The following is a 45,588-nucleotide window of genomic DNA, read 5'->3' as shown; positions in this document are numbered from 1 at the left end:
TTCGTTACTGTTACGTATACTGTGCCACCTGTTGATACTAGTAAATCTTTTCCTGTGATTGTTGCTTCCTTCGCATCTTTCGCTACCGTTGCGTTTCCTAATTCTTTTCCTTCTGTTGATGCATCATATACTTTTACAATATCACCTTCAGTTACTTCACTCACTGTGATTGTATCCACATCTCCAGCTTTATTGTTCGCTACTTTTACTGTATCCACCGCTGGTGCCACTGTTATTTGTGATTCATATTTCACCGCTGTACGAGCACTTTCTAGCTCATTTTCACTTTGTACACTTACATACACTGTGCCACCTGTTACTTTTAAAAGATCTTTCCCTAAAATTGTTGCTTCTGTTTTTCCTTCCGCTACTGCTTCTGAGGCTGCGATTGCTGCTCCACCTTTTGATGCTTCATATACACGGACAATGTCACCCTTTTTCAATTTTGACACTGTAATTGCATCTGCATTTCCAACTTTACTATTTACTACTGTGATTTTTTCTACTGCTGGTGCCACCGTTGTTGGCTCTGCCCCATACTTCACTGTGACTCTCTTACTCTCATCTTTATTCGGTTTCGTTACTGTTACGTATACTGTGCCGCCTGTTGGTATTAGTAAATCTTTTCCTGTGATTGTTGCTTCTTTTTTGCCCTCAGCCACAGCAGCTGAAGTTGCTTTCAAGTTTCCTCCTGTTGATGCATCGTATATTTTTACAATATCCCCTGGAGCCAACTCACTTACTGTAATTGCATCTTCATCCCCAGCTTTATTATTTAATACTTTTACTGTATCCACCGGTGGTGCCACTGTTACTTCCGATTCATATTTCATCGCTGTACGTGTACTTTCTAATTCATTTTCACTTTGTACACTTACGTACACTGTACCACCTGTTGCTTTTAGTAAATCTGTTTTTGTAATTGTAACTTCTACTTTACCTTCTGCTACCGCCTCTGATGTTGCAATTGCTTCTCCACCTTTAGACGCTTCGTACACTCTCACAATGTCGCCTTTTTTCAATTCTGACACTGTAATCGTGTCAGTTGCACCTTTTTTATTATTTATAATTTTCGCCTTTTCTACCGAAAGTGTTGCTGTTTTTACTGATGTAACCTCAGCTGCAACAGCAGTAATTGATGGATATGTAGCAGAGACTAGTAATGCTGAACTTACACAAACGCTCGCTAAAAACTTTGAATTTTTACTTTTCATTCTCATAATCCTCCCAAAGATTATTTTTCTATTATTTTATTCCTTATAATTTAATATCCCTATTAAAGGATATTTTTATATTAACAGATTATATTATCGTACTTTTTTTAAAAATATGCTAGTGAATTTTTTTAAAACTTGTTATATCTCTTAATATTACGTAATATAGAATGAGTAACATAAAATATTTAACGAAAGTAACACAATCTACTAAAAAATATTGAAAATTAAATAACATTAGAATAGCATCAACAGCAGCAATTTAAATAAACACAATGTAGACTTTTCAAATGTGACTTTCCAAATAAAAATGCGAATTTGGCGCGAGAGATGAGCGATTTTTAAAAGCTTAAACTTTCAACTGAATTTGCACTAACTATAGTTTTGCAGGCTAATCAAATCCAGCATATAGTTTCCACCTTATTACAATCTTATAACCTTTAAAACTATTTAAATAGCCTCATAAAAAATAAAAAACCGAATACACATAATCCTTTTCTTTAATCATGTTAAACAGTTCGGATAATTGCTCTAGATCTGTGGACGTAGAAGAATCTTCATATGGATTGTTATGAATTATAACTTTAGGATACATAATTTTTTAGATTATGAAGAACATACTTTTTTCTTATTTCTTTATGGTTATTTAAAATTCAAATTATTAATTCGAGTTACACTAAGCATATTTTTACAAAATACCTTTTCCTTTTATCATAGTGATTCCACACAAAACAAAAGGGAAATACATATAAACTATGTATCTCCCTTTTATTTTGTACCCAAATTTTATTACTGCGTTACAGTCATAACCTGCCCACTACGATCAACCATAATTTTCATTTTACCATCTTGTGCGTTATATAACCCTAATTTATGCAAATCTTGTTTACATTCTTTTACAAAGAAAGGCAATGTGCGAATTTGATCGATATCAGAACTCGTAATGAAATGAATTAAATGATGTGTCATTTCTTTTATATCATGAACAAGTTCTTCCTTTTCTCGCTTTAACCTTTCATTTTCAGCTCGTAATACATGTAATTCGCCTTCGAGACCACGAGTATTCTTTTCATCTTTTGAACGCTCTGCAGCCATGCTAGAAAGCTTATAGATTCCTTCCATGAACTGATGTAGTTCATGCTCTTTTCTTTCACTACACTGACTAATCGTTTCAAAATTATCAACAATACCAGATATAACTGTTACAAGATTTTTTTCGTTCTCTATATTTTGAACTTCTTTTCTTAATTCTTTCTTGTTTTCTGTTTTCATCTCAACAATTGGTTCTTTTACAGGCGTATATTTTCGCTTTCGTCCTGGTTTTTGTTTTTCAATATTTTCAAACGGCATTTCACATTTTTTTAATTTGTAATACGTATTTTGTAATTGACTTTCTGTTTTCGGAAAAATATTTAGTTCGTTTTTACTAACGTATTTTGAAATATTAATAATGTTTAAACCGTGACGTTGGCAAAATTGATACACTTCATACAGTAACTCTAGCTCAGACTTCAGCCATGTAATCGCTGATTTTTCATATGCTCGCATCCCGCCATGTTTTTCTATATCTATTTGAAATAATACCATTCTATTATGTAAATCAACTAGTTCTTCATATTTTACTTGGAATTGTTTTTCTATTTTTTTAAATTCCGCTTCTAGTTGCATATCGTTCATTTTATTATTTGACATGTTTTGTAAAAGACTTAATACATTGATTGCTGTGTGGTGATACATAATCTGTCTCACTCCCCCTCATCCTTTCACAATTCTCATTTGACTCCCATGTCTTCTCAGAAAATAGCAATTTTTACATATCCATATTATAACATTTCGAAATTATCTGTCAAATATTAAACATACAAAAATGTATAGAAAGTATAGAAATAGAAAAATTATTTTTAATTAATATGTATAATTACATATTAATTATATTATATGGTATTTAAAATATATTTTCACCGAAAAAATTTGCATTACTACGAAACCTTACTAGCATAATCCAAACATACGCTCTCTTATATTTTTAAATAAACAAGCCCGCTATATATTCATTAAACGAATTGAAAATCTCAAAATAGAGACTATTCATACAGCCACTAACACTCCAGAAATGTTTGACCTTTCTACCTGTACAGCAGAGTATAGAATGCAAAAAAGGAACTAGCCAGTACTACTTACACATGGCTAGTTCCCTCCTTCCTACTAAAAAAATAGAGTTGTATATCAGTTCTTCAAACCCTCAATCAAAGGCTCTTTTCTTCTACTGACCTAAAACCACTCCATATATCTGGTCTCACATCGCATAGGGCTCTATTAGGCACTGACCGCTCTACGCATGGTTAGAGCTTCTATTCCAGCTAAAAAAAGCTTTTCAAAACGTTTTTTACAGCACTAACTTATCAACTAAACCAATTAACTCTTGAATATCTGGCTTACTTACTTGAGCATTTGCTCCTACAGCTTCGCCTTTATGGAATAATTCATTTGTAATTAATGAAGAGAAAATAATGACTGGTAAACGATTCATTACTTCACTATCCTTAACAACTTTCGTTAAATGATGTCCGTCCATTTTCGGCATTTCAATATCCGTAATTAGCAAGTGAATATGTTCAAACATTTTTTCCCCTTGCTCTTTCGCTAATTTTTCAATTTGTGCTAACGCTTCTGCACCATTGCTGAAGAAGTTCATTTTCGTATATCCAGCTGATGATAATGTTTCTTCTAATATTTGGCGAAGCATTGCTGAATCTTCTGCAATATAAATCACTTTTTCAGCTCGATCTGTTTTCTGTTCTAACCCTGCAAGTGATTTATTGTCATAACCAGTACCACTAATTTCACATACAATTTTTTCATAATCTAATAGCAAAATGATTTGCCCATCTAGCTTTACAATACCAGATGTCGTTTCTTCTAGTCCCATAGACAATGAAGCTGGTTCATCAATTTGTTCCCACGAAATACGTTGAATACGATGCACTTCATCCACGCGGAAAATAACTTTCATTTGATTTAATTCAGAGATAATAAATTTCGTTTGATCAAGTGGCTTTGTCGATTTTAAATTAAGAGCTGTCGCTAAGTTAATAACAGGTAAAATTTCACCACGTACTTGTACAACACCTTCAACTGCATGATGAGATTCTGGCACAGTTGTAACAGGGAATGGATTAATGATTTCACGTACTTTCATTACGTTAATACTAAATAGGTTTTCACCAACAGTATATGTAACAATCTCTAATTCATTTGTTCCGCTTTCTAATAAAATACTTTGTGCTTGTGACATAAAGGTGTCGCTCCCCTTCCATTAATTCCGTATATCTAATTATTAAGCTTTATTAAACCGAAAAAGTCAACTACCTATATAAAAAATATAGATAGTTGAACGATTTATTTTAAAAGACGCTTAATCTTGTATAAACGAAGCAAGTGCCTCTAATAACACTTCTTGCGCTCCTACAATTTCTGTCGGCATTGCTTCCCACTTTTTCGAAAGCTCCGTTTCTACTCTTATTCTTAGCTCAGAATCCATTTCTTCTAGCACATATTCTTTCGTCGCTATATCAACATCAAGTAGCGCAAGTGCATATAATTCTGGATCATTTATTTTTTTAAATAATTGTTTCAATATAGCTGGTGCTATATGTTTTAATTTTTCAATATGAATTTCCTTATCCGAAAATAGTAACTCATATTGAATAAATGTAACATTTTCTTTAATCACTTTAAAATAGCAATTATTTTTTTTATCATTTACAAAATAACCGTTCGGATCTGCAATAATACTCTCTACTTTACGAATTAAATCCGGCAAACTACTCGCCGCCATTACAGTCCGCTGCTCAACCTCACTCGGCGAAATGAATGTAACGCGATACTTATTCTGCGCCATCCTCCTCACCTCTCCTTTTTCTAAAATCTATCCTCACAAACTCTCCGAAAGGCACTGGTCTGCCATAAAACGATTAACCATCCCAGTAACCTTTCATAGATCCATTTTTGCAACTACACTTCGCTTCCATCTTCTTCAACTACCCTAGTAACTCTCCATATCTCTGGTCTTAAACACCGGCCGAGACTCTATTAGGCACTGACCGCTACCACACTCCGCCAGGCCCTCTCTCAAAATCTAAAAAAGAGTTTTAAGATTTTTTTAATAACTCGATGTTATTGAACCAAAATGCAATCTGCTGATCCGTTATCCCTGATAGTGTAATAAAAAACTCACGGCATTTCATCTCGTCCTTAAACAGTTGATACTTCCATTCTCCTTCGCTACCAACACTTACAAAATAAAACTCATGAATACGGCCAATGATCGATTGCTTTTCACCAAATGAATATGCAGGTACTTGCTTAATTTCAAATTGATCCGGTAAATATATATGCTCTTCTCGTTCCATTTTTAACACTTGCTCTGCAAGTTCACGTTTATTTTCGAAAAAAGGCAATTGTAAAATTCGTTCTTGTCTTGTCATACGAATAGAAAACCCTTTCTACTACATTACAAATTTTCTTTATTATATATTATCGAATTAAGTTTACAACTTCATTTAATACTTCATCTGACACTTTAATTACTTTCGCATTTCCTTGGAAGCCGCGTTGATAAAGCATTAAATCAACGAATTCTACAGATAAATCTACGTTTGAACTTTCTTTTGCTGACCCTCGTACATTCCCTGCACCATTCTCACCAGCAACACCTACCCCTGGAATACCCGCTGATGGTGTCGCAACATAATTTCCATTCCCAGTTTTCATTAATCCACCTGAATTCGGGAATGTAGCTACAGCTAGTTGTCCTACAACTTTCATACTACCATCCGAATATTTCATCATAACGAAACCACCGTCTGAAATAGAATAGTCATTTGCAATTGCAGCTGGGCGCCCCGTTACTTCTGTGGTAGAAATAGTTTTCCCTGTCGGATAATTTGTTAATCCGCTTAAATCAAGTGTTAAACCACCACCAAAAGGAATTTGAACAGATCCACCTTTAGTAATTTCACCAGTTACTGGATCTTTTTGTACAGCCTCATCTGTCTCCTTTAAATTTCCTAATGTATCAAATTTAAGATTTTTTTCGCCCGTCATGCCTTCGACAGGCTTAAATTCTTTTTCGTTTTTAGAATCATTCCTTACAGAAACTGTATATGTATATTCGCCTGGCACTGGCTTTTCAACTTCTTTACCATCTACAGTCTCTTTTGTAGTCTTTTGTTTAATATTTACACGCAACGTTAACGAGTTCCCTTCCGCATCAAAAACTGTGAATTCGTGAGATAATGCATTTTGGTTTCTAGGAAGGTTTCCGCCTATTGTCGCTTTATCTGTTTGAATCCCACCAACAGCTGATCCCATTGGAATATGAATTGGGCTTGGTCGTGAAGAAAAATCTACTTCTTGTGTTCCTGTTTTTACACCATAACCCAGTACATACTGTCCACCTGTATTTGTAACATAGCTATCTTTCGATACACTAAAAGAGCCTTTTCTCGTATACTCTACATTTCCAGCATTACGATCACCAACTAAAAACAAACCGTTTCCTTCTATCGCTGTCTCCATCTTATCACTAGTTAAAGTAATAGAACCATCACTAAAATCTGTAGATGTCCCACTGAACTTTACACCGTTACCAATACTCTTTGGATTCGTACCAGCATAGGCACCATCACCACGTGAACCAACCGTATTATTATATAGCAAATCATCAAAAATAGCCTTTTGCTTTTTATATCCAACTGTTTGTGCATTTGCAATATTATTTGAAGTAACACTTAATGCATTTTGTGCTGCATTCATCCCTGTAATACTTGTATATAACGCTTTAATCATAACCTTTGTACACTCCTTTTATTAATCTGGCTTAACCTCTTCATTTTTTTCTATATCATCTTTCTTCTCATCTTCCGGATTAGTTTCTGTTATCGGTTTATCAGAAACTCTTTCTATGAAACGAAGTGAGACAACTTGATTATCAACAATAAGTTGCACATCGTTATTTTCAGCAAGTCGAACTGTTTCCACTTGACCAGTCACTTGCTTTCCATTATTGCTAACACCTCTAACGTACTTTCCTAAAAACTTCATCCCTCCATCAAGAGCCGTCGAATACATCGTTGATTGCAGTTTATCTACTGCTTTCGTCATATTCTGTACTTGCTCCATAAGCGATAGCTGTGCTGTTTGGTTCATCATTTGGTTCATATCCATCGCATTAAACGGGTCTTGATGTTGAAAGCTTGCTAAGAAAAGTTTCAGGAAATCATCTTTATCCATAATACCGGGTGTTTTTTGAGTACTTGCTGATACTCCGTTTGCTTGTTGAGCTGTCGACTGTGCACCAGTAACAGATGCGTTTTTTGTTTGTGCTCCTGCTTGTAACGGAATATGATTTGTACTCGTTGTATTTAATCCAACTGTTGGCACACTTTATTCCTCCAATAATCCCGCAAATTCTTTTGCATGTTGTTTTTCATGTTTCGTACTTGCTAATTTTTGTTTTTGTCTTTGCTCTTGTTCTCGCTGTTCTTTTCGATTTTCATCTTTATCTGAATAGCTAATTTGAATATTGATTTCTTTTTCTTTTAACTTCAGTCTCAATTCATCAAAAATGATTTCAACACGTTTTTTCGCATCGTGTTTTTCCATTTCCACATGAACATCAATTTGATCTCCATGTTTTTTCATAAACACTGTTAATGTACCAAGTTTTTCTGGATTTAATTGGAACAAAACACGTTCTTGTTTCACTACAAACTTTTGCAGTGCTTCTACTTGTGCTTCCATTTTCTTTCCTAAGTCAGGCAATGAAACTTTCTCAGCGCCACTATTGGATTTTCCTACTTGGTCGGTACTCGTTGCTTTATTTAATAACTCCGCACCCGCAGAACTTGCATCGTTGAATACATCACCTTCTGGCAACTCTATCTTTACATCATCGCTCTCAGCTTTCGGAAGATCTCCATCTAATTCTTTGGACTCTTCTTGTTTCTTTGCAATATTACAAGTTTCTGTTTCTACCACTTTCAATACTTGCATCGTTTGCTCTGGCATCGTCACTTTATCTAACACCATTTGCATTGTATCTTCTAAACATATAGCATTTTTGATATTCATATTTGAAAGAAGCTCTTGTAACTGTTGTAATTCAGCTGCAGGTAATTCGTTAAGTTTTATATTTCCATATTCTTTATACAGCTCTTGTATTTTTTGTATGTATTGATATAACAATTCTGGCTGCACACGTAATTGTTCAATTGCAACCATTTGCTCAGATACAGCTAATAACAACTGTTCTGTCTCTTTTTTTTCTTCTTTCTTTACAATTGGCTCTTCTTTCGTTACTGCTTGTTTAGAAAGAATATATTCTTTTTTTTCTTCTTTTGGTGCTTCTTCTTGTTTCATTTTCTCCGTTTTCGGCTGCTTTTTATTTCCCATTCTCATCGTACGATCGAATGAAGAATCTTCACTTTTTGATTGTACTTCTAGCCCTTTTTCTTTTTGCGGAGGTAAACTTTGTTGCACCGGTAATACAGACTGTATCACTATATTCACCTCATCCATTCATACACATTTTCAAATCAAGAAGCATTTTTTCTTCCTGCTTTTCTCGTACTTTAGCAAGCTTTCTACAACCTTCTTGATACATCTCATCAATGACACGTTCTTTTTCTTTTACTTGTTCTAAAAGGCTTTCATTTTTTTGAATAAAATCTTCCGTTTTTTTAATTTTCCGATTCCATTCTTCTATTCTTTCAGGTGAAAACGTATGTGAGGAAAGCATACCAGCCATTATACGTTGCCCAGTTTGTACGACTTTACTACGCGATTTTACTACATATAAATCATATTCTTTTTTTTGTTCTATTTTTCTTTTTTCAGCTGTTAATTCATACACTTCTTTCAAAATCTGTTCTTTTTCTTGATTTATTTGCAATTTTATCGTGTCGTACTGCTGCTTATCCACCTGTTTTCATAGCCCCTTCCTATTATAACGCTCTCTTTTTCTATTATATAGTTTTTTTCCAAAAAAATCTGTGAAATATTAAAAAACAAAAAAATAAGACCTCTTGGGCAGAGGTCTTATACGATATGGTGCATCGCTTCAACAATATCATCAAATTGGAAACTATCAGATCGACCTTGTTTTAAAAACGTATTTATACCTTCTACTTTGTTTTTACATTCAAAAATATAAGCATTTTCTGCATTTTCTTGAATCGTCCCTAATTTAAAATACAATTCATTTTCTTTATAAACAGATAAGATTTTTCTCATTTCATTTGCAAGTTGCCAATGGTTAGATGACACGATTTCTTCCATAATCCTACTTACTGAATCTAACACTGAAATGGCAGGGTAATGACTGAGCGTTGCAAGTTCACGCTTTAATACAATATGCCCATCTAAAATACCACGAGCTAAATCTGGTACAGGTCCGTTTAAATCATCCCCATCGACGAGTACTGTATATATACCTGTTATAGATCCCTTTTGTGTTTTCCCAGAGCGCTCTAACAGCTTCTTCATATAACTTTCCATTAAGAGTGTTTTACCACCGATTGGCAACTCTTTAACAGCAATATCAACACTTCTACGCGCATCAGCAAAACGAGTAACAGAGTCCATCATAAGTAGTACATTATTACCTTGATCACGGAAATATTCAGCAATAGATGTCGCAAGCTTCGCTGCACGAAGTTGCATTAGGTGACTTTCATCTGACGTCGCTACAACAACGACGCTTTTCTTCATACCTTCCTCACCCAATTCTTTTCGAATAAAGTCCTTTACTTCTCGGCCACGCTCTCCCACTAAACTAATAACGTTTATATCAGCTTTTGCATTTTTAGCAATCATTCCGAGTAAAGTAGATTTACCAACACCTGATCCAGCAAAAATACCAATCTTTTGACCGATACCAATTGTTAGCATAGAATCAATAGATTTAATTCCCGTTTCAAATACGTCAGTAATCTCTTCACGTTCAAATGCATGAATAGGCGGAGCATCTAACTTTATTTTTTGCAATGGCATGTTTTCAGCGTTCTCATTTAACACTTCACCATTTGCGCTTAACACTTTTCCCAGCAAATGATTACCACGAGGTATAACAACATCTTCTGCAATTAATGTAACTGAATCTCCGTAACATACTTTTTCTGTCTGTTCAAATGGGAGTAACATATTGTTTTCTTTTTCAATTGCAATTACTTCACATAAGACGCTATGTTCTCCAACGAGGCAAACATCACCGATTTTCGCCTTTGGTCCTTTCGCTACGAAAAACTGCTCTTGCACACTATGAACTTTACCGACTTTCGTATAAAACGGTGTTTCAATAAATGTATTCCACTTTTGGTTTTCATTCATTAACAGTCGATTCATACATTTTGCTCCTCAAACAACTTCTCTTCTTCCCATTTCTGGCGAAGTTTCGCGAATATAGGTGCAAATTTAAATTCAAAGAACTCTTTCTCTTCTTCTAGAACAAATTCACCGAACTGTAAGGAGAAATCATATTTCCATTCTACTAATTGTAGCAACCAATATTCTTTCGTATTTTCCTTCTCTTCTTGAATACGTTCAAATGTTTCGGGATGTACGGTAATGACTAACTTTTCAAACGAAGTAGGCAACGTTTGAACGATGCCAGTTAAAATAGGTAACACGTCAAGCAATCTAGCATCTACTGCTTGATTCACAATTTTTTCTGCTAGTTGAAAAGACTGATCCCATAATAATTCTGTCCATTCATATGCTGTTTCTTGTTGTTCCTTTTGAAACTGTATATGTGCCGATTCTATCTCTTTCATTTGCTGCTGAACATGCATTTGAAATTGTTCTTGATCATGTAATAACTGCTGACGTTCTCGTTCTAACATTTGTTGTTCTTGCCTTAGTTGATTCAGTTCAGTATGTAATGATTGTTGCTGTGCAAGAAGCTCTTCATGGTCCACCTGTATTTCTTCTTCTACTTGAACTGGTATTGGTTTTGGAAATTGTAATTCATACGTTTCTTCAGAAAAAGAAACAGAATTCTTCGGAATTCTGTTTTTAAATAAGGACATCATCTTCACCTCTTTGAACGATAATTCTTCCTTCCTTCTCTAGCTTTTTCACTGTGCCTGTAATCGTTTGCTGTGCCTTTTCAGCATCCGTCATCTTAAGCGGTCCTAAGCCATCTAATTCTTCTAGAATCATCTCTTTACGGTTTGAAGACATACATGTAAATAATTTCTCTTTAATTTCTTCTTTTGCAATTTTAAGTGCTTTCGCAATAACACCGTTATCTGTAATTTCTTCTAATACACGACGAAGTGCAAGATCTTCAAGTCCGAGTAAGTCTTCAAATACAAACATGTTTTCTTTAATTTTCTCAGATAACTCATAATCCATTTCATCCAGCTTTTGAAAGACTGTTTTTTCAACACCTCGTGAAACATTATTCAAAATGTTTACTATTGTTTTCAAACCATCTGTTTTATTAATTGCATTAAATGCCATATTATTTAATTTTGATTTTAATAAATCACCAATTTGATTTATTAATTCACCATCAACTTGCTCTAGCTTCGCAATCCCCATTACCGTTTCTACTCGCTTATGATCTGGTAATCTCTCAATTAATTGAGAAGCAAGCTGCGGTTTAATATAAGAAGCGATAATCGCAATCGTTTGTGGTGATTCATCATTAAGTACAGTAAGAAGTGGCTCTAAATCTGTAAGTGAATTTAAGAATTCAAACGGATTATCTTTGTTATACCAAAGATCTTCCAATAATTTTTCTAGTTCGTCTTCTGGCATATTTTTAAATATGCGACGAATATATTCTTTATCCGGAGTCACTAGGTTTAATTCTTTTACATTTAATTCATACAAGAACTCCCCTAATACATTTTCTAACGTTTCCGGTTTATATACACGAAACTTCGCGATTTCACGAAGTAATACTTCTTTTTCCTCAGCCGTCATATATTCAATGACTTTTGCTGCCACCCCTTCTTCTAATGTACGAATAAGGATGGCAGCTTTTTCTTTGGAGGAGATTTCATCTAACATTGTTGTTCCTCCCTTACTGTCCATTTAACCATTTTTTAATTACTTTTGCAGTTCCTTCTACATGTTCTTTCGTAGCATCATGCACTTGTTCATCTAACGTTGGTTCTTTCGGTTCTTCTGGTTCTGGTTTTGGCTCTGGTACTATTTTTTCTTCAGGAATTTCCATAATACTTTCATTGCTTGCAGCAATTTCCTCTTCTGCTAAGTATTCTTCATATTCCTCTTCTTCTTTCTTTCTCTTACGTCTTGCTAATAAGAACCATACTAGACCACCAATCGCTAATAAACCAGCTGGAATTCCACCGAATAACCACCAGTTTATACCGCTTTCTTCTGGTTCTTTCTTCTTCTCTTCTTTCGGCTGATCAAACTGAACAGTTACAACGTTAACTTGACCGTTTGTAAAGTTTCCATTCGGATCAGCTTGAAGCCCAGCAGCTGTGCCGATTGCTTCTTTGAAAGTAGTCATATCCATTTTTCGTTTTACTAACGTATCGTTGTCTACCCATACTACAACATTTGTTTTCGTTAATTCTGGGTGTTTCTTAATCGTTTCAACCGTTTTATCTATTTCATAGTTTTCAATTTTGTTACCATTTTTATTATCATAGACGATTTTACCATTTTGATTATTGTTCGTACCGTAATTTGGCACTTCACCGTTCGCTGTAATACCAGCACCTTGTTTTGTCTCTGCTCCTTCTTGCGCAGTAGAGCTTTCTTCTTGCTCTTGTTTACTACGAAGTACACCTTTATCACCATATTTTTCTGACTGGCGTGTAACTTCATCATAGTTTACAGATACTTTCGTATTCACTTTATATTCATTCGGTTTAAACATCGTCATTAATGTTGCGTCAATATCTTGCTTTAATTTACCTTCAATTTGATGTTGCATCTCTACTTCTTTTTCATAAGAAGAGGAACTAGTAGAATGCGCTTCATCTGCTCCTTTTGAGATAATACCTTTTTTGCTATCAATCACGCTTACTTCTTCTGCTTTCACGCCAGGAACTGCAGCACTAATCATTTGCTGTATACCCGCAACTTGATCAGCAGTTAATAATTGACCACGCTTCACTCCAACCGTAATCGCAGCTGTTCCTTTTGCTTTTTCTTCATCAAAAATTGTCTCTTTTTCAGGCAATGTAATTTGAACATTTGCCGTTTCAACTGTCGCAAAGTTTCTTACAATATCTTGCTCCAATTGCTTTTTCGTACCGACAATTTGCTTCATTTTTTTATCTTGCTCACTTGAACCGAGCGAGCTTTCTAATAAAATTTCCTCACCACTTTTAGAATTAAACGGTAAGCCCATCCCATTCATTTCTTTTCGAACCCATGGAGCATCATTTTTTTGCACACGAATCGATCCATCGGCCGCTAACTGATAATCGACACCTAACTTTGATAATTCTGCTGTAATCTCTTGCTTATCTGCATCATTTAAATTTTGATATACAACAACATATTTATCTGGCAAGGTGAAGTATAAAAGTGCTCCTGTTACAATCGCTAAAAGCGCAGCACCGATTACTAACTTATGCCACGTTTTTAACGATTGGATAACATTTTTCATCTTTTCCATTTAAACACACCTGTCCACTTTCCTAAATTTGCATATTAATTAGTGACTTATAATTTTCAATAAGATTATCACGTACGAGAGCAGCCGTTTTCATTTGAGATTCAGCCTTCTTCTGCTGAATTAAAACGTCATGCGTTTCTCCTACCCCTTTAGTTAGTAAATCATATACTGCTGTTTGCGCATTGTTTTGCGTTTGATTCATATCTTCCAATAAATCAATAAACTTTTTCCCTTCAACTACAGATGTTTGAGAAGTTTTCGGTGCACCAATTGACTGAATTGCTCCAAATGGTTGCGTATTTAGCATTGGTTGAATTTTCATATTACTATATTCCCCCTTATCCTCGGCCGATTTCTAAATCTTTATCAAGCATTTTTTTATTCGCATTTAATACACTTGTATTCGCTTCATACATTTTTTGGGCAACCATTACATTCGTCATTTCAGCAGTCACATCAACATTCGGATAACGTACATATCCTTCTTCATTTGCATGTGGATGTGTTGGGTCATACACTAAGTTTTCAGTTTTATCTGCTTCAATACTTTTTATTTTTACCCCATTAGTAGGAGACCCCTCTAACATATTTGCAAAACTATTGTTTGATTCTAGCACTACACTACGACGCTCATATAAATTTGCCCCCGGAGCAGCCGTTGTATTTGCATTTACAATATTGTTAGAAGTAACTTCCATCCACTTTCTGGCTGTCGTTAGTCCTGAGCCACTTGCATTAATTGCCTGAAACATCATTGTCTCTCCTTCTACTTTTAACGTCCGCGTGCCGCTTGGTTAATTGCATATTGTGTATTAATCGCGTTAATTGAAATACCGTATAACTGATTTGCTTTCATTAAATCTAGCATTTCTGTCGTTACATCCACACTATTTCCATCTTTATTCGTTTGCATTGATTTTGTTTGAATCTTTGCATATGTATTTTTCGTATTTACTGTCGGTAAGTGCATTTCATTCGTTTGATATAAATCTGGATTGCTCTTTAAGTCTGCAACATTGTTCTTATATAATGCACTACTTTTATTCATTTGCTCAGCAAATGTCACATCTTGTGCTTTATAGCCAGGTGTATTCGCATTTGCAATATTACTAGAAACAGTATTTCGTTTCGTCACTAAATAATTCATATAATGGCCTACATCACTCACTAAATCTGGCATATTCCACACCCTTTCTTTTCTAATTTAATAATCCACTGATGGAAGTTTCACTTCATTATTTACTTTCTTATATGTGTTTATTAAAATATTAACAATCATGTACCCTTACATATTTTATTCCATTTTCCCATTGTTGTCTTTAGAAAAATACAAAAATATAAAAAAGAATACAAAAAACTGTATACACGCAATAATCTATGAGACATTTTAATATATGATCTACAAACCAAAGTCCATTTTTACATTTTTTAGATTACTACTACTTTTTCATTACAGTCATAAAATGAAACCTCAATCAGCGGAAGTCTTTATTTAAACAAAGGAATGGATCCCCTCTTAAAAGGGGAATCCGTTTCTAAACTCTATCACTAAAATTTACCGTAAAATGAATTAGCTTTCATGCGCCCATCATTTGTCATAATCATTTCTTCCAAAATCTTTTGCTTATCTCGAATATGCTGTGCCGCCTTAATAATAAAGGGGCTTACTTCTGCTGCAACTTGCGCACGCGTTTCCTCATCCAATGTCATCATCCAGCGATTTAACATCTCACTCTTCTCAGCAAACTCTCCATCTGACACTTGCAATTCACCGATTTCATTAAAACAGCCGACAAACGTCCGATAAATATCATTGTTCATTTTCAAGTGCCCCACGGTAACCGTCTATTAAATCTTGTAACACTTTCACAATCGCATCCATGTCTTTTGCTTCACGTGTTACTTTCATCGTTTGAATTTGAATGCTAATCCAATCGTATAAACCATATAAACTATCATATAAATCTTTTGTAATCTCAGGGTTTAATTGAAGCTTTAATTCTTCAAAAATACGTTCTAACTTTTCAAGAAGTGCATCTCCTTCTTGTAGTTTAAAAGTATGTAAAAGTTCTTCTAAATTACGAAACTCTACAATACATCTTTCATAAATAAAAATTGTATTTTTAATCGGATTACTCGTCATAATATCATTTTGCATATAACGTTGCCACGCTTGCATACGATCACTTCCTTAGCTTTCATTAATCATCACTTTTTTGTTTTGTCATTGCTTTAATTGTTTTTAATTGGCTATCAAGCGCCGCTAATGTACTTTCTAGTTTTTGATATTTTTTTACAATATCCTCTTGTTTTTGCTTATTTTGAATATCAATATCATTGATTTTAAGATCTAGTTTCCCCACACGGTCATCTATAATTTTTATTCTTTCTCCTATGATTCCTACTTCACCGAATATCTTATTAAATTGGGTATCTATTTGTTTTCCAAGACCATCTGCACTAAAAAAGAATTGTTTTGCCGCATCCGGGTTCTCTTTCAAAGCATTTGTTAATTTTGCTTCATCAACTTGTAATGTTCCCTCTTTTGTCACCTGAATACCATACGAAAACAAATAATTTCCATCTTGTGAGAATGTTACAATATTATTCATAATTCTTCTAATATCACCCATAATATTTTGGCCTTGAAGCGCTCCATTTTTCCCAGCAAATAATTCTACTGTAGATACCGCTTGATTATAATTGCTAACCATTTTTTTTATAAGTTCATTCGCTTCCTTTACATTTGAATCTTCTATTGTAAATTTAACGCTCTTTCCTACTTCAGATTTATCTAGTTGAATTTTAACACCTGGAAGAGTTTCTATTGTATTTGACTCTCCATGCTCTTCAACTCCGTTAATTACATAAGTTGAATTTTTAGCCTTTTCTATTTCATTAAGTGTACCATCCGTTTTTATAAATCCCATCTTTTCTAAAAGTTGACCGCTATCTTCTAACTTAATAGCTCCCTTTTCACCCATTTTTGAAGAAGAAAAGAATATCTTATTTCCAAGAGAATATGCCGAAACTCCATAATTCCCACCATTAATTTTATTTATTAATTGACGGTATGTAGTATCCTTTGTAATTACAATATCCTGATTGTTAATCTTTATTGTTTCTTCCATACCAATTTTAGCATCTAAATCCGTTATCTTTTCACTTGAAATCTGATGACGTTGAGCTAATTCTTTGACTTCAATATTAAAGGTTCCTGCAATTGCTGAAGCATCTGCTGTCACACTAATATATCCTTCTTGAGAGAGTGTTACTTTCTTTTCATTCCCTTTAAAACTAGATAAATCTTTAATTGTTTGTGTGAGAGAACTAAATTCTTTTTTTAAACTTGCATATAATAATTTTTCTTGTGTAAGTTGTTCCTTTTCATTATTGTAAGGCGTTTTCTTCATATCCAATGCGTGTAATTCTAATTCGACTAACTTCGAAGTATCTATTATATTATTACCTAGGTTCCAAATTTGTTGTCTATCACCAATACCTGTCAATGTAACCGCCATCAACTAACACTCCTTTTTTTACATATAATCTAAAATACTCGTTTTACTCATCGTACTAACAGCTTTCAGCGTCGCTTCGTATGTTGCATTTATATACGCTAAATCAGAAATTGCTACCGCTAAGTCAACATCTTCAATTTCTTTACGGTTTTCTTGAAGCGCTAAATTTTGCTCGCTTAAAATTGTTTTAAATGTCTCCATTGTGTTCATCGTTGAACCAACTTCAGTTGTACGATTAATAACGCCATCTAAGTTTTTCTTATTTTCTACTGATAACGGTTGTAATGATTTTTGATCACCGTTTTGCATCGCTTCACTCATCTGTTTTAACGTTTTTATTACTGGGGATAATAATGCTTCTCCGTTACGGAACACTTTTAATTCATAACCGTCATTTAGTTGCCAGTTTACATCATTTTTTCCACCTTGGTATGTACCATCTTCTGTAAATGGCAGTTTCTCTGCACTATCACCACCGAAAATATAACGACCTTGCTCTTCCGTATTCGCTAAATATACAACTTGTTTTAAAATTTGATCAATCTCTGCACCGATGGCCTTCAATTCTTTTTCACCATTTTGCTCACTTAATGCCTGCACCATTAATTGATCTACTCTCGTTAAGGATTTCAAAACACCTTGTAAAGTATTTGCAGTTTGTGTTAATACATTTTTCGAATCCGCTATATCTTTTTGCATTTGCTCCATATTCGCCAATGAATGTTGAATCGCAAATGATTTACTTGCTGCTAGTGGATCTTCACTCATAAGAAGGTTTTTCTTCCCTGAAGTTACTTGATTTCGGTGGTATTGTTGTTGCACATTCAAATCCATTAACTGATTCTTTGCCCAGCTTGCATTTTGAAATGTAGATACTCTCATTTCTATCTCCTCCTTATATATTTCCAATCAATTACTATCATTTATCGAATAATCGAAAATAGACTATCAAACACTTCATTCATCGTAGTAATAGCTTTAGAGTTTGCAACGAAATATTTTTGGAAGGCCATTAAATTAACCATTTCCTCTTCCATATTAACGCCTTCAACACCCATCTTTTCTTGCTGAATCCCCTCTAATAAATCTCCATGAATTTTTTGATAAGCATTCACTGCACTTTTATCAGATGCAACACCAACTACGAATTGGTCTAATGCTTGTTTATAAGAAAGACCTTCTTTATAATTCCCATCTGTAATTGCTGCTAGTTTATTTGCTGTTTCAGCTGATATTTTCATTTTCGAAACATCTTTTGCAAATTCAGGGTTTAATTTCATATCTTTCGCTTGATCTCCAACGAAGAAATCTTTCCCCATTACTGTGTTCACTTCATTCTTTACAGAACTCATTAGTTCTTCAAGGTTTTTCTTATAACTAGCAATCTTCGCTTTTGTATCGATCGCTGACTGGATTGCTCCACTAGTTAAAGGAATTTCCGAACCGTAAATTTCAGCAGTCATTGGTTCTTTTTCTTTATTTAATTGAAGTGGATATGTATCTTGTCCATTTACTGTTAAAACACCATTCATTCTAACACTCGCGATATTAGGATTCATAGATTCATAAGACACTTCTATATTTGCATACTTAGACATTTCTGTAATGATACGATCACGTTCATCTAAAAGTTGATTCGGCACTTGTGTACCTGCTTGTCCAATTTTTTTATTCGCTTCCGCTAAACTACCAGCAAGACGATTAAATTCATTGACATGCGCTTCAATATCTTCTGTCGTTTGTGCTTCTGCTGTATCTAAGCCTTTCGCTAGACGATTTACTTGACTTGTAAACTTACCAGTTTCAGAAATTAATGTATCGTAGTAATTTGGTTGTTCTGGATTTTTTGCAACTTCACGAAAGGCATTAAAGAAGCCATCCATTAAACTAGATAATGAATTCTTTCCTGTCGTTCCAACCATAGATTCTACACGTGATAAAGTCGAATTCATGTAGTTATAGTATGAGAGTTGGGATAATTGATCGTTAAACTGTTTCGTCTTCACTTCATCTGTAATACGGTCAACACCTAACGTTTGTACACCGTAACCTATTTTTTGTTCCGGTGAATAGCCCTGACTTGCTCCAGCCGATCCGTAATTCACCATTTGACGCACATAACCAGGCGTATGAATGTTTGATAAATTTTGTTTCGTCGTTTGTAATCCCATTTGTGCCGCTAACAAACCCGATAGCGGCGTATTATAATCAGATAATCTCATAATGTTTCACTTCCCCTTTACAATAGTTCGTTCATAAAGATTTGTGAATTATTGTTTCGCTCTAAATTATATTCAGAAACGGAATCCACAATACTTTCTGTAGTTTTTAATAGTACGTTTAAGTAATATTGATTTTTTAAAAGAATCATTTTTACATTCTCTTCTAATTCAGCTGCATTTTTTTGTAATTCTTCCATTTTTTCAATTTCTTCGTTAGAAAAATACGAAAATAACGCACTTACGCGAAATGATTCCACTCCTTGTTCTTTACAAAACTGAATAACCATTTCTTCAAATGAACTTGATAACTTTTTTAAACCATCAATGTACTGCAATTGCTCTACTTGTAACTTTTGAACTGCATTTACATTTTTCTGCTTCAAATTCTCATATATTTGTTCACCGAGCGTTTGAATGTTTTCATATGCTTTTTGAATAATAACGAGCTTTTCATATAATTGTATGTACATATAGCTTCCTTCCCTTTTACAAGACTAAATTTACAATTAAACCGTGGATTTCTCCAATCTGATTTAACATTTCTAAATGTCCCGTTTTCGTATTAATTAAATTCATAACATCTTCTAACTCATTTAATCCCATTTCCGCCTGTTTCACAATCGTCATTTTCTGTGAATATCCGTAACGCGGATGACGAGACATAACATCTTTATATTGCAATACATTATCTACGTAAAAATTCAAAAATGATTTTACTGTATTTTTGTATTCCATTACATTATCAAGCGTTAATTCCATTTCAATTTTCTCTTTAATTTCTCCAATGTTATCGACAAATGCTTCCATTTGTTCTAGCAATTTATCTTTTTTCGGATCTGCATGCAAATTATCCGAAAATGCAAGTCCTGTCCTGACATTTGCTTCTTTCGGCATTTGAGTAGCAGGCGGTATATGCGATAAAATTGGATTATGCGAGATCGAACGCAGCATATATATCACCTATTTATTTTTTTATTTCTTCCTAAACTTAATCGTAAAATCCAGTTATTTATAATTATACTCTGAACACTAATATTTTGCAGTTATTTTTTATAAAAGATATGTTACAATTTAGCATGAGGTGGCACAAATCTATGAATATTTTTCTTTGTGGTTCAAATCAATTAACAGCATTAGATCAGGAAGAAATAAAAAAATTTTTAACTGACTATGCTCACAAACATAAAATTTACATATTATGTTATAAATCTATTGAAAATGAGATTCTTCGTTTTTTCATCGAAAACGAAAGACTCGCTCAAAATTTATGCCTTTACACGCTACAGCCGTTACAAGCATTAACAGATGAATTTCAAGAGGTCGTTGATTACTTAAAAAGACACGGAGCGGAGTATGTCGCTTTTGATCATCCTTCCGACTCCATTTACCGATCAGATTATATGTTTTTTGTAAAACAAATAATCGAAGATACCGATTTAGTACTCTGTTTTTATAATGGGGACAAGCATACATCTGTCATTCCCGTTGACATTGCAAAAGATGCAGGAATTGATGCTGTTATTTATGATTTACCAGGTTTACATGAAAAACAGATGAAAAAAAACTTTGAACAAAAAATCCGTATGATGTAAAGGGGGAGGCACAATATCGTTATTGTGCCTATTATAAATATGATAATTGAACAAGATTATGATCATTTTATCGCGAGTTTTAAACAACAATTCAATATGGATATCGCTTCATATAAACAAGATAGAATGCGTCGTAGAATCGATGCTTTTATTTCGAGAAAGGGCTTTGTGAACTACACTAGTTTTCTAAGTAATTTACGTACCGATCAAAATTTATTTTTAAGTTTTATCGACTATATTACCATTAACGTTTCGGAGTTTTTTAGAAATAAAGAACGTTGGCAAACGTTAGAAACGAAAGCACTACCAAAATTACTCGAACAAAATAACGGAAAATTAAAAGTATGGAGTGCCGCTTGCGCTGCTGGTGAGGAACCATATACACTCTCTTTAATTTTATCGAAACATTTAGCTCCATTTCGTTTTGAAATACAAGCAACAGATCTTGATTTTCACATTTTAGAAACTGCAAAACGCGGTCAATATACAGAACGTTCTTTAAAAGAATTACCTACCGATTTGAAAGAACGTCATTTCACAAAAGAGAATGATATATATTCATTACATCAAAACATTAAGCAAAACGTCACGTTCAAACAACATGACCTGTTAATGCAGTCGTTCGATACAAATTACGATTTAATTATTTGTCGCAACGTGATGATATACTTTACTGAAGAAGCAAGGGTAAAACTTTATGAAAAATTTAGTCGCGCTTTACGAAAAGGCGGCGTATTATTTGTTGGTAGTACTGAACAAATTTTAACACCTGAACGTTATAATCTTCAGCGATTTGATACATTCTTTTACGAAAAAATATAAAAGAGGTCGTCACAATGTAAAGTGACGACCTTTTTATATAACTCGAATTAAAATAATAGCAACAATCCATACAAAGAGAAAAAGAAACGTCATAGACCATTTATGTTCTTGCATCGTATGTTTCAAAGCCTGTGATAATTGTGTCATATTCATTTCTGCAAGTGCTCTCCATACGCTTACATCCCGCTCTTTAGCAGTGCGATCTGTAACGCTAATTAAAATGGTTTCGTTAGACAATTTCGTTATATAAGCAGTAATAACCGTTACCATTAAATTTATATTTCCTTCTGACGAATCACTTTCTACTCTAGAAATAAGTGCACTTACATCTAATAACGGAATATGTACCTTTCTACCAAATGATAGTTGTACTTCTGCGAAATCATACGTTCCATCTAACAAAGGAAGTTCCTTTATATGCGCTTGCTTAACAAGTCCTTGCAAGCTTCTCATTACTTGTTCAAATATTTTATCTGTTTGCTTTCCTTCTCCAGATAACGTATGTAACTTTTTAAAGAGTTGCAATACTGTATCCATCTCTTTAGAAAGCATTTCCTTCATAACCTTTCCATCACCTAAACTTGCAAGCAAAATACCTATTTCATTATTTTTCGTAATAATTTTAGACTGTCCAGTAAACACTAAATTACTACGCTTTCGTTCTTTCTGAATTTCATGTTCCGAAATAGCTGCAGGCTGTTTTAATGGTTGTAGCGTCTTATCTTCAATTGTCGTACGTTTAATTTCCATTTAAGCGCCTCCACTACTATAAAATACTTAGCCCCATTCTTTATTACTCTTTAAAACTAAAAATAGTACGAATAAACCTGACATGATAGTAAATACATTAGAAGCTTCTATTCCCTGTTCACTTTTTGCTTCTTTCTTCTCTTCTGGCTCTTCTTTTTTCTCTTTCTTTTTAGAAACGACCTGATTGTTATTTTTATTATCTTTATCTTTTTGAGCCTTCGCTTTATTTACTTCCTTGTTTTCTGTGAGAGGCTCTTTTATAAAATAAGTAATTTTTTCTTTCTCTTTCAATGGTTCTTTTATAAGATTGTTTACTTTCTCTTCTTTTTTTGGGATTTGAACAACTGGCGGTTTTTCTTCCAGAAGCGGGATTTCTACTTTCGAGTCTTCCTGCTTCTCAGTTTCTTTCTCATCCGTTTCTTTCTTATCCTCTAATTTATCTTCATTCTCTCGTTCTTCTATCTTTTTATCATCTTCTGTTTTTTGCTCCAAAACAGAAACGATATACTCACTTTCCTCAACCAGTTTATTGCCGGCCGCATCCACTATCTCTACAAGTAATTCGTATGAGCCAATTGGCAACGCATCCGTTATTTCAAATACTTTTTGCCAATCCATGTCGCGCTTATTGTAATCTAATAAAAATGTAATCTCTTTATTTTCTTTCCCTTTTAATGTAACACGAACTTCTTTCACAACTGATTCTACGTCTGTCGCCTTCACTCGCACACGTATAGAATCGCCTTGTTTCCGTTCAATTAGCTTCTCTTTCGCCTCGTCAACAGTAACTTTATGCAACTTCGGCAGCTCTTTATCTATTGTTGGCGTGTCATTATTTATACGAATAAATGGGACTTTCACTTCATTTTCTATAAGCTCTTCTTTCTCAGTTTCTTTAGAACTTTGAATGAGCTGAAGATTCCAATCACCTTGCAAATCAAAAGTTTCGACCTTGTAGTTAGCAATCCATCGCTTCGTTTCCTCTTCATACTTAAACGATAGCATTCTTTCTTGTTCATACTGATCGCCGTTTTTTGGCAAGCGCAAAATACCTTTTATACTTTGAACATTTTGCTCTTTCGGCTCTACAATAACCCGCACTTCTTCGCCAACTTTTAATTCTGGCTTATTTACTGTAATAACCCCTTGATCCGTCTCTATCTTTTTTTCGACCTCTTGTTCATTTGCTACTTCTTGTTGTTCCTCTTTACCTTGATTCACTTCCACTTGCTCTGGCCGCTCTTGCACTTCTTTGTTTTCTTCTTGCATATTCACTTCATTTATTTTTTGAGCTGGCTCAATTTGTTCTTCCGCCTGACTTTGCAGAGGGACGAACAGACACATATGTATGAATAACCAGCTCATTAGAAAAAACTTTACGTTTTTCATCTACTAACTCAAACTCCTATTTCAACGACTTATAGCGATTTCGTCACTTTTACTCCGAAAAATCCATCTACATTTACAAGTTCACCATACGCCACTAATACATCATTTACATAAATACGAATTGGTTCGTCAATATCCTCATCTAGTACAACTGCTTCATTCTCTTGTAAACTTAAAATATCTTGAATTGTTTTCACTGTGCTTCCAAATACAAATTTCACGTTCATCTCTACATTTTGTAGGATGGATGTGTCCATGTATACTGGTTCCATTTGTTTTACTTCTTTAAATTCAATAGGTTGCACAACAGGTTCTACAATTTTTTCTTCTTCAATTTCTTCCGTAACAATCTCTTCTTCCTCTTCCACCATTGGATATAGAAGTCTTCTTACCATTTCTTTCGCTTCTGAAATCGGTAAAATTTGATACATTTTCGATTGAAGCAGGTCGCCAATTTCAAGGTTGAACGTAATTTGAACGAGTTCGTCCACTTTCATTGACTCTCCCAAATATTCCATTTCTTCTTTTAAGGTTACAAATTTAACATTTGGCGGTGTCATGTCCATTTTTTCTTGAAACATCTCTGACATCGCCGTCGCAGCATGCCCCATCATTTGGTTCATGATTTCTTTAATACCGCTCAGTTCTAATTCACTAAGCTCCTTCTCTGGATCAACTTCACCTGTTCCCATCATCATTAAATCTACCATTGTTAAAGCGACATCTTTCGTAAATACGAATACATTCTCATTCTTTAGTCCTTCAACAAAATCAACATTTAAAATAACAAACGGGACTGGTACTCCGTCATAATGACGAACATTGATTGATTCTACATTGGGCGTACTAATTGTAACTGGCTGATTTAAAAGTGTTGATAATACTGTTGAAGCGGAACCAATTGAAATATTTGCAATTTCACCAAGGACATCTTTCTCTTCTTGTGTTAAATGCTCTTTTTCAATTTGTTCTTCTACAATCTCCGTTTCCACTACTTCTGCTGGCTCGTCTTTTTCTTCTACTCCACCAGATAATTGCATTAATTTATTTACCATTTGTTTCGCATGTTCAACTGAAACAATTTGCACAAGTTTAGAGTTTACAAGATTATCTATCTTTAAATCAAACGATACTTTAACAATCGTTTGATTCCCATCAATCTCAGAAATTTTCTCCATTTCTTCTGATAACTTTACAACTTTAATTGTCGGCGGAGACATATCTACTGTATCTTGAAAGAATTCTGACATAGATGTAGCTGCGAACCCCATCATTTGATTCATCGCTTCTTGTACAGCACTTAGCTCTAATTCACCAAGTTCTTTTCCGTCTTCCACTTCACCTGTTCCCATCATCATTAAATCAGCAATGGATAATGCAACATCTTGCTTAAGGACAAGAAGGTTTTCCATATCTAATCCTTTTGTAAAATGAATGTTTAATACAACGTGTGGAACTTCGACGTCGCTTGAATCATATAAATCTACCAATTCTATGCGAGGAGCAGTAATGCTTACTTGCCTATTTAAGATTGTTGATAGTACAGTCGAAGCTGAACCAAATGATATATTTGCAATTTCGCCAAGAATATCGCATTCTTGAGGCGTTAAATGCTCATTTTCTTTTTCTAGCACAATTGTGCTCGTATCCCCTTTTGTGTGTTGCTCAGGCATTTTCTCTGCCTCCTCATTTCTGTTTTTCTATCAAATGATATAAACTCTCATTTTATTTTAACAAACTTATTATATAAAACGTTAATATGTATTTATTCCCATTTTTAGATTAGTAACGATTAACCAAAAAGCTCCCCAATTGTATACAAGTGGGGAGCTTTCCTTCATTCCTATTATAAACCTTCTGGGTTTAAAATGAGGACCACTCGTCCATCACCGAGAATTGTCGCACCAGAGAAATAATTAGAACTCTCTGCAAAGAAGTCACCTAATGACTTTAAGACGATTTCTCTTTGACCGATAATTGTGTTTACAATAAGTCCATAGCTGCGATGTGTATTACGAACAATTAACACAGGAACCATTTGACCATCATATGACGCAAACGCCTCATCTACTGTTTTCTCACCAAATACAGTACTTAAATGCTTCACTTCAATAATTTGATTACGGTAATTTAACACATCTTTTCCTTGTAAGGATTGGATGTCTTCTCTCTTAATCCGAATTGCTTCAACAATATTACCAAGAGGGAATGCATAACGTTTATCATTCGTTTGAACAAGCATAGATTGAATAATTGACAACGTTAATGGAAGTTCAATTCTAAATGTACTACCTTTTCCTTCTTCAGAATCAATAATTAAATGTCCACCTAAACTATGGATCGTATGTTTCACTACATCTAATCCAACACCACGCCCAGAAAGGTCTGATACAACTTCAGCTGTACTAAATCCTGGTTGGAAGATTAAATCAAATACTTCACGGTCCGTTAATTTATTTGCCTCAGATTCTGTTACAACACCATTTTTAATCGCTTTTTCTAATACTTTTCCTTTATGAATACCGTTTCCGTCATCCGTAATTTGAATTACAACATGATTTCCACTATGGAATGCTTCTAATTTAATCGTACCTGTCTCATTTTTACCTGCATCACGACGTTGTTCAACAGTTTCAACCCCATGATCAATTGCATTACGGATTAAATGAACGAGTGGATCACCGATTTCATCAATAACAATTTTATCAACTTCAGTATCTTCACCTGTAATTTGTAAATCGATTTTTTTCCCTAAATCTTTCGCTAACATACGTACCATACGTGGGAAACGATTGAAGACCGTTTCAATTGGTACCATACGCATGTTTAGTAGTACATTTTGAATATCTTTTGAAATATCGCCTAATCGATTTAAATGCTCAATTAACTCCTTATTTTGAATCCTTTGTGCCAATTCATCAATGCGCCCACGTTCGATTACACTTTCTTCAAACATATTCATTAATCTTTCGATTTTTTCTAATTGAACACGTATGGAACGATTTTCTACTTTACCACTTTTTGTCTTCGCATTACTCTTAGCTGATGTAGCACTAGCAGGTTGCTTCGATATTTCTTTAGTTGATTCCACCTGCGTAGCCACTTGTACGACTTCTTGTGTAGCCAATTCTTCCGAAACTACTTCTTTTGATGTATGTCCTTGCTTCACTTCTACTTTCTCAATTTCAGAAACATGAAGCACCACTTGTTTTAATTCTTCTTCACTTTGATCAGTATCCATAAATACTGTGAACTCAAATCCGAAAGCATCTGCTTCAATTTCTTCAATACTTGGAACTGTTTTTTGTACATTACCTACATTTTGCAGTGCTTCAATACACATAATTGCGCGTACTGCTTTTAAAATAGCTTGTTGCTCAACAGTTATATGCACTTCATGTGAAACTGCATCATCATTATTTATAAGTTCTTGCTCAATATATTCCACAGGAGTTTCTACATTGCCATTCAATAATGCTTCTAATTTCTGCTTAGTTGTAATCACATCAATATTGCCCATTCCGCCTTGTTGCACATCTGCAACCATCTTCTCTAAATTATCAATGCACTCAAAAATCACATCAATAATCTCAGCATTTACAACTATATTCCCATGACGAATTTCATCTAAAACGTTTTCCATTTTATGCGTTAAATCCGCCATTTCTGTAAATTCCATACTCGCTGACATACCTTTAAATGTATGGGCTGAACGGAATATTTCTCCCACAACATCCATATCGGCAGGATTTTGTTCTAAAGTTAGCACATTTTCATTTAGCGATTGTAAATGTTCTTCTGATTCCTCAAAAAATATATTTAATAGATCTGTTTGCATTTTAATCCCCTACCTGTCTAACAAACATTTCATTTATGTATAACAATTTAGTGTTTTAAAGCGAGAAAAAAGGGGGCCACTCGCATATCCGCTATCAATGTTTAGATTCCTTGTGGCACCCCTTCTATATTAGCTGTTTGCTACTTTTGTTAAAGCTTCGATTACGCGATCTGCTTGGAATGGCTTTACAATAAAGTCTTTTGCTCCACCCTTAATTGCATCTAATACCATACCTTGTTGTCCCATTGCAGAACAAATGACAACTTTTGCACTTGAATCAATTTTAATAATTTCTTTTAATGCTTCAAGTCCGTCCATTTCTGGCATAGTAATATCTAATGTAACAATATCAGGTTGAAGTTCTTTATACTTTTGAATTGCCTCCACTCCATTTTCCGCTTCTCCGATTACTTCAAATTCAGAATTACTTTTTAATAAGTTTTTAATCATCGTTCGCATGAACATCGCATCGTCTACAACTAAAATTTTATGTGCCATTCTTTTTGATTCTCTCCTTCTATGTATAAATATATCTTAATATTTCATCTTATCATTCTCACTCATTATACAAAATAAAATGATAAAATTTAATATTTTTTTAAAAGAATTTTCGTATTTTTATTATTTATTATCAAAATAACAATATACTATTCTTTTATATAAATGACAACGCGACGGTTTTTTTCCCAATTTTGCGGTGAATCATTTGGTACTACTGGCTTGGTATCTGCATATCCTACCGCAGCTAGCCTTTTATCATCCACATTATACACTTCAATTAAGTGATGAATCATATTTGCCGCTCGTGCAGAAGATAATTCCCAGTTTGAAGGGAATTTGTCGTTATGAATCGGTCTACTGTCTGTATGTCCTTCTACAACAATGGGATTTGGTACCGATTGGAAAAATCCAACTAATTGGCTTATTATCTCTTTCGCCTCCGGTTTAACGTTCGCATCACCCGTATCGAATATTAAATTATCTACTATAACGACACTTACCCCTGTGTCCTCTCGATATACATTCACTTGACTAATACCGTTATTATCTACATATGCTTTTAACTTTTTATATAATTCGTCCATTCTCTTTTTAGAGACCATTTTTTCATCATTTTTTTCATGTGAAATATCTGGTATTGTATTTTCCATTACTTTTGCATCTACTTGCTCCACATCACTAAACTTTTCAAGCATCTTCGACAATTTTACTGCATCCTGCTTTGATGTAGCAACTAGTAATACAAAGAAAGTTAATAATAACATCGTTAAATCTGTAAAAGTTGTCATCCAACGAGGCGATCCCCTTTGCGGTCGTTTTATCATCACCTTACCACTCCTTGAAATATTAGGCTGCTCGTTTTACTTTTTTTATCTTTGTTTCGTATACGTATGTATCCAGTTTTAACTTTAATTTAGAAGGAATTTGTCCACGATACAATTCTGAAATTGCTTCAATAACAAACTTCTTCTCTGTATATAAATCCTCAATACCACGATACACTTTTTCAGCAAGAGGGATTGCAATCATATTTGCAAGTACTGATCCATACAATGTCGTTAACATTGCAACTGCCATCCCTGTACCAATTTGCGATGTATCTTGCAAGTTTTGAAGCATAATGATAAGACCGATTAAAGTCCCTATCATGCCCCAAGCTGGAGCGAAATCGCCAATTTTATCTAATAACGCTGCTCCTTTTCTTAACTCATATACTTCTGTTTCAATATCTTTCATTAATACTTCTTTTAATTCCTCTTCATCGTAACCACTTAACATTAATCGAATTCCTTTTTGAATAAAAGGATTGTCTACTTGCTCTCCATCAACTTCTAAAGAAAGCAGGCCATGTTTTTTAGACTTTTTCGAAAAATCAACGAACAAATCCGTTAACTGTTCTAAATCTGCTTCTCTTCTATGTAAAACAGTAAAAATACTTTTCGTGTATTTTTTTATTTCTCCAAATCGATATGCCACAACAATTGTCGCTGTTGTTCCCCCTATGACAATTAAAATAGATGAAACATCTAAAAAGTTTTTAAAAGCTTTTATTCCACCGCCACCAATCATAATTGCCGCTATCACTATAGCAAAACCTACTATAATGCCAACTGGGCTAGAAATGTCAAACTTCCTTTTTCTTCTTTGTGGTTTAGCTAATCCTTGATTTTCGTCTCCCATATTCCTGCCCTTCCCTTTTCATTTTTATAAAACATTTTTTTATTTTAATAATGCGTTTTCACATATAATATGTATTATACGCTTATCATCTATTTATCGCAATATACTCATAGAATTGACACATTTTATTTCCATATTAGAATTACAGTATAGAAATATGAGGAGGATCACGATGGAACATAACATTTTACAAATCATTGCACTAGCAGAAAAACTAAAATATGAAATGCGGCATAGCTGGCTTTCTAACGGACGTCAAGAAAGCGTTGCTGAACATACGTGGCGCATGTCTCTAATGGCCATTTTAGTTGAGCCTTATTTGGATCAAAAAGTCAATGTTGAAAAATTACTTAAAATGGTTATTATTCACGACCTAGTCGAGGCAGAAGCTGGTGATATTCCTGCTTTTGATACAATGAATAGTCATGAATTACAATTACAAAAACAAATAAATGAGCAAGAAGCAATTTTAAATATTAAACGCACATTAAAAGGTTCTCTCGGTGAGGAATTGTATGATTTATGGATGGAGTTTGAAGCAAAAGAAACGTACGAAGCAAAAGTTGCTAACGCACTTGATAAACTTGAGGTGAAAATTCAGCATAACGAAGCTGATATTGATACGTGGCTACCAATTGAGCACAAAATGACATTCCAAGTAGCAAAGCATACAAACTTTGATTCTTTCCTATCTAAATTACAAAAACTCATCGAGCAAGATGGAGAAAAGAAATTACTAGCTGCCGGCATTGACGTTGAAGCTTGCAAAAGATAATGAAATAAGACACTCAATATGAGTGTCTTATTTCATTATTGTTGATACAGCCTGCTTGTAAATAAGTTGTTGTTTTCCATCAACTAACATTAAAACAGTAAATTTGTCTATCGCAACAATTTCTCCTACTATTCTAACGCCACTCTTTAAAAAGATTGTAACAATACCTTTTTCTTCTTTTATTTGTTTATACAGCTCTTCTTGTAAATGTTCCAAATACTGTTCTCTCCTTCTTTTATAGAATATCTTAATATAAAAAACTACAAATTATTTATTTATGTACTTTATCTTTTACATTCATAAACTTATTAATTAGTATATCTAAATCTCGGCTAAATAACAAAACTTTATCATGATCCAACCCGTGTCTAGCAACAAGTTGAATTAGCTCTTTCTTTTTGTTTTCTATTTTATTTTGTAATTGTCCCATCTCCATCTCTTTACTAAAACTCCCTTTTCCCATAATATTACTTGTAAAATTATAGTACAAATCCTCTCATAAAAAAATATAAAAATGGTTTTTTTTACAATTTTATATTTTTTTATGAACAAATCGCAAAATATATAACGATTTATCCATACATCCTTAGCTCAATATACACTTAAAATGACCACACAGGCGTTTGTCTAATTACAAAAGAGACTGGCTCCTTTTCCACACAAAAAACATACTTTATACAGTAGTCCATGAATTATATAGATTAACTTACTCAAAAGGAGGAAAACATATGAGCTATGGTGGAAGTTGCGCTGGTTTCGGCGGTGGATTTGCTTTGCTAATCGTACTATTCATCCTTCTAATCATCATCGGATGTAGCTGTTGGGGTGGCGGCGGATACGGGTACTAATATATCCTATCCTTAACAAATGAACGAAAAACTATACGAAAACAGCTCATATTTGAGCTGTTTTTTCATACTTTTGTATGAAATTATATCCCTCTTTTTTGTGATTTCAACTCATAAAAAAATGTTTACTATGAAATAAGAAACATTTTTACTTAGGAGGATTACAATGATTAAAGGTCTTTACGAAGCACATTTACCCGTCCGTAACTTAGAAGTGTCTATACCTTTTTACGAATCACTTGGACTGAAATTATATAAAAGAGGAGATGATATTGCTTTCTTTTGGATTAAAGAAAATGAAAGTTGGCTCGGCCTTTGGGAAGGCACAGAATACAAAGTGAATTATCATCCCTCTTTACGACACATCGCCTTTCAAGTAAGCTTACATGATTTAGAACATGCGATACATTGGCTAAGTCAAAAAGGTATTTCAGTACGAAAAGACTTTGGAATGGAACCAATTGAGCCAATTGTTTTTCCTGAATTAGCACATGCCGCCGTATACTTTAACGACCCTGATGGAAATAGTTTAGAATTGATTGCACAATTACCTGTTGGACTTCCTACAGCGGAGAAAGTGTATTTAAGTGAGTGGAAAAAAACAAATTCAAACATCGTCATTACATAAGGATTAAGCTTTTTATGTCAGTTTCTTATTCCGCACTTCTTAAAACAAATAAAAACTTCAAAAGACTATTTTATGGGCAAACATTAAGCGTGCTTGGAGATTGGTTTCACACGGTAGCTTTATTAACATTCGTCTATAGCATAACAGAATCACCGTTTATGATCGCACTTACTTTTATAAGTAAAGGTTTACCACAGCTTCTCCTTAGTCCATTTATAGGCGGAATTGTAGATCGTTTTTCTAAAAAGAATATTATGATTTTTACCGATATTTTACGAGGCATGCTCGTCCTCACTTACTTATTTGCACCATATAAAATTGAGATTATTTTCATTGCTAATATATGTTTATCTGTACTTTCTTGTTTATTTGAGCCGGCTAAACAAGCAACTTTAAAGAATATCATACACCAAAATCATTTCGTAACTGCGAACTCTCTTTCTAGTACAATGAATGGTTTTATGTCTATTATGGGGGCTTCTTTAGGCGGAATAGTTGCACATTCTTTCCATATTGAGTTTGCTTTTTTAATGAACAGCTTGTCGTACTTTATTTCAGCCTATTTTATTTATAATATGAGTATTCCTGCTCATGATACTTGTAACAAGAACAAAGCATTGTTCACTGATATAAAAGATGGTTATACATACATATTACAAACAAAAATCATTTTAACATTAATTCTTGTCGGCATTTCATGGGGCATTATTGGAGGTGCTTATCAGCTGCTTTTAACAATCTATGCTGAAAAAATTTTCCACACTAACATTGGAGCTTTATATTCGGTTCAGGGGGCGGGGCTTATCATCGGCAGCCTCCTCGTTAATCTTTATATATCTCATAATAAAGAGAAAATGAAAAAAGCATTTGGTTGGGCCTATTTCCTACAGGGAATTTTCTTTCTCGGATTCATTTTATCTGATCAACTTATTATCGGTATCACTACATTGCTCTGTATGCGCATAGCAGGAGGAATCATCGTTCCACTTGATACGACATTACTTCAAACTTACACGCACGAAAATATGATTGGTAAAGTTTTTTCATTTCATTACTCAATTTATGGTTCGCTTATACAGTTATCTATGTTCATTACAGGGTGGCTATTAGAAATCCTTTCTCCTCAAATGATTGGTAGTCTTCTAGCTATATGTTGTATTTTTGTTAGTTTTATATGGCTGTTTTTATTTTATCGCGGAGAATTTAATGAAGAATCTACCTCCAATTAATAGCATGTTTATGTACATGCTATTTTTATTTATGTCGAAATATAAAGGAAAAAGACGATTTATTTTCCTTACGTTCTAATTTTTTAGAATGTACAATAAATTTAGATTATAAGAAAGGAGATGTCATAATGTTTGACGATAGACTTACTATTTCAGCTGAGCAACAGAAGCTCATTTCTAATGCAACTCGTATTCAAATCCTTCACCTCTTAAAAGACGAAGCACTCACTGCAAAACAATTAGCTACGAAACTAAACAAAACTGCTGGAAGCGTACATTATCACGTTCAAATTTTATACGATGGGGGGTTGCTTGAATTAGTAGAAACGAAGGAAAAACGAGGGATTATTGAAAAATATTATAAAGCAAAAGCAGCTCACTTCTATATCGAAGAGAGCGGCACAGAAGGAACGAATACAGGTAGTCATATTGTATCTCATCTATTTTTAACTCCGGAGGAATTACAACAGCTTACTTGGGAGATTACACAAGTTTTATTACGCTGGGAAAACAAAACCGCTCGTCAATCAAACTCTGAAGAAGAATACGCTATTTCCTGCAGGATTAAAAAACAATGAAAGAAAGGGCCATTTGTTCATGAAAAATAAATTATTATTATTGTCGGGAACAGGAATTTCTCGTTTAGGTGATTTTATGTATCTTATCGCTCTAAACTTAATGGTGTTAAATAGCACAAACTCCCCTGCTGCTGTAGCAGGATTATGGATTGTCGGTCCAATTGCCACCGTTGTTACAAAAATATGGTCTGGTAGTATAGTAGATCGATTAAACAAACGGTCTATTATGCTCATCACAGATATCATTCGGGCAGCTCTTATTGGCTGTGTTCCACTATTTGATTCTATTTGGACCATTTATATGTTTATCTTTTTAACTCGCATCGCTACATCATTTTTCGATCCAGCTTCATTTTCTTATAAAACAATGCTTATACCTGCCGAAGAACGCGCTCAATTCAACGCTTGGAGTAGCTTTTGTACAAGCGGGGCTTTTATTATCGGTCCAGCTCTTGCTGGAATACTTCTCACCACGTACTCAGCAGCCTTTGTTATTTACTGCAACTCACTTTCCTTTCTTCTTTCTACCATTCTTATTTACTTCTTGCCAAACATTACATTACAAACAAAGCAAAACGAAGAAGTTACAAATACTTTCGTACAAACATTACGAAGTGATTGGAAACAAGTTTTTTCATTCGCTCGAACGGAAACTTACATTATTCTCATATTCGTTTTATTTCAAGCGACTATGCTTGTTGCTATGGCACTCGATTCACAAGAAGTTGTTTTCACAAATCAAGTACTGTTTTTATCCGATATAGAATATAGCATGCTTGTTAGTATAACTGGAGCTGCTTACGTTTCCGGTTCATTTCTTGTCTCTCTCTTTGCCAAACGATTACCAATTCAATATTGTATCGGATTAGGGACCATTTTCACAGCAATAGGCTATGTAATTTTCGCCTTTTCAAATTCATTTATAGTCGCAGCAGGCGGTTTCATTTTACTTGGTATTTCTTCATCATTTGCTGGTACTGGCTTTATCACATTTTATCAAAATAACATCCCTGTACATATGATAGGACGTATCGATAGCGTGTTTGATTCAATAAAAAATTTCATCCAAATCTTTTTCGTTTTAGCAATTGGGGCATCCGCACAATTTCTTTCCGTTCAAATTACTGTAATAAGTAGCTCGTTACTCATTCTTTTCCTTTCCTGTTTATTAGCAATCCGGGTAATGACTCCTTCGCGAGAAAAATATTTTAAAGCTACATCATCATTAGAATATTAACTGCAACATAAAAAGCGGCTATTTTGCCGCTTTTTTCCCATATTAAAGGACAGTAAGCCCCCCACTGATTAAAGTTTCACTTCATGTTAAAATATGTATTAGATCTGATTATATAGGAGGACTATTTTGGAGATTATATTCATTTTCATATGTATTATATTAGTAGCTTCTATTTTACAAACAAGTACAGGTTTTGGCTTTTCTATTATGGCAACACCTTTCTTACTCATGTTATTTCTACCACAAGAAGCTATACAAATAAATATCATTTTATCATTAATTATTTCCATATCACTCATTTGGAAAATAAGAATGGACATTGATTTTATTCTACTGAAAAGATTAATTTTCGGAAGTATAGTTGGTGTTCCTTTTGGTATTTTCATTTTCATTTCCATTAACATCAACACTTTTAAATTAGCAATTAGCATCCTGCTCTTACTATTAACGTTGATGCTAATATGCAACTTTAAGATTAGGTCAACAAAATCTAGAGATTTCTTAGTAGGCGGATTATCAGGTCTTTTAACGACAAGTATCGGTATGCCAGGACCACCCCTGTTACTTTACTTTACAGGAACTAATACGAAAAAAGAGAAATTGAGAGCAACTACTTTAGCTTTTTATCTATTTATATATTTCATTAGTCTACTAACTCAAATACTCTTTACTGGCACAAACAAAACAATTTGGGAATCAAGTTTGTATGCTATTCCAATCGTATTTCTAGGTTTGTATATAGGCCAAATTATTTTCAAATGGCTTAATCAACGGATGTTCAAAATATTTACGTATATCCTTCTAAGTTGCACGGGTATGTATCTTCTTATTGAAAGTTTGCATTTATTATAGAAGGTGCTTTAGATTGTGCCATAACAGATAGGTTTTAAATGAAGTATCGCTATATTTTTAAACGTGATAACGATAAAAAGCGGCTATTATGCCGCTTTTTATTTTCACTTATACTAACGTTTTATCACAAAGTTCTGTTACATTTTTAAAGTATTGCAAGTTCTCCTTCGCTTCAGCTTCGTTAAATAAATTGAGCTGCTTCATTATTTCAGCAGCAAATTCAACGTACGCAGACCCTACCGCTGTTATTATTTTTCCATCAACAGTTACATCTTTATTTTGTTTATATTCCCATTCATGTAAATGCGCTAATTGTTTTTCATCTGATGTTAATGATGTTGAGAATTTCTTCTTATTAAGTATTCCTGCTGCATGTAGTAAAGATGTCCCTGCACAAATACCCGCTATCCATTTATTTTGCTTATGTAATTCGTTCACGATAGATAACAATTGTTCATTTTCTAAATGATCAAAAATATGTCCTCCGGGTACGATAAACACTTCATAGTCCGCTACTTCAATATGCTCCATAGAGACATGTGGTTGACACAAAAATCCACCTTCTCCTGTAACTGTTTTTCCATCTATTGTTGCTGTTACTATTTCAAATTCCTTACTTATCAAAAATAAACTAGCTATATTCACTTCAAATTCTGCAAATCCATCAAATAAAAAGATTAAAGCTTTTTTCATATTATCCCCTCCCCCTATACTTATTCGAAGACAATCATATTTCTCCTCCAAAAAAGGCAAACCTGCATACAGGTCTGCCTTTTTACTCATTTCTTATTAAATCCTTTTTCATGTAAAAACTTTTTCATATGCATTCTTTTTTCTTTAGACATGAACGAACTCATCGATTCCGTCCATGTTACGTTTTTCTTGTTTGATGATCTTTCTTTGTAATACGAGTTCATCGTTTCATCATATTCACTTAATAATTCATCATATTTCTTTTCATCATATCCATTTTCATGAAGGATTGCTGCTACTGGTAAACGTGGTTTCACTCCATGATTTTCATCTGGTACACCGACTGTCATTCCGAATACAGGATATACTTTATCTGGTAAATGAAGCAATTCACTCACTTCTCTTGGATTATTACGAATACCACCAATATAACAAATACCGTATCCTAACGATTCTGCTGCTAACGCCAAGTTTTGCGCAAAAAGTGAAGCATCTACCGTTGCTACAATAAAGTCTTCTACTCCTTCATGCTTTACCTCTGTACCATGTTTTTCACATGCCATTTCAAGTCGTTTTAAATCTGCACAACAAACAAAGAATGCTGCGCAGTCTTTCACATGGCGGTTTCCAGATAACTCTGCTAATTTACCCTTTAGACCTTGATCGGTTACATAAATCACAGAATATGCCTGTACAAAATGCGAGGAAGCGGCATGCTGTGCGGCTTGCACCATTCTCTCTACCACTTCTTTGGAAATTGGTTCTTCCTTATATTTACGAACTGAAACATGTTGCTCCATTTTATGTATCATTTCATTCATGAAAATCACTCCTTTTTCTCTTCATAATGAAAAATTAACATATCTTTTTCAATATTCACAACTTATAAGCACAAAAAGAGAAATTCTTTTTGAATTGCTCTTTTTTAAATCATCTATTGGTACGGTAAATGAAATTATATGAACGATTTTTCGAAAATGTTGACTTCCCGGCAAGTACCAGCATATTTACAGCAAATTATTTCTTGTCTTATTACGACGTTTTCAAAACTTTAATACCTTTTACGATATTCCAAATGAAGTAATAAATCCCTACAAGAATAAATACTGCATATGTGATCATCATTCCAATTCCAGCACCATCAGATTGATTGAAGCTTAAACCATATATGCCGGATACTGCTAATCCACCAAATAAAATCGCATACGGGAAAATATGTGACCAAAATGCTTTTTTCGCGTGGTATTTCACTTCATCCTCTGCAACGAAGTACACGATAATTGGTAGTAAAAATGGTGCAAAAAAGATACTAAAGTAACATAGTGAAGATAATATATTATTTCCTTTCATCCGATTCACCTCTAAATAATTTTTGTTATCTTCATTATGTCAGGAATCCACTCTAGAAACTATCGCTTTACCTTTCATGAACATGACACATTTGTAAGATTTCCCTCAAAAAATCCCGCCTAGAATGCTAGGCGGGACCACTTTCACTATATTCGATTCATAAACCAATATTGCGTAATGGCTAAATACTCTCGTATATTTGATGGAATGACAATTCGCTTCGGTGTTTTCGCCGGAAGACCTTCTAATTGTAAACCTTGTTTGGCTGCTATTTTTTTCGCTCTAAACATATGGAAATCGTTTGTTACGATCATTCCTTTTTTCATATTGTCCGGAATTAATGGTTTTGAGAATTTAATGTTCTCATCTGTACTCGTTGACTTATCTTCCATTACTATGCGATTTTCTGCAATTTTTAGTTTCATTAATTCATTTTTCATTGCTAATGCTTCTGAAATATCTTCCCCTTTTCCTTTCCCTCCAGACACAATAGCAATTGTTTTCTCATGTGATTTTAAATACTCTGCTGCTTTATCAATACGATATTGCAAGGAGTATGATGGTTTCGTCCCGTTTACTTTCGAGCCTAATACAATTATATAATCAGCTTCATAGGTCGCATTCATTTGCCCATGCTTATAAATGTTATATTGTAAAAATCCCACATAAACGGCGCAAACCATTATAATTCCTATCATATACTTAATTATTTTTTTCTTTTTCATATCCATATACTCCTATGTTCTTTGCTTCTTTCATGATAATATCCATTTATTTGTTTGTATACAGACAAATTCCAATTCAACCTAATTTATCCTCTAGAAAGTAATATTTATATTCCTTTCGGGAACAGTAAGTACAACTTTGCACGAAGGAGTGTCCCTATTGCTTCTCTTTTTATGTAACGTATCGTTCTTTTTTATTTTATTTTTACTATCGCTTAAGATGCTCGGTAAATCTGCTTTAGCACAACTAACTCCTCATGATTTTGGTGCTATTATCTTTTTATCTTATTTAGCTTTTCAAGCCATACCAGTCTCTGGTGCTTTGCAAGCTTTTCTCGGTATGGTCGTTATTACATGTTTACATTTAATTCTTACAAAATTAAGCCTATTCAACAAACTAAATCGTTTCATTCTCGGGCACCCTATTATTTTAATTAAACATGGTGACATTATTTTTGAGAACTTACAAAAAAGTAGATATCCCATCGCTGAATTACTTTCTAACCTTCGCGTCGCAGGATACCCAAGTGTTCATGAAATTGAATACGCTATTTTAGAAGCAAATGGAGCCATTAGCATTTTACCAAAGCGTGAACTTGTCCCATTAACTCCGAAAGATTTGAACATAGATGTTAAGTATGCTGGATTACCAATTGCCCTTATTGTTGATTCGCAAATTCAATACGATAACTTAAAGTTAATTCATAAGGACGAAAAGTGGTTATATAAAGAATTAAAAGAAAAAGGCATCACAAATATTAAAAACGTTGCCTTTGCGTCTGTTCAAGAAATAGATGGATCTTTTGCTATTAGTTTAAAAGAATAAAAAATCCCCTTACTTGCTCAAGGGGATTTTCTTCATTATATTACTTCTTTCTCTCCCACCATATTTAATGGAACAGGATGTTTCATACGATTCATCGTAAATACGATGATCGCTGTCAACACTTCTGCTACTGGCATAACGAGCCAAATTCCATTTATCCCAAATAACTTTGGCATAATCCATAACAATGGAATTATAAACAGTAACCCTCGGCTCATTATAATAAGCACTGATTTCTTCGTTTGTCGCACTGATTGAAAATACTCTCCGTACACAATGTTATAGCCTAAAAATACGTATTGGATAAAGAACAAACTAATACCTGTTAATGTTAACTCCAATAATTCTGGAGATTGGACATCAAATAGACCAATAATATATTTCCCGAAGAATAATCCGACAATTATCGCAACACCTCCGAGTACAACTGCAATTTTCACAGCAAACTGTAAACCTTCACGCAATCTTTCTGCTAAATTTGCACCGTAATGGAAACTAGCAATTGGTTGCAATGCAGCACCTACACCGAAGAATAATAGTAATGTCATCGCGTGAATACTATTCACCATCGCATAGGAAGCAACACCTACTTCTCCTGCATATTGGACAAATGCAATATTAAAACCAATCGTTACGATTGCGACCGTACTTTCTGTTGTAAAGCTTGGGAAACCTATTATCATAATTTGTTTAATCGTATCCCATTCAAAATGGAATTTCGTCCATTTTAAAATACTACTTTTTCTAAAGAAGTGTGTTAATAATACAAGGAAACCAATCGCTGCTGAAAGAATAGTTGCTGAAGCAGCACCTGTTACGCCCCATCCAAAAATAAAAATAAAGATATAGTCAAACACTATATTTAATACAGCTGTTACAACAAGACCTGCCATTGCTAAATTAGGATTCCCATCATTTCGTATAAATGTACTTAAAATATTTTCTAAAACGTATATCATTCCAAATGTTAATAATACGTGTAAATAATCTAACGCATACGGTAAAATCACTTCGTTTGCACCGAATAAGTATGCTAAATCTTCTATTCTCCATAAGCAAATCGCCGCTAAAACACCTACGATAACAACTGCTACCGTCATAGATTGAGTAAAAATAGACCTTGCTCTTTCTAATTTATTTTCACCTAGTGCAATGGAATATAACGTTGCCCCGCCCATTCCGATCCACAATGAAATAGAGAAGAAAATTGAAAACGCTGGAATAGCGACATTTACTCCTGCTAAACCGTTCGCTCCAACTCCTCTACTAATCATAACCGCGTCAATCACAATATTAACTGACATTAATACCATTCCAAGAACCGCTGGTATTAAATAAGAAATAAATAAACTTTTAATTGGTTTTTCTCTTAATTTTTCTGTTACTTCCATACTAGTATGCTCCTTTTTTCAACGCTCTGTTCACAGTTTAAACCTTCAAGTAACTTGAGGGTCAAGAGAGAATTGAAAAATAGGTAACTGAATTGTACTAATGAATGTGAATTTGTAATCAGTTCAAAGGTTTTCACCTTATTTTTTCACTACAGGAATTTGAATTTCTGTTACTTGCTCCTCCGGATTTTCTGTTACAGACCAATCAATTAATGCAATCTCAATCGCATCTCCGTCTACTTCATATCCTTCTTGATCAATGTATTTCATTAACTTCTTATAGGTTTCATCAGTTTCTTCATATGGTCCATGGTGATATACACAAGCAAATATACCCTCTTTAATTTCATCTGAACTATGTACTTGAAAAGGCATGTAATCCAAAAGAATAAAAACACTGCTATATGCTTGAAATTCATTTTGCATTAATCCTTTTTTCGCAACAGTTACACCAATATCTCCAGAAAATAAACTATCATCCATTTGCCTCATATTTTTTTGCAACGAATGGATGTAGTACTCAAACATATCATCCGTCGTATTCGGGGCAACCGCAATTGCTGTAATTTTCCGCTGCGGGATCTCTTTAATTACCATTTGTTCAGCTTTTGCTTTTGTTGCTTCCTTAATTAAATGAATTCTATGCTCCATTTTCGCCAAAGCATACTCAATTTCTCTTTGTTTTTTCAACATTAGTTCTTGTTGTTTTTCTAGTAAATTGAGTGCGTATGCTGGATTTCTTTCATCAATATATTTCTTAATTTCCTTTAATGGAATATTTAATTGACGTAAAAATTTAATCGTATCTAATAGTGAAAATTGATCGATTGTGTAATAGCGATAATTTGTTTGTGGGTCCACAATGGACGGATGAAAAATTCCCTTTTCATCATAATAACGTAAAGTAGATTCCGCCATATTATGCATTTTTGCCATTTCTCCAATTGTAAAGCGTTTATTTAATAACATCTTTTATTCCCTTCCATTTCTATTTATTTCATTATATGTTCATTCTGTCTTCAAAACAAAAAAGAATTCCCACAAGAGAATTCTTTTTATTCATTATTACACCTCTATAATTATAGGAAGAATCATCGGTTTTCTTTTCGTACTCGTATATATATACTTCCCTAAAGCTTCTCTTACTTCTCTTTTCAAAATACCCCAGCTATTCGCTTTCTCTTTCTTTAAATTATTAATTGTAATAACAGCTAATTTATTTAATTCCTTCAAAAATTCTTCTGAATCACGAACATAGACAAATCCACGAGAAATAATATCAGGACCTGAAATTATTTCTCCATCCACTTTATTAAAAGTAATGACCATAACAAGCATTCCATCTTCTGAAAGTTGTTTTCGATCACGTAATAATGCATTTCCAACATCACCAATTCCTAATCCATCTACATATATATTTCCTGCCTGTATTTTTCTAGATTGAATTGCCACTTGGTTACTTATATCTACAACATCTCCATTACGAACGATAAAAACATTCTCTTTTTCAACACCAATTGATTCTGCTAACAAACTATGGTGATGTAACATTCTAAACTCTCCATGAATTGGGATAAAATATTTTGGCTTCATTAATGTGAGCATTAACTTTAATTCTTCTTGATATGCATGACCAGATACATGGACTCCAGTAGAACTGCCTGATCCGTAAATCACTCTTGCCCCTAATGCAAATAAGTTATCGATAATTCGCGAAACATTACGTTCATTTCCTGGAATAGGAGTCGCAGCTATAATAACCGTATCTTCTGGTAAAATATCTACTTGTCTATAGTTTCCACTAGCTAAACGCGCTAAAGCTGCCATTGGTTCTCCTTGACTTCCTGTACAAAGTATTGCAGCCTGCTTTGGCTCTAAATTATTTACCTCATTTGCTTCAATTAACATACCATCTGGAATATTTAGATAACCTTTCTCTAGAGCAACTTCTACTACATTTACCATACTTCTCCCGAGCAAAGCTAGTTTTCGATTTGTTTTTATACAAGCTTCAACTATTTGCTGAACACGATTTACATTAGAAGCAAAAGTAGAAATAATCACTTTCCTATTTGCCTTCATAAATATTTCCTCTATCCGTTCCCCTACCGACCTTTCTGATGGGGTAAAGCCAGGTCGTTCTGCATTTGTACTTTCAGATATTAAAGCTAATACACCTTCACTACCTATTTTAGCCATTTTATGAATATCAGGATGTTGATTATTAACTGGTGTTAAATCAAATTTAAAATCACCTGTATGTACTATAGTACCTTCTGGTGTATGGAAAACAATACCGAGACAATCTGGAATACTATGATTCGTTTTAAAAAAAGTTGTCTTAATAGCACCAAAATCAATTTCTGATTCTGAATGAATCACGATTAATTCTGTATCATCTTGAAGGTTATGTTCCTTTAATTTAATTTCAATTAAACCTAACGTTAACTTCGTAGCATAGATTGGTACGTTTAGTTGTTTTAAAAAATATGGTATTCCGCCAATATGGTCTTCATGTCCATGCGTCACTACTAATCCGCGAATTTTTTCTTTATTTTCTTGCAAGTATGTGACGTCTGGAATTATTAAATCAATTCCTAATAAACTTTCATCTGGAAATTTAGATCCACAGTCAATAACGACAATATCATTTTCAGATTGAATAACATACATATTTTTCCCTATTTCATTTACTCCACCTAAAGCAACAATAGACACGTTGTTTTTTAATGACTTCAAATTATAAACCCTCCCTTTCACAGTTATAACTCGTGAAATAGTATTTAGGCTTTATTATTCGTAATGAAAAAGGACTTCATACTATTTCATACATATAAAATTCACATGCTACTCTTACACCTATATCCTCCATAACACAAGTTCTTCGTAAAAAGGCTCCCATTTTTCCATTGATTTTTTGTAAAATCTATTATATATTAATTACAGGTTCAAATTACGAGTTCAAAAGAACTTGTAATCAGACCCTTTGTTTAATGGGTTTTACATATTTTCATTAGGCAAATTCCGAGAAATCGTATGATAAAAATAAAAATGATGAGGAGAGGATCCGATGGAATTCGAATTTTTCTTTCAAATTGCACTTATTTTATTAAGTACAAAGCTTGCTGGTGATCTTAGTGTTAGATTAGGTCAACCTTCTGTACTAGGTAAATTAATTGTTGGTATCGTTATCGGTCCAGCTGTATTAGGTTGGATTGAAAACTCAGAGCTTCTAACACAATTAAGTAATGTCGGTGTTATTCTTTTAATGTTTATGGCAGGACTTGAAACAGACTTAGAAGAATTAAACGCAAATCGTAATTCTTCTTTAGCTGTTGCACTTGGAGGTATTATTCTTCCATTCGTAGGTGGTTACGTTTCTGGTCTTGTTATGGGAATGGAACAAGGAAATGCTGTATTTTTAGGATTACTCCTATGTGCGACAAGTGTTAGTATTTCCGTACAAACACTTCGCGATTTAGGCAAGATGAAAACACGTGAAAGTACAACGATGCTTGGTGCGGCTGTATTTGATGACATTCTTGTTGTTATTTTATTAGCATTTGCAATGAGCTTCTTAGGTACAGACGATGTTAACTTAACAATGGTTATCTTGAAGAAAGTTGTATTCTTCGCTTCTATTATTTTAATCGGATGGAAAGGTGTTCCTGCGATTATGCGCTGGTTATCACCACTACGCGTATCTGAGTCTATCGTGAGCGCGGCTCTTATCATCTGTTTCTCATTCGCATATTTCGGCGAACTATTAGGAATTGCTGGTATTATCGGTGCTTTCGCAGCTGGTATCGCTATTTCTCAAACGAACTACAAACATGAAGTAGAAAAGAAAGTAGAACCAATTGCTTACGCTATGTTCGTTCCCGTGTTCTTCGTAAGTATCGGTATGAATATTACATTTGACGGTATTGGCAATCAAATTTGGTTCATCTTAGCATTAACAATAATCGCTGTATTAACGAAACTAATTGGTTGTGGATTTGGTGCACGAATGACTGGATTTGACGCTAAGTCTTCTGCAATTATCGGTGCTGGAATGGTTTCTCGTGGTGAAGTCGCACTTATCATCGCAGGAACAGGACTTTCTTCAGGTCTATTAGCACAAGATTACTTTACAGCTATCGTTATTGTCGTTATTTTAACTACAATGATTACACCACCAATGTTAAAATACACTTTTGGTGCAAAAGATAAAGCAATGAAAGCAAGTAAATAAGTTTCATAAAATAAAAAGAGATTGCT

Annotated in this window: 48 protein-coding genes and 2 pseudogenes; 11 read left to right on the top strand and 39 right to left on the bottom strand. The window is 33.9% G+C overall.

Annotation, left to right across the window (positions count from 1 at the left end):
* The 23 genes and pseudogenes from DN390_RS31260 to DN390_RS21365 form a co-directional block, all read right to left on the bottom strand.
* Positions 1–1,214 (bottom strand): annotated as a pseudogene (locus DN390_RS31260) (hypothetical protein); the annotation flags it as partial.
* A 789-nt stretch (positions 1,215–2,003) separates the two neighbouring features.
* Positions 2,004–2,951, bottom strand: a complete 948-nt coding sequence (locus tag DN390_RS21470; protein WP_147808376.1) for a DNA-binding domain-containing protein — start codon at positions 2,949–2,951, stop codon at positions 2,004–2,006.
* 649 nt (positions 2,952–3,600) lie between these two features.
* Positions 3,601–4,509, bottom strand: a complete 909-nt coding sequence (locus DN390_RS21465; protein WP_000075958.1) for a chemotaxis protein — start codon at positions 4,507–4,509, stop codon at positions 3,601–3,603.
* Between the two features lie 120 nt (positions 4,510–4,629).
* Entirely contained in the window at positions 4,630–5,115 is a 486-nt protein-coding gene (locus DN390_RS21460; protein WP_000068318.1) for a hypothetical protein, read from the bottom strand.
* A 250-nt stretch (positions 5,116–5,365) separates the two neighbouring features.
* Positions 5,366–5,701 (bottom strand): DUF3964 family protein, encoded by a 336-nt coding sequence (locus tag DN390_RS21455; RefSeq protein WP_147808375.1) that lies wholly within the window; start codon positions 5,699–5,701, stop codon positions 5,366–5,368.
* 49 nt (positions 5,702–5,750) lie between these two features.
* A complete protein-coding gene (gene flgE, locus DN390_RS21450; protein WP_147808374.1) occupies positions 5,751–7,064 on the bottom strand; it encodes a flagellar hook protein FlgE in 1,314 nt (437 codons plus the stop codon).
* Between the two features lie 21 nt (positions 7,065–7,085).
* On the bottom strand, positions 7,086–7,658 hold the full coding sequence (locus DN390_RS21445; protein ID WP_001143481.1) for a flagellar hook assembly protein FlgD: 573 nt from the start codon (positions 7,656–7,658) through the stop codon (positions 7,086–7,088).
* A gap of 3 nt (positions 7,659–7,661) precedes the next feature.
* Positions 7,662–8,777, bottom strand: a complete 1,116-nt coding sequence (locus tag DN390_RS21440; RefSeq protein ID WP_147808373.1) for a flagellar hook-length control protein FliK — start codon at positions 8,775–8,777, stop codon at positions 7,662–7,664.
* Positions 8,778–8,787: 10 nt separating this feature from the next.
* The gene (locus tag DN390_RS21435) at positions 8,788–9,198 is read right to left on the bottom strand and encodes a cytoplasmic protein (RefSeq protein ID WP_070168636.1); all 411 of its coding nucleotides are present in this window, start codon (positions 9,196–9,198) and stop codon (positions 8,788–8,790) included.
* Positions 9,199–9,314: 116 nt separating this feature from the next.
* Positions 9,315–10,619 (bottom strand): flagellar protein export ATPase FliI, encoded by a 1,305-nt coding sequence (fliI, locus tag DN390_RS21430; protein ID WP_097949030.1) that lies wholly within the window; start codon positions 10,617–10,619, stop codon positions 9,315–9,317.
* Positions 10,616–11,302: a FliH/SctL family protein gene (locus DN390_RS21425; RefSeq protein WP_147808372.1), complete on the bottom strand. Its 687-nt coding sequence runs from the start codon at positions 11,300–11,302 to the stop codon at positions 10,616–10,618. The genes fliI and DN390_RS21425 overlap by 4 nt, the downstream gene beginning before the upstream one ends.
* Positions 11,289–12,293 (bottom strand): flagellar motor switch protein FliG, encoded by a 1,005-nt coding sequence (locus DN390_RS21420; protein ID WP_000883361.1) that lies wholly within the window; start codon positions 12,291–12,293, stop codon positions 11,289–11,291. Before DN390_RS21420 ends, DN390_RS21425 begins: the two co-directional genes overlap by 14 nt.
* Before the next feature lie 13 nt (positions 12,294–12,306).
* Positions 12,307–13,881: a flagellar M-ring protein FliF C-terminal domain-containing protein gene (locus tag DN390_RS21415; protein WP_060630283.1), complete on the bottom strand. Its 1,575-nt coding sequence runs from the start codon at positions 13,879–13,881 to the stop codon at positions 12,307–12,309.
* 22 nt (positions 13,882–13,903) lie between these two features.
* The gene (gene fliE / locus DN390_RS21410) at positions 13,904–14,203 is read right to left on the bottom strand and encodes a flagellar hook-basal body complex protein FliE (RefSeq protein ID WP_000701682.1); all 300 of its coding nucleotides are present in this window, start codon (positions 14,201–14,203) and stop codon (positions 13,904–13,906) included.
* 16 nt (positions 14,204–14,219) lie between these two features.
* Positions 14,220–14,633 carry a flagellar basal body rod protein FlgC gene (flgC, locus tag DN390_RS21405; RefSeq protein ID WP_064449886.1) on the bottom strand — a complete coding sequence of 138 codons (414 nt, stop codon included), beginning with the start codon at positions 14,631–14,633 and terminating at the stop codon, positions 14,220–14,222.
* Between the two features lie 20 nt (positions 14,634–14,653).
* Complete coding sequence (flgB, locus tag DN390_RS21400; protein ID WP_001113103.1) at positions 14,654–15,061, bottom strand: flagellar basal body rod protein FlgB; 408 nt, start codon at positions 15,059–15,061, stop codon at positions 14,654–14,656.
* A 368-nt stretch (positions 15,062–15,429) separates the two neighbouring features.
* Positions 15,430–15,702 carry a hypothetical protein gene (locus DN390_RS21395; protein WP_001058080.1) on the bottom strand — a complete coding sequence of 91 codons (273 nt, stop codon included), beginning with the start codon at positions 15,700–15,702 and terminating at the stop codon, positions 15,430–15,432.
* Positions 15,692–16,060: a flagellar export chaperone FliS gene (locus DN390_RS21390; protein ID WP_001149518.1), complete on the bottom strand. Its 369-nt coding sequence runs from the start codon at positions 16,058–16,060 to the stop codon at positions 15,692–15,694. The genes DN390_RS21395 and DN390_RS21390 overlap by 11 nt, the downstream gene beginning before the upstream one ends.
* Positions 16,061–16,082: 22 nt before the next feature.
* On the bottom strand, positions 16,083–17,402 hold the full coding sequence (locus tag DN390_RS21385; protein WP_064449887.1) for a flagellar hook-associated protein 2: 1,320 nt from the start codon (positions 17,400–17,402) through the stop codon (positions 16,083–16,085).
* A gap of 18 nt (positions 17,403–17,420) precedes the next feature.
* Entirely contained in the window at positions 17,421–18,284 is an 864-nt protein-coding gene (locus DN390_RS21380) for a flagellar hook-associated protein 3 (RefSeq protein ID WP_098191026.1), read from the bottom strand.
* 41 nt (positions 18,285–18,325) lie between these two features.
* Complete coding sequence (gene flgK / locus DN390_RS21375) at positions 18,326–19,624, bottom strand: flagellar hook-associated protein FlgK (RefSeq protein WP_147808371.1); 1,299 nt, start codon at positions 19,622–19,624, stop codon at positions 18,326–18,328.
* A 17-nt stretch (positions 19,625–19,641) separates the two neighbouring features.
* Positions 19,642–20,094 (bottom strand): hypothetical protein, encoded by a 453-nt coding sequence (locus tag DN390_RS21370; RefSeq protein ID WP_147808370.1) that lies wholly within the window; start codon positions 20,092–20,094, stop codon positions 19,642–19,644.
* A 16-nt stretch (positions 20,095–20,110) separates the two neighbouring features.
* Positions 20,111–20,575: a YaaR family protein gene (locus DN390_RS21365; protein WP_000946323.1), complete on the bottom strand. Its 465-nt coding sequence runs from the start codon at positions 20,573–20,575 to the stop codon at positions 20,111–20,113.
* Positions 20,576–20,718: 143 nt separating this feature from the next.
* Here DN390_RS21365 and DN390_RS21360 point away from each other — a divergent pair, with 143 nt between their 5' ends.
* Both DN390_RS21360 and cheR read left to right on the top strand, forming a co-directional pair.
* Entirely contained in the window at positions 20,719–21,216 is a 498-nt protein-coding gene (locus DN390_RS21360; RefSeq protein WP_098198521.1) for a flagellar motor switch protein FliG, read from the top strand.
* A gap of 39 nt (positions 21,217–21,255) precedes the next feature.
* Positions 21,256–22,038, top strand: a complete 783-nt coding sequence (gene cheR / locus DN390_RS21355; protein ID WP_141439066.1) for a protein-glutamate O-methyltransferase CheR — start codon at positions 21,256–21,258, stop codon at positions 22,036–22,038.
* Positions 22,039–22,071: 33 nt separating this feature from the next.
* Here the strand turns inward: cheR and DN390_RS21350 are convergent, their stop codons facing one another.
* The 7 genes from DN390_RS21350 to DN390_RS21320 form a co-directional block, all read right to left on the bottom strand.
* Positions 22,072–22,788: a hypothetical protein gene (locus DN390_RS21350; RefSeq protein WP_060630275.1), complete on the bottom strand. Its 717-nt coding sequence runs from the start codon at positions 22,786–22,788 to the stop codon at positions 22,072–22,074.
* A 27-nt stretch (positions 22,789–22,815) separates the two neighbouring features.
* Positions 22,816–24,177, bottom strand: coding sequence for a transglycosylase (locus tag DN390_RS21345; protein ID WP_147808369.1), 1,362 nt, complete (start codon positions 24,175–24,177; stop codon positions 22,816–22,818).
* Between the two features lie 29 nt (positions 24,178–24,206).
* Positions 24,207–25,850: a flagellar motor switch protein gene (locus DN390_RS21340; protein ID WP_147808368.1), complete on the bottom strand. Its 1,644-nt coding sequence runs from the start codon at positions 25,848–25,850 to the stop codon at positions 24,207–24,209.
* Between the two features lie 173 nt (positions 25,851–26,023).
* Complete coding sequence (locus DN390_RS21335; RefSeq protein ID WP_098609201.1) at positions 26,024–28,015, bottom strand: chemotaxis protein CheA; 1,992 nt, start codon at positions 28,013–28,015, stop codon at positions 26,024–26,026.
* 129 nt (positions 28,016–28,144) lie between these two features.
* Positions 28,145–28,513, bottom strand: coding sequence for a response regulator (locus DN390_RS21330; protein ID WP_000940576.1), 369 nt, complete (start codon positions 28,511–28,513; stop codon positions 28,145–28,147).
* A gap of 149 nt (positions 28,514–28,662) precedes the next feature.
* On the bottom strand, positions 28,663–29,340 hold the full coding sequence (locus DN390_RS21325; protein WP_060630271.1) for an OmpA family protein: 678 nt from the start codon (positions 29,338–29,340) through the stop codon (positions 28,663–28,665).
* 22 nt (positions 29,341–29,362) lie between these two features.
* Positions 29,363–30,196: a flagellar motor protein MotP gene (locus tag DN390_RS21320; protein WP_147808367.1), complete on the bottom strand. Its 834-nt coding sequence runs from the start codon at positions 30,194–30,196 to the stop codon at positions 29,363–29,365.
* A gap of 172 nt (positions 30,197–30,368) precedes the next feature.
* On the opposite strand from DN390_RS21320, the gene DN390_RS21315 reads away from it, so the two are divergent.
* Positions 30,369–30,971 carry an HD domain-containing protein gene (locus DN390_RS21315; protein ID WP_060630269.1) on the top strand — a complete coding sequence of 201 codons (603 nt, stop codon included), beginning with the start codon at positions 30,369–30,371 and terminating at the stop codon, positions 30,969–30,971.
* A gap of 27 nt (positions 30,972–30,998) precedes the next feature.
* On the opposite strand, the gene hfq is transcribed toward DN390_RS21315, so the two are convergent.
* The gene (gene hfq / locus DN390_RS21310) at positions 30,999–31,187 is read right to left on the bottom strand and encodes an RNA chaperone Hfq (RefSeq protein ID WP_000400658.1); all 189 of its coding nucleotides are present in this window, start codon (positions 31,185–31,187) and stop codon (positions 30,999–31,001) included.
* 55 nt (positions 31,188–31,242) lie between these two features.
* Entirely contained in the window at positions 31,243–31,461 is a 219-nt protein-coding gene (locus tag DN390_RS21305) for an aspartyl-phosphate phosphatase Spo0E family protein (protein WP_060630268.1), read from the bottom strand.
* A gap of 238 nt (positions 31,462–31,699) precedes the next feature.
* Here DN390_RS21305 and DN390_RS21300 point away from each other — a divergent pair, with 238 nt between their 5' ends.
* From DN390_RS21300 to DN390_RS21275, 6 genes and pseudogenes are all read left to right on the top strand, one after another.
* Positions 31,700–31,819, top strand: coding sequence for a YjcZ family sporulation protein (locus DN390_RS21300; protein WP_000120179.1), 120 nt, complete (start codon positions 31,700–31,702; stop codon positions 31,817–31,819).
* A 166-nt stretch (positions 31,820–31,985) separates the two neighbouring features.
* Positions 31,986–32,454: pseudogene (locus DN390_RS21295) on the top strand (VOC family protein).
* Positions 32,455–32,461: 7 nt separating this feature from the next.
* On the top strand, positions 32,462–33,676 hold the full coding sequence (locus DN390_RS21290) for an MFS transporter (RefSeq protein ID WP_147808366.1): 1,215 nt from the start codon (positions 32,462–32,464) through the stop codon (positions 33,674–33,676).
* Positions 33,677–33,804: 128 nt separating this feature from the next.
* Complete coding sequence (locus DN390_RS21285) at positions 33,805–34,254, top strand: ArsR/SmtB family transcription factor (RefSeq protein WP_147808365.1); 450 nt, start codon at positions 33,805–33,807, stop codon at positions 34,252–34,254.
* 19 nt (positions 34,255–34,273) lie between these two features.
* Entirely contained in the window at positions 34,274–35,491 is a 1,218-nt protein-coding gene (locus tag DN390_RS21280; RefSeq protein ID WP_098296221.1) for an MFS transporter, read from the top strand.
* 126 nt (positions 35,492–35,617) lie between these two features.
* Positions 35,618–36,343 (top strand): sulfite exporter TauE/SafE family protein, encoded by a 726-nt coding sequence (locus tag DN390_RS21275; protein WP_147808364.1) that lies wholly within the window; start codon positions 35,618–35,620, stop codon positions 36,341–36,343.
* 108 nt (positions 36,344–36,451) lie between these two features.
* Here the strand turns inward: DN390_RS21275 and DN390_RS21270 are convergent, their stop codons facing one another.
* The 4 genes from DN390_RS21270 to DN390_RS21255 all read right to left on the bottom strand — a co-directional run bounded on the left by DN390_RS21270 (position 36,452) and on the right by DN390_RS21255 (position 39,111).
* Entirely contained in the window at positions 36,452–37,036 is a 585-nt protein-coding gene (locus tag DN390_RS21270) for a type 1 glutamine amidotransferase family protein (RefSeq protein ID WP_147808363.1), read from the bottom strand.
* A gap of 86 nt (positions 37,037–37,122) precedes the next feature.
* Positions 37,123–37,857: an oxygen-insensitive NADPH nitroreductase gene (nfsA, locus tag DN390_RS21265; protein ID WP_147808362.1), complete on the bottom strand. Its 735-nt coding sequence runs from the start codon at positions 37,855–37,857 to the stop codon at positions 37,123–37,125.
* A gap of 211 nt (positions 37,858–38,068) precedes the next feature.
* Complete coding sequence (locus tag DN390_RS21260; RefSeq protein ID WP_147808361.1) at positions 38,069–38,386, bottom strand: magnetosome magnetite crystal formation protein family; 318 nt, start codon at positions 38,384–38,386, stop codon at positions 38,069–38,071.
* A 146-nt stretch (positions 38,387–38,532) separates the two neighbouring features.
* Positions 38,533–39,111 (bottom strand): YdcF family protein, encoded by a 579-nt coding sequence (locus DN390_RS21255; protein ID WP_218944380.1) that lies wholly within the window; start codon positions 39,109–39,111, stop codon positions 38,533–38,535.
* A gap of 160 nt (positions 39,112–39,271) precedes the next feature.
* On the opposite strand from DN390_RS21255, the gene DN390_RS21250 reads away from it, so the two are divergent.
* A complete protein-coding gene (locus tag DN390_RS21250) occupies positions 39,272–39,937 on the top strand; it encodes a DUF421 domain-containing protein (RefSeq protein ID WP_087964835.1) in 666 nt (221 codons plus the stop codon).
* 35 nt (positions 39,938–39,972) lie between these two features.
* Here the strand turns inward: DN390_RS21250 and DN390_RS21245 are convergent, their stop codons facing one another.
* From DN390_RS21245 to DN390_RS21235, 3 genes are all read right to left on the bottom strand, one after another.
* Complete coding sequence (locus DN390_RS21245; protein WP_147808359.1) at positions 39,973–41,328, bottom strand: MATE family efflux transporter; 1,356 nt, start codon at positions 41,326–41,328, stop codon at positions 39,973–39,975.
* Between the two features lie 138 nt (positions 41,329–41,466).
* A complete protein-coding gene (locus tag DN390_RS21240) occupies positions 41,467–42,297 on the bottom strand; it encodes a MerR family transcriptional regulator (protein ID WP_147808358.1) in 831 nt (276 codons plus the stop codon).
* A gap of 96 nt (positions 42,298–42,393) precedes the next feature.
* Positions 42,394–44,067 carry a ribonuclease J gene (locus tag DN390_RS21235; protein ID WP_098237462.1) on the bottom strand — a complete coding sequence of 558 codons (1,674 nt, stop codon included), beginning with the start codon at positions 44,065–44,067 and terminating at the stop codon, positions 42,394–42,396.
* 331 nt (positions 44,068–44,398) lie between these two features.
* On the opposite strand from DN390_RS21235, the gene DN390_RS21230 reads away from it, so the two are divergent.
* A complete protein-coding gene (locus DN390_RS21230) occupies positions 44,399–45,562 on the top strand; it encodes a cation:proton antiporter (protein WP_060630255.1) in 1,164 nt (387 codons plus the stop codon).
* The last annotated feature ends 26 nt before the right edge of the window (positions 45,563–45,588 follow it).

The organism is Bacillus sp. SH7-1 (assembly GCF_008042405.1).
Taxonomy (GTDB): Bacteria; Bacillota; Bacilli; order Bacillales; family Bacillaceae_G; genus Bacillus_A; species Bacillus_A thuringiensis_N.
Note: the sequence above shows the minus strand (reverse complement) of the source record. Positions and strands in the feature narration are given on the sequence as shown.

Coding starts and splice junctions, on each gene's coding strand:
- DN390_RS21470 (WP_147808376.1), bottom strand. CDS start 2,951: ATGTATCACCACACAGCAATCAATGTATTAAGTCTTTTACAAAACATG.
- DN390_RS21465 (WP_000075958.1), bottom strand. CDS start 4,509: ATGTCACAAGCACAAAGTATTTTATTAGAAAGCGGAACAAATGAATTA.
- DN390_RS21460 (WP_000068318.1), bottom strand. CDS start 5,115: ATGGCGCAGAATAAGTATCGCGTTACATTCATTTCGCCGAGTGAGGTT.
- DN390_RS21455 (WP_147808375.1), bottom strand. CDS start 5,701: ATGACAAGACAAGAACGAATTTTACAATTGCCTTTTTTCGAAAATAAA.
- flgE (WP_147808374.1), bottom strand. CDS start 7,064: ATGATTAAAGCGTTATATACAAGTATTACAGGGATGAATGCAGCACAA.
- fliI (WP_097949030.1), bottom strand. CDS start 10,619: ATGAATCGACTGTTAATGAATGAAAACCAAAAGTGGAATACATTTATT.
- DN390_RS21425 (WP_147808372.1), bottom strand. CDS start 11,302: ATGTCCTTATTTAAAAACAGAATTCCGAAGAATTCTGTTTCTTTTTCT.
- DN390_RS21420 (WP_000883361.1), bottom strand. CDS start 12,293: ATGTTAGATGAAATCTCCTCCAAAGAAAAAGCTGCCATCCTTATTCGT.
- DN390_RS21415 (WP_060630283.1), bottom strand. CDS start 13,881: ATGGAAAAGATGAAAAATGTTATCCAATCGTTAAAAACGTGGCATAAG.
- fliE (WP_000701682.1), bottom strand. CDS start 14,203: ATGAAAATTCAACCAATGCTAAATACGCAACCATTTGGAGCAATTCAG.
- flgC (WP_064449886.1), bottom strand. CDS start 14,633: ATGTTTCAGGCAATTAATGCAAGTGGCTCAGGACTAACGACAGCCAGA.
- flgB (WP_001113103.1), bottom strand. CDS start 15,061: ATGCCAGATTTAGTGAGTGATGTAGGCCATTATATGAATTATTTAGTG.
- DN390_RS21395 (WP_001058080.1), bottom strand. CDS start 15,702: ATGAACAATGATATTTATCGGACGTTTGTCGGCTGTTTTAATGAAATC.
- DN390_RS21390 (WP_001149518.1), bottom strand. CDS start 16,060: ATGCAAGCGTGGCAACGTTATATGCAAAATGATATTATGACGAGTAAT.
- DN390_RS21385 (WP_064449887.1), bottom strand. CDS start 17,402: ATGGCGGTTACATTGACAGGTATTGGTGATAGACAACAAATTTGGAAC.
- DN390_RS21380 (WP_098191026.1), bottom strand. CDS start 18,284: ATGAGAGTATCTACATTTCAAAATGCAAGCTGGGCAAAGAATCAGTTA.
- flgK (WP_147808371.1), bottom strand. CDS start 19,624: ATGAGATTATCTGATTATAATACGCCGCTATCGGGTTTGTTAGCGGCA.
- DN390_RS21370 (WP_147808370.1), bottom strand. CDS start 20,094: ATGTACATACAATTATATGAAAAGCTCGTTATTATTCAAAAAGCATAT.
- DN390_RS21365 (WP_000946323.1), bottom strand. CDS start 20,575: ATGCTGCGTTCGATCTCGCATAATCCAATTTTATCGCATATACCGCCT.
- DN390_RS21360 (WP_098198521.1), top strand. CDS start 20,719: ATGAATATTTTTCTTTGTGGTTCAAATCAATTAACAGCATTAGATCAG.
- cheR (WP_141439066.1), top strand. CDS start 21,256: ATGATAATTGAACAAGATTATGATCATTTTATCGCGAGTTTTAAACAA.
- DN390_RS21350 (WP_060630275.1), bottom strand. CDS start 22,788: ATGGAAATTAAACGTACGACAATTGAAGATAAGACGCTACAACCATTA.
- DN390_RS21345 (WP_147808369.1), bottom strand. CDS start 24,177: ATGAAAAACGTAAAGTTTTTTCTAATGAGCTGGTTATTCATACATATG.
- DN390_RS21340 (WP_147808368.1), bottom strand. CDS start 25,850: ATGCCTGAGCAACACACAAAAGGGGATACGAGCACAATTGTGCTAGAA.
- DN390_RS21335 (WP_098609201.1), bottom strand. CDS start 28,015: ATGCAAACAGATCTATTAAATATATTTTTTGAGGAATCAGAAGAACAT.
- DN390_RS21330 (WP_000940576.1), bottom strand. CDS start 28,513: ATGGCACATAAAATTTTAGTTGTAGACGATGCGATGTTCATGCGAACG.
- DN390_RS21325 (WP_060630271.1), bottom strand. CDS start 29,340: ATGATAAAACGACCGCAAAGGGGATCGCCTCGTTGGATGACAACTTTT.
- DN390_RS21320 (WP_147808367.1), bottom strand. CDS start 30,196: ATGGGAGACGAAAATCAAGGATTAGCTAAACCACAAAGAAGAAAAAGG.
- DN390_RS21315 (WP_060630269.1), top strand. CDS start 30,369: ATGGAACATAACATTTTACAAATCATTGCACTAGCAGAAAAACTAAAA.
- DN390_RS21300 (WP_000120179.1), top strand. CDS start 31,700: ATGAGCTATGGTGGAAGTTGCGCTGGTTTCGGCGGTGGATTTGCTTTG.
- DN390_RS21290 (WP_147808366.1), top strand. CDS start 32,462: ATGTCAGTTTCTTATTCCGCACTTCTTAAAACAAATAAAAACTTCAAA.
- DN390_RS21285 (WP_147808365.1), top strand. CDS start 33,805: ATGTTTGACGATAGACTTACTATTTCAGCTGAGCAACAGAAGCTCATT.
- DN390_RS21280 (WP_098296221.1), top strand. CDS start 34,274: ATGAAAAATAAATTATTATTATTGTCGGGAACAGGAATTTCTCGTTTA.
- DN390_RS21270 (WP_147808363.1), bottom strand. CDS start 37,036: ATGAAAAAAGCTTTAATCTTTTTATTTGATGGATTTGCAGAATTTGAA.
- nfsA (WP_147808362.1), bottom strand. CDS start 37,857: ATGAATGAAATGATACATAAAATGGAGCAACATGTTTCAGTTCGTAAA.
- DN390_RS21260 (WP_147808361.1), bottom strand. CDS start 38,386: ATGAAAGGAAATAATATATTATCTTCACTATGTTACTTTAGTATCTTT.
- DN390_RS21255 (WP_218944380.1), bottom strand. CDS start 39,111: ATGAAAAAGAAAAAAATAATTAAGTATATGATAGGAATTATAATGGTT.
- DN390_RS21245 (WP_147808359.1), bottom strand. CDS start 41,328: ATGGAAGTAACAGAAAAATTAAGAGAAAAACCAATTAAAAGTTTATTT.
- DN390_RS21240 (WP_147808358.1), bottom strand. CDS start 42,297: ATGTTATTAAATAAACGCTTTACAATTGGAGAAATGGCAAAAATGCAT.
- DN390_RS21230 (WP_060630255.1), top strand. CDS start 44,399: ATGGAATTCGAATTTTTCTTTCAAATTGCACTTATTTTATTAAGTACA.